Source organism: Microbacterium testaceum, assembly GCF_003075375.1.
In the GTDB taxonomy this organism is placed as follows: Bacteria; Actinomycetota; Actinomycetes; order Actinomycetales; family Microbacteriaceae; genus Microbacterium; species Microbacterium testaceum_E.
The window spans coordinates 1-55211 of the sequence record NZ_QDFT01000016.1; the positions used below are offsets into that span (position 1 = coordinate 1).

Annotated in this window: 58 protein-coding genes and 3 pseudogenes (1 of these 61 running past the window's edge); 26 read left to right on the forward strand and 35 right to left on the reverse strand. The window is 71.6% G+C overall.

The genetic code is table 11. The features are described from left to right. Both DC432_RS08075 and DC432_RS08080 read right to left on the reverse strand, forming a co-directional pair. Positions 1-300: pseudogene (locus tag DC432_RS08075) on the reverse strand (AMP-binding protein); the annotation flags it as partial. A 16-nt stretch (positions 301-316) separates the two neighbouring features. Continuing rightward, on the reverse strand, positions 317-1219 hold the full coding sequence (locus tag DC432_RS08080) for a 1,4-dihydroxy-2-naphthoyl-CoA synthase (protein WP_108317631.1): 903 nt from the start codon (positions 1217-1219) through the stop codon (positions 317-319). Between the two features lie 101 nt (positions 1220-1320). Here DC432_RS08080 and DC432_RS08085 point away from each other — a divergent pair, with 101 nt between their 5' ends. Next, positions 1321-1500 carry a hypothetical protein gene (locus DC432_RS08085; protein WP_116537423.1) on the forward strand — a complete coding sequence of 60 codons (180 nt, stop codon included), beginning with the start codon at positions 1321-1323 and terminating at the stop codon, positions 1498-1500. 37 nt (positions 1501-1537) lie between these two features. Here DC432_RS08085 and DC432_RS08090 read toward each other — a convergent pair whose 3' ends face one another. Further along, positions 1538-2335, reverse strand: a complete 798-nt coding sequence (locus tag DC432_RS08090) for an LLM class F420-dependent oxidoreductase (protein WP_116537424.1) — start codon at positions 2333-2335, stop codon at positions 1538-1540. A 93-nt stretch (positions 2336-2428) separates the two neighbouring features. Between DC432_RS08090 and DC432_RS08095 the strand changes: the two genes are divergently transcribed. Further along, complete coding sequence (locus tag DC432_RS08095) at positions 2429-2608, forward strand: hypothetical protein (RefSeq protein WP_108317628.1); 180 nt, start codon at positions 2429-2431, stop codon at positions 2606-2608. 16 nt (positions 2609-2624) lie between these two features. Next, positions 2625-3626, forward strand: coding sequence for an o-succinylbenzoate synthase (locus DC432_RS08100; protein WP_116537425.1), 1002 nt, complete (start codon positions 2625-2627; stop codon positions 3624-3626). Here the strand turns inward: DC432_RS08100 and DC432_RS08105 are convergent. Next, a complete protein-coding gene (locus tag DC432_RS08105) occupies positions 3613-4239 on the reverse strand; it encodes a TetR/AcrR family transcriptional regulator (RefSeq protein ID WP_116537426.1) in 627 nt (208 codons plus the stop codon). The two genes, DC432_RS08100 and DC432_RS08105, sit on opposite strands and share 14 nt — an antisense overlap. Before the next feature lie 117 nt (positions 4240-4356). On the opposite strand from DC432_RS08105, the gene DC432_RS08110 reads away from it, so the two are divergent. From DC432_RS08110 to DC432_RS08120, 3 genes are all read left to right on the forward strand, one after another. Continuing rightward, entirely contained in the window at positions 4357-7260 is a 2904-nt protein-coding gene (locus DC432_RS08110; RefSeq protein ID WP_116537477.1) for an MMPL family transporter, read from the forward strand. Beyond that, the gene (locus DC432_RS08115) at positions 7257-9341 is read left to right on the forward strand and encodes a YhgE/Pip domain-containing protein (protein WP_116537427.1); all 2085 of its coding nucleotides are present in this window, start codon (positions 7257-7259) and stop codon (positions 9339-9341) included. The genes DC432_RS08110 and DC432_RS08115 overlap by 4 nt, the downstream gene beginning before the upstream one ends. A 799-nt stretch (positions 9342-10140) precedes the next feature. Beyond that, on the forward strand, positions 10141-10701 hold the full coding sequence (locus DC432_RS08120; protein ID WP_133177904.1) for an endonuclease domain-containing protein: 561 nt from the start codon (positions 10141-10143) through the stop codon (positions 10699-10701). A 462-nt stretch (positions 10702-11163) separates the two neighbouring features. On the opposite strand, the gene ccsB is transcribed toward DC432_RS08120, so the two are convergent. From ccsB to DC432_RS08155, 7 genes are all read right to left on the reverse strand, one after another. Then, complete coding sequence (ccsB, locus tag DC432_RS08125) at positions 11164-12171, reverse strand: c-type cytochrome biogenesis protein CcsB (RefSeq protein WP_116537429.1); 1008 nt, start codon at positions 12169-12171, stop codon at positions 11164-11166. Positions 12172-12175: 4 nt separating this feature from the next. Continuing rightward, a complete protein-coding gene (gene resB / locus DC432_RS08130) occupies positions 12176-13879 on the reverse strand; it encodes a cytochrome c biogenesis protein ResB (RefSeq protein ID WP_116537430.1) in 1704 nt (567 codons plus the stop codon). Between the two features lie 28 nt (positions 13880-13907). Further along, entirely contained in the window at positions 13908-14657 is a 750-nt protein-coding gene (locus DC432_RS08135; protein ID WP_116537431.1) for a cytochrome c biogenesis CcdA family protein, read from the reverse strand. After that, positions 14654-15259 carry a TlpA family protein disulfide reductase gene (locus DC432_RS08140; protein ID WP_181373529.1) on the reverse strand — a complete coding sequence of 202 codons (606 nt, stop codon included), beginning with the start codon at positions 15257-15259 and terminating at the stop codon, positions 14654-14656. The genes DC432_RS08135 and DC432_RS08140 overlap by 4 nt, the downstream gene beginning before the upstream one ends. Next, complete coding sequence (locus DC432_RS08145; RefSeq protein WP_116537432.1) at positions 15259-15903, reverse strand: histidine phosphatase family protein; 645 nt, start codon at positions 15901-15903, stop codon at positions 15259-15261. The genes DC432_RS08140 and DC432_RS08145 overlap by 1 nt, the downstream gene beginning before the upstream one ends. Before the next feature lie 79 nt (positions 15904-15982). Beyond that, positions 15983-16669, reverse strand: a complete 687-nt coding sequence (locus DC432_RS08150) for a DedA family protein (protein WP_108318472.1) — start codon at positions 16667-16669, stop codon at positions 15983-15985. A gap of 135 nt (positions 16670-16804) precedes the next feature. Then, positions 16805-17215, reverse strand: a complete 411-nt coding sequence (locus DC432_RS08155) for a DUF6264 family protein (RefSeq protein WP_116537433.1) — start codon at positions 17213-17215, stop codon at positions 16805-16807. Between the two features lie 59 nt (positions 17216-17274). Here DC432_RS08155 and aspS point away from each other — a divergent pair, with 59 nt between their 5' ends. Then, positions 17275-18612 (forward strand): aspartate--tRNA(Asn) ligase, encoded by a 1338-nt coding sequence (gene aspS / locus DC432_RS08160; protein WP_116537434.1) that lies wholly within the window; start codon positions 17275-17277, stop codon positions 18610-18612. Between the two features lie 84 nt (positions 18613-18696). Continuing rightward, entirely contained in the window at positions 18697-19764 is a 1068-nt protein-coding gene (locus DC432_RS08165) for an ABC transporter ATP-binding protein (protein ID WP_116537435.1), read from the forward strand. 36 nt (positions 19765-19800) lie between these two features. Here the strand turns inward: DC432_RS08165 and DC432_RS08170 are convergent, their stop codons facing one another. The 6 genes from DC432_RS08170 to DC432_RS08195 form a co-directional block, all read right to left on the reverse strand. Further along, positions 19801-20103: a Dabb family protein gene (locus tag DC432_RS08170; protein WP_108318454.1), complete on the reverse strand. Its 303-nt coding sequence runs from the start codon at positions 20101-20103 to the stop codon at positions 19801-19803. Further along, complete coding sequence (locus tag DC432_RS08175) at positions 20100-20378, reverse strand: glutaredoxin family protein (RefSeq protein WP_108318474.1); 279 nt, start codon at positions 20376-20378, stop codon at positions 20100-20102. The genes DC432_RS08170 and DC432_RS08175 overlap by 4 nt, the downstream gene beginning before the upstream one ends. 28 nt (positions 20379-20406) lie before the next feature. Further along, positions 20407-20700 (reverse strand): rhodanese-like domain-containing protein, encoded by a 294-nt coding sequence (locus DC432_RS08180; protein ID WP_108318456.1) that lies wholly within the window; start codon positions 20698-20700, stop codon positions 20407-20409. A 99-nt stretch (positions 20701-20799) separates the two neighbouring features. After that, the gene (locus DC432_RS08185; protein WP_003792170.1) at positions 20800-20898 is read right to left on the reverse strand and encodes a 30S ribosomal protein bS22; all 99 of its coding nucleotides are present in this window, start codon (positions 20896-20898) and stop codon (positions 20800-20802) included. Positions 20899-20980: 82 nt separating this feature from the next. Further along, complete coding sequence (locus DC432_RS08190) at positions 20981-21172, reverse strand: helix-turn-helix domain-containing protein (RefSeq protein ID WP_108318458.1); 192 nt, start codon at positions 21170-21172, stop codon at positions 20981-20983. A 140-nt stretch (positions 21173-21312) separates the two neighbouring features. Beyond that, entirely contained in the window at positions 21313-21708 is a 396-nt protein-coding gene (locus DC432_RS08195) for an ArsR/SmtB family transcription factor (protein WP_116537436.1), read from the reverse strand. A 107-nt stretch (positions 21709-21815) separates the two neighbouring features. Between DC432_RS08195 and DC432_RS08200 the strand changes: the two genes are divergently transcribed. Together DC432_RS08200 and DC432_RS08205 are read left to right on the forward strand one after the other, a co-directional pair. Next, positions 21816-23219 carry a TrkH family potassium uptake protein gene (locus DC432_RS08200; protein WP_243393077.1) on the forward strand — a complete coding sequence of 468 codons (1404 nt, stop codon included), beginning with the start codon at positions 21816-21818 and terminating at the stop codon, positions 23217-23219. Beyond that, on the forward strand, positions 23212-23883 hold the full coding sequence (locus tag DC432_RS08205) for a potassium channel family protein (RefSeq protein WP_076677413.1): 672 nt from the start codon (positions 23212-23214) through the stop codon (positions 23881-23883). Before DC432_RS08200 ends, DC432_RS08205 begins: the two co-directional genes overlap by 8 nt. A 27-nt stretch (positions 23884-23910) precedes the next feature. Here DC432_RS08205 and DC432_RS08210 read toward each other — a convergent pair whose 3' ends face one another. Further along, positions 23911-24198: a DUF1905 domain-containing protein gene (locus DC432_RS08210; protein WP_116537438.1), complete on the reverse strand. Its 288-nt coding sequence runs from the start codon at positions 24196-24198 to the stop codon at positions 23911-23913. Between the two features lies 1 nt (position 24199). Next, the gene (gene proC, locus DC432_RS08215) at positions 24200-25045 is read right to left on the reverse strand and encodes a pyrroline-5-carboxylate reductase (protein ID WP_116537439.1); all 846 of its coding nucleotides are present in this window, start codon (positions 25043-25045) and stop codon (positions 24200-24202) included. A gap of 123 nt (positions 25046-25168) precedes the next feature. Between proC and DC432_RS08220 the strand changes: the two genes are divergently transcribed. Both DC432_RS08220 and DC432_RS08225 read left to right on the forward strand, forming a co-directional pair. After that, complete coding sequence (locus DC432_RS08220; protein WP_116537440.1) at positions 25169-26281, forward strand: alpha/beta fold hydrolase; 1113 nt, start codon at positions 25169-25171, stop codon at positions 26279-26281. Between the two features lie 36 nt (positions 26282-26317). Continuing rightward, positions 26318-27247, forward strand: coding sequence for an LLM class F420-dependent oxidoreductase (locus tag DC432_RS08225; RefSeq protein ID WP_116537441.1), 930 nt, complete (start codon positions 26318-26320; stop codon positions 27245-27247). 86 nt (positions 27248-27333) lie between these two features. On the opposite strand, the gene tadA is transcribed toward DC432_RS08225, so the two are convergent. Continuing rightward, positions 27334-27795: a tRNA adenosine(34) deaminase TadA gene (tadA, locus tag DC432_RS08230; RefSeq protein WP_116537442.1), complete on the reverse strand. Its 462-nt coding sequence runs from the start codon at positions 27793-27795 to the stop codon at positions 27334-27336. A gap of 55 nt (positions 27796-27850) precedes the next feature. On the opposite strand from tadA, the gene upp reads away from it, so the two are divergent. Then, positions 27851-28483 carry a uracil phosphoribosyltransferase gene (gene upp / locus DC432_RS08235; protein WP_056224019.1) on the forward strand — a complete coding sequence of 211 codons (633 nt, stop codon included), beginning with the start codon at positions 27851-27853 and terminating at the stop codon, positions 28481-28483. A 64-nt stretch (positions 28484-28547) separates the two neighbouring features. Here upp and DC432_RS08240 read toward each other — a convergent pair whose 3' ends face one another. Then, a complete protein-coding gene (locus DC432_RS08240) occupies positions 28548-32090 on the reverse strand; it encodes a TM0106 family RecB-like putative nuclease (protein ID WP_116537443.1) in 3543 nt (1180 codons plus the stop codon). A gap of 109 nt (positions 32091-32199) precedes the next feature. Here DC432_RS08240 and DC432_RS08245 point away from each other — a divergent pair, with 109 nt between their 5' ends. Then, positions 32200-34260: an NAD(+) synthase gene (locus tag DC432_RS08245; protein ID WP_116537444.1), complete on the forward strand. Its 2061-nt coding sequence runs from the start codon at positions 32200-32202 to the stop codon at positions 34258-34260. Between the two features lie 21 nt (positions 34261-34281). Here DC432_RS08245 and DC432_RS08250 read toward each other — a convergent pair whose 3' ends face one another. Then, positions 34282-34779 (reverse strand): DUF427 domain-containing protein, encoded by a 498-nt coding sequence (locus DC432_RS08250; RefSeq protein WP_116537478.1) that lies wholly within the window; start codon positions 34777-34779, stop codon positions 34282-34284. 102 nt (positions 34780-34881) lie between these two features. Here DC432_RS08250 and DC432_RS08255 point away from each other — a divergent pair, with 102 nt between their 5' ends. The 4 genes from DC432_RS08255 (at position 34882) to DC432_RS08265 (ending at position 36907) form a co-directional block, all read left to right on the forward strand. Next, on the forward strand, positions 34882-35079 hold the full coding sequence (locus DC432_RS08255; RefSeq protein ID WP_108319614.1) for a hypothetical protein: 198 nt from the start codon (positions 34882-34884) through the stop codon (positions 35077-35079). Further along, positions 35076-35207 (forward strand): hypothetical protein, encoded by a 132-nt coding sequence (locus DC432_RS16850; protein ID WP_258222764.1) that lies wholly within the window; start codon positions 35076-35078, stop codon positions 35205-35207. Before DC432_RS08255 ends, DC432_RS16850 begins: the two co-directional genes overlap by 4 nt. 142 nt (positions 35208-35349) lie before the next feature. Beyond that, on the forward strand, positions 35350-36294 hold the full coding sequence (locus tag DC432_RS08260; RefSeq protein ID WP_116537445.1) for an aldo/keto reductase: 945 nt from the start codon (positions 35350-35352) through the stop codon (positions 36292-36294). A gap of 55 nt (positions 36295-36349) precedes the next feature. Then, positions 36350-36907 (forward strand): nucleoside phosphorylase, encoded by a 558-nt coding sequence (locus DC432_RS08265; protein WP_108319618.1) that lies wholly within the window; start codon positions 36350-36352, stop codon positions 36905-36907. A 33-nt stretch (positions 36908-36940) separates the two neighbouring features. On the opposite strand, the pseudogene DC432_RS16925 reads toward DC432_RS08265, so the two are convergent. From DC432_RS16925 to DC432_RS08300, 7 genes and pseudogenes are all read right to left on the reverse strand, one after another. Then, positions 36941-38446, reverse strand: a pseudogene (locus DC432_RS16925) (MFS transporter). Between the two features lie 182 nt (positions 38447-38628). Next, on the reverse strand, positions 38629-38811 hold the full coding sequence (locus DC432_RS08275; protein WP_108319620.1) for a hypothetical protein: 183 nt from the start codon (positions 38809-38811) through the stop codon (positions 38629-38631). Positions 38812-38897: 86 nt separating this feature from the next. Then, positions 38898-42101, reverse strand: coding sequence for an AAA family ATPase (locus DC432_RS08280; RefSeq protein WP_116537446.1), 3204 nt, complete (start codon positions 42099-42101; stop codon positions 38898-38900). Beyond that, a complete protein-coding gene (locus DC432_RS08285; protein WP_116537447.1) occupies positions 42098-43252 on the reverse strand; it encodes an exonuclease SbcCD subunit D in 1155 nt (384 codons plus the stop codon). Before DC432_RS08285 ends, DC432_RS08280 begins: the two co-directional genes overlap by 4 nt. Positions 43253-43366: 114 nt before the next feature. Continuing rightward, a complete protein-coding gene (locus DC432_RS08290) occupies positions 43367-43684 on the reverse strand; it encodes a hypothetical protein (protein ID WP_116537448.1) in 318 nt (105 codons plus the stop codon). Between the two features lies 1 nt (position 43685). Beyond that, positions 43686-43895, reverse strand: a complete 210-nt coding sequence (locus DC432_RS08295; RefSeq protein WP_116537449.1) for a hypothetical protein — start codon at positions 43893-43895, stop codon at positions 43686-43688. A 106-nt stretch (positions 43896-44001) separates the two neighbouring features. Beyond that, on the reverse strand, positions 44002-44301 hold the full coding sequence (locus tag DC432_RS08300) for a GNAT family N-acetyltransferase (RefSeq protein WP_116537450.1): 300 nt from the start codon (positions 44299-44301) through the stop codon (positions 44002-44004). A gap of 434 nt (positions 44302-44735) precedes the next feature. Between DC432_RS08300 and DC432_RS08305 the strand changes: the two genes are divergently transcribed. The 4 genes from DC432_RS08305 to DC432_RS08320 all read left to right on the forward strand — a co-directional run bounded on the left by DC432_RS08305 (position 44736) and on the right by DC432_RS08320 (position 47290). Beyond that, complete coding sequence (locus tag DC432_RS08305; RefSeq protein ID WP_116537451.1) at positions 44736-45494, forward strand: winged helix-turn-helix domain-containing protein; 759 nt, start codon at positions 44736-44738, stop codon at positions 45492-45494. A 77-nt stretch (positions 45495-45571) separates the two neighbouring features. Beyond that, entirely contained in the window at positions 45572-46561 is a 990-nt protein-coding gene (locus DC432_RS08310) for a DNA-3-methyladenine glycosylase family protein (protein ID WP_116537452.1), read from the forward strand. A 59-nt stretch (positions 46562-46620) separates the two neighbouring features. After that, positions 46621-47034 (forward strand): VOC family protein, encoded by a 414-nt coding sequence (locus DC432_RS08315; protein WP_116537453.1) that lies wholly within the window; start codon positions 46621-46623, stop codon positions 47032-47034. Positions 47035-47068: 34 nt separating this feature from the next. Beyond that, the gene (locus DC432_RS08320) at positions 47069-47290 is read left to right on the forward strand and encodes a hypothetical protein (protein ID WP_116537454.1); all 222 of its coding nucleotides are present in this window, start codon (positions 47069-47071) and stop codon (positions 47288-47290) included. Between the two features lie 18 nt (positions 47291-47308). Here the strand turns inward: DC432_RS08320 and DC432_RS08325 are convergent, their stop codons facing one another. Beyond that, a complete protein-coding gene (locus tag DC432_RS08325; protein WP_116537455.1) occupies positions 47309-47764 on the reverse strand; it encodes a GNAT family N-acetyltransferase in 456 nt (151 codons plus the stop codon). A gap of 69 nt (positions 47765-47833) precedes the next feature. Between DC432_RS08325 and DC432_RS08330 the strand changes: the two are divergent. Beyond that, positions 47834-48123, forward strand: a pseudogene (locus DC432_RS08330) (DUF4287 domain-containing protein). On the opposite strand, the gene DC432_RS08335 reads toward DC432_RS08330, so the two are convergent. Beyond that, complete coding sequence (locus DC432_RS08335) at positions 48120-48734, reverse strand: MerR family transcriptional regulator (RefSeq protein WP_116537456.1); 615 nt, start codon at positions 48732-48734, stop codon at positions 48120-48122. The pseudogene DC432_RS08330 and the gene DC432_RS08335 sit on opposite strands and share 4 nt — an antisense overlap. 69 nt (positions 48735-48803) lie before the next feature. Here DC432_RS08335 and DC432_RS08340 point away from each other — a divergent pair, with 69 nt between their 5' ends. Next, on the forward strand, positions 48804-49316 hold the full coding sequence (locus tag DC432_RS08340) for a DUF4188 domain-containing protein (protein WP_116537457.1): 513 nt from the start codon (positions 48804-48806) through the stop codon (positions 49314-49316). 16 nt (positions 49317-49332) lie between these two features. After that, complete coding sequence (locus DC432_RS08345; protein WP_116537458.1) at positions 49333-50193, forward strand: sulfurtransferase; 861 nt, start codon at positions 49333-49335, stop codon at positions 50191-50193. Positions 50194-50196: 3 nt separating this feature from the next. Here DC432_RS08345 and DC432_RS16900 read toward each other — a convergent pair whose 3' ends face one another. The 3 genes from DC432_RS16900 to DC432_RS08360 form a co-directional block, all read right to left on the reverse strand. After that, positions 50197-50328 (reverse strand): FAD-dependent oxidoreductase, encoded by a 132-nt coding sequence (locus tag DC432_RS16900; RefSeq protein ID WP_243393075.1) that lies wholly within the window; start codon positions 50326-50328, stop codon positions 50197-50199. Beyond that, complete coding sequence (locus DC432_RS08355; protein WP_116537460.1) at positions 50291-51601, reverse strand: flavin monoamine oxidase family protein; 1311 nt, start codon at positions 51599-51601, stop codon at positions 50291-50293. The genes DC432_RS16900 and DC432_RS08355 overlap by 38 nt, the downstream gene beginning before the upstream one ends. Before the next feature lie 109 nt (positions 51602-51710). Next, complete coding sequence (locus DC432_RS08360; protein ID WP_116537461.1) at positions 51711-53165, reverse strand: amino acid permease; 1455 nt, start codon at positions 53163-53165, stop codon at positions 51711-51713. 173 nt (positions 53166-53338) lie between these two features. Between DC432_RS08360 and DC432_RS08365 the strand changes: the two genes are divergently transcribed. Beyond that, positions 53339-54607: a trans-sulfuration enzyme family protein gene (locus tag DC432_RS08365; protein ID WP_116537462.1), complete on the forward strand. Its 1269-nt coding sequence runs from the start codon at positions 53339-53341 to the stop codon at positions 54605-54607. Between the two features lie 6 nt (positions 54608-54613). Here the strand turns inward: DC432_RS08365 and DC432_RS08370 are convergent, their stop codons facing one another. Next, positions 54614-55211: the 3' portion of a Cof-type HAD-IIB family hydrolase gene (locus tag DC432_RS08370; protein WP_116537463.1), read on the reverse strand. It continues 212 nt past the right edge of the window; only the last 598 of its 810 coding nucleotides appear in the window; its start codon lies beyond the right edge, outside the window — the gene reads right to left on this strand; it ends in the stop codon at positions 54614-54616.

Sequence of the window (55211 nt, forward strand, 5' to 3'; positions counted from 1 at the left end):
GTCCTGGTTGCTGGCCGTTCCGGCCACGTACGTGGCCGGAACGGCCAGCAACCAGGACCCCTCGCCGATGCGGGCGGCCGTGGCGTAGGCGCTGGCGATGAGGGCGTTGCGCGAGATCGCGACCGACTTGGGCACACCGGTCGAGCCCGAGGTGGTCACGACGACGGCCGTCCCGGCGGGGGCATCGCCGGGCAGGTCCGCCCCGCCCAGGGCGACGGCGGGTCCCGCCCCCAGGACCGCCGCGCGCAACGCCCGCACGACGTCGCGCGGATCGCCGGATGCCGGCGGCTCGAGCCTCACGCGCTCGGTCCGACGCTCAGTAGTGCCACGGCACGCCCGACCAGTCGGGGTCGCGCTTCTCGAGGAAGGAGTCGCGCCCCTCGGCGGCCTCGTCGGTGCCGTACGCCAGACGCGTCGCCTCCCCCGCGAACAGCTGCTGACCGACCAGGCCGTCGTCGACGGCGTTGAAGGCGTACTTGAGCATGCGGATCGCCGTCGGCGACTTGGTCAGGATGGTCCGGGCCATCGCCAGGGCTTCGCGTTCGAGCTCGGCGTGCGGGACGACGCGATTGACCGCACCCATCTCGTAGGCGCGGTCGGCGGAGTACTCCTCGGCGAGGAAGAAGATCTCGCGCGCGAACTTCTGCCCGATCTGCCGTGCGAAGTAGGCGGAACCGTAGCCGGCGTCGAAGGAGCCGACGTCGGCATCCGTCTGCTTGAAGCGACCGTGTTCGCGGCTGGCGATCGACAGGTCGCACACCACGTTCAGCGAGTGGCCGCCGCCCGCCGCCCACCCGGGGACGACCGCGATGACCACCTTCGGCATGAAGCGGATGAGACGCTGGACCTCGAGGATGTGCAGGCGTCCCGCGCGGCCCGGATCGTGGACCGTCGCCTCGTCGGTCGAGTACTTGTACCCGTCGCGACCGCGGATGCGCTGATCGCCGCCCGAGCAGAACGCCCAGCCGCCGTCCTTCGCGCTCGGTCCGTTGCCCGTGAGCAGGACGACGCCGATGCGGTGGTCCTGTCGGGCGATGTCGAGGGCGCGGTACAGCTCGTCGACCGTGTGGGGCCGGAAGGCGTTGCGCACCTCGGGCCGGTCGAAGGCGATACGGGCGATGCGTCCGTCGTGGGTGACGTGCGCGGTGATGTCGGTGTAGTCGGCGGCGCCGGGCGCCGGCGTCCACTCCGCGGGGTCGAACAGCTCGGAGACGGTCACGTCCTCAGCCTACGCGCGGGCACCGACGCAGGATCGATACGACCGCTGGACGCACCCGGCGCCACCCCGTAGCCTGGACGACCCCGACGATCGGAGTCCGCATGACGAAGAAAGTGTCGATCCTGGGTCGCATCCGCGAGTACTTCTTCGGAGCCCCCACCCATGACCAGTCCGAGGACGCGCGCCGCTCGATGAACCACCAGAGCGAGACCGCGCACTACCAGGGCGAGGCCGTCAAGAACTGGACGGGCACCTCGGGCGGAGCGCAGTTCAAGCCGTGACCGGTCGGCGCCCCGGATCCCCCGGGGCGCCGTTCGATCACGCGTTCTTGCCGTCGCGCCAGCGCAGCCACCGCTCGACGATCGAGTAGTCCCAGTCGGGACCCGAGAACCCGAGGGTGAACAGGCGCGTTCCGGCGTCGTAGAGGGCGTCGGCCACGTCTTCGTCGCGGTCCTTCAGCTCGTTCGAGACGACGAGTCCCGACAGGTCGCGCTGCTCGCTCTCGGCCCACTTCTGGATGACGTCGAACTTGTGGGGCAGTTCGTCCGGCGAGACGAAGCTGTGCCAGATGTCGGCGTGACGGGCGACCATGCGCAGCGTCTTCTGCTCGCCCTTGCCGCCGATCATCACGGGGATCTCGCGGGTGGGGGCCGGGTTGAGCTTCGACCAGCGGGCGGCGACCCGGTCGAGGTCGGTCGCCAGGGCGTTCAGCCGCGAGCCCGCGGTGCCGAACTCGTAGCCGTATTCGTCGTAGTCGCGCTGGAACCAGCCCGAGCCGGTACCGAAGATGAAGCGACCCGTGTCGCCGCCCTTCTTGCTGATGTGGTCGACCGTGCGGGCCATATCGGCCTGCAGGTCGGCGTTGCGGTAGCTGTTGCAGTTGACCAGGGCGCCGAACTCGACGCGCTCGGTCTGCTCGGCCCACGCCGACAGCATGGTCCACGACTCGAAGTGCTCGCCGTCGGGGTCGCCGTAGAGGGGGAAGAAGTGGTCCCAGTTGAAGAGGACGTCGACGCCCATCTCTTCGAGACGGAGGACGGCGTCGCGGATGTCGGAGTACTGCACGTGCTGCGGCTGGATCTGGACGCCGAGACGCACCGGGGTGTCGAAGAGCATGCGGTCAGCCTATGCCCGCCCCCGTACACCGGGACGGGTGGACGCCTGACGCGATGACACGTAGCGTGGAGAGGCCAGACGATCGGAGTCATCATGACGAAGAAGATGTCGAAGCTGTCGCGAGTGCGCGACTACCTGTTCGGCCCGCGCCGCACGCACGAGCAGTCCGAGGCCGCGAGGGAATCCCTCGACGCGCAGAAGGATCTCTCCTCCTACACCACCGAACGCCAGACGTTCTGGTTCGGCGGGTTCGGCGGCGGCGGACCGCGCTGAGCGGCAGGATGAGGGCATGAGCAGCGCCGCCCTCCCCCCGCTCGCCGACGTCCTCGCCACCGCGCGCGTGGTCTCGTTGCCGCTCGCGGCGCGGTTCCGCGGCATCCGGGTACGCGAAGCCGTCGTCTTCGAGGGCCCCGAGGGCTGGACCGAGTTCTCACCCTTCGTCGAGTACACGGACGCCGAGGCGTCGACCTGGCTCGCCGGCGCCCTCGACTACGGGTGGCGCCCCTCGCCCTCCCCGGTGCGCGAGACGGTCGGCGTCAACGCCACGATGCCCGCGGTTGCGGCATCCGAGGTCCCCCGAATCCTGGCGCGGTACGACGGATGCCGCACGGTCAAAGTCAAGGTCGCCGAGGCCGGTCAGACCCTCGCCGACGATGTCGCGCGCGTGCGCGCGGTACGCGAGGCGGTGGGCCCCGAGGGGCGCGTGCGCGTCGACGCCAACGCCGCGTGGAACGTCGACGAGGCCGAGCGCGCGGTCCACGCGCTGGCGGAGTTCGATCTCGAGTACGTCGAGCAGCCCTGCGCCGAGGTCGACGAGCTCGCCCAGCTGCGCGAGCGCATCGCGTACCTCGACATCCCGGTGGCCGCCGACGAAAGTGTGCGCAAGGCCGCCGACCCCCTGCGCGTCGCCCGAGCCGGGGCCGCCGACCTGCTGGTGATCAAGGCGCAGCCCCTCGGTGGCGTGCACGCCGCGCGCGAGATCGTCGCGCAGGCGGGGCTGCCCGCCGTCGTGTCGAGTGCCCTGGACACCTCGATCGGGCTGTCGATGGGGGTGGCCCTCGCCGCCTCGCTGCCCGAGCTCGAGTACGACTGCGGTCTCGGCACCGCGTCGCTGCTCACGGCCGACGTCGTGGCATCCCCCCTCCGCGCACACGAGGGGCTGCTGCGCGTGGAGCGTCCGCGTCCGACGACGGCCGACCTCGACCGGGTCGCCGCCGACGAGGACAGGACGACGTGGTGGCTCGATCGTCTTCGGCGCTGTCACGCGCTGCTGCAGATCACTCCACGATGAGCCGGACGAGCTGTTCCAGCCGCTCGCCCAGGTGCGCGCGCGACTCGGCGGCCGTCTGACGCGTCATGATCGCGGTCTCGGCGGTCGCGACCCAGGCCGACAGCAGCACCTCGGTGGCGACGCTCGCGGGGACCCGCAGCGACAGGCCGCGCGCGCGGGCGATGTCCGAGACGAGCTGCGTGACGCTCTCGGCGAGGGCGGCGTTGGACGACAGGTACGCGGCGGCGAACTCGGGGTTGCGCAGCGCCTGCACCCGGATCTCGGCCCCGAGCAGGATGTCGAGGCGGTCGTCCCCGGCGATCTCGAGCACCTCCTGCACGAGGTGCAGCACCTCGCCCGTGACGTCGAGGCCCCTGTCCTCGATCGAGGTCACCCGATCGCGCACGGCGGCGATGGTCGTCTCGGCGGACCGGGCGCACAGCGCGAGGAACAGCTCCTCCTTCGAGGCGAAGTTGGAGTAGAACGCTCCCCGGGTGAATCCGGCGCGTTCGCACACGGCCTCGACGGAGGCGGCGTCGATGCCGACCTCGGCGAACATCTCGGCGGCGGCATCCATCAGACGCGTGCGCGTGTTCTCGCGTCGGCGCGACGGCGCGGGTGCGGTGTCGGTCATCCGCGTCCTCCTGTTCCCGGGGGAGATTCAGCTTCGAACTCCCCGTCGGCCACTACGATACATTGATGTATTCGATACGGTGATGTATCGACCCGTCCGCCGAACGTGGGAGTCACCGTGTCGACATTCCTGTACACCCTGGGTCGCTGGTCGTTCCGCCACCCGTGGCGCGTCCTGACCGCGTGGCTGCTGGTGCTCGTCCTGGCCGGCGGCGGGGTCGCGCTCCTGGCCAAGGGCACCGACAACACCTTCACGATCCCCGGCACCGAGTCGCAGGCCGGGCTTGAGATGCTCGAGCGCACCTTCCCCCAGGTCAGCGGGGCGAGCGCCGAGATCGTCGTCGTCGCCGCCGACGGCCGGAGCGTCCGCGATCAGGATTACCAGCAGGCCATCCAGAAGACGAACACCGACATCACGGCTCTCGACTTCGTCGCCGCGGTCACCGACCCCTACGACGACCGGATCTCGGGCGGGATCTCGGACGACGACCGCGCGGCCATCGTGCGCATCCAGTTCGACGGCGAGGCCACCGCCGTCCCCCAGGCGACCGAGGACGGCCTCCGCGAGGCGGCGAGCGCCCTGGGCGCAGCGCTGCCCGCCGGGTCGCAGGCGGTGCTGGGCGGCCAGCTGTTCGCGACCGAGATCCCGGGCGCCTCGCTCACCGAGGCTCTCGGCGTCCTGATCGCCGCCCTCGTGCTGATGGTGACGTTCCGATCGTTCCTGGTGGCCGGGATGCCGCTGGCCACCGCGATCCTGGGCGTCGCCCTGTCGATCGCCCTGATCTTCATCGCCACCGGTTTCGCCACGGTTTCCTCGACCACGCCGCTGCTGGCGGTGATGCTGGGCCTGGCGGTCGGCATCGACTACGCCCTCTTCATCGTCTCGCGACATCAGGACCAGACCCGGGCGGGCATGGACCCCGAGGAGTCGACCGCGCGCGCCGTCGGCACGGCCGGTTCGGCCGTGGTCTTCGCCGGGATCACCGTGCTCATCGCCCTCATCGGCCTCGGCTTCGCCGGCATCCCGTTCCTCACGACCATGGGCATCGCCGCCTCGGTCGCGGTGGCGATCGCCGTGTGCGTCGGGCTGACGCTCACCCCGGCCTTCCTCGGCTTCGCCGGTCACCGCGTGGTCGGCTGGGGCTACAAGAAGAAGGGCGCGACGCGCCGTCGTCGCCGCGGCATGTCCGCCCAAGAGGACGCGGACGCCCTGGCCGAGGCTGCCGCGGAGCGCGAGGAGCGTGCCGCCGCGGCCACCGCCCGCGCGCAGCGCAACGGCCCGGCCAAGCGCTGGGTGGGTCTGGTGACGCGGCATCCCGTCGTCACCACGGTCGCCGTGATCGCGGTGCTCGGCACGACCGCGATCCCCGCCGCCTCGCTCGCCCTGACGCTTCCGAACGCCGGCCAGCTGCCCGAGGGCGACGAGGCGCGCGTCGCGTACGAACTGACCGACGAGTACTTCGGCCCCGGCGCCAACGGCCCGCTCATCATGACCGGCACCATCGTCACCAGCAACGATCCGCTGACGCTCATGCAGGACATCGGCGACGAGATCGCCAAGGTGCCCGGTGTCGCCGAGGTGGCCCTGGCCACCCCCAACGAGACCGCCGACACCGGCATCGTGCAGATCGTGCCCGAGACCGCTCCCGACGACCCGCGCACCGCCGACCTGGTGCGCGAGCTCCGCTCGCAAGAGGACCGCCTGTTCGACCAGTTCGGCGTCCGCCTGCTCGTCACCGGCTACACCGCGGTCACGATCGACATCTCCGACCAGTTGGGCGCCGCCCTGCTGCCCTTCGGCCTGTTCGTGGTGGGCCTGTCGCTCGTGCTGCTGATGATCGTGTTCCGCTCGATCTGGGTGCCGTTGACGGCCGCGGGCGGCTACCTGCTGTCGGTCGCGGCCTCGTTCGGCGTCGTCGCCGCGGTGTTCGAGTGGGGATGGTTCGCCGATGCCCTGCACGTCGCCAAGGTCGGACCGATCATCAGCTTCATGCCGATCGTGGTGATGGGCGTGCTGTTCGGCCTGGCGATGGACTACCAGGTGTTCCTCGTCTCGCGGATGCGCGAGGACTTCGTGCACGCCGACCGCGAGGGACGCTCCCCCCGCGAGGTGGCGCTCGGCGCGGTGCGCAGCGGGTTCGCCGCATCCGCCCGCGTGGTCGTCGCGGCGGCCGTCATCATGTTCGCCGTCTTCGTCGCGTTCGTCCCCGAGGGCGACTCGAGCCTCAAGCCGATCGCCCTCGGGCTGGCCGTCGGTGTCGCCGTCGACGCGTTCCTCGTGCGCATGACCCTGGTGCCCGCGATCCTCGCGCTGCTGGGGGCGAAGGCGTGGTGGATGCCGCGCTGGCTCGATCGGATCCTGCCGAAGCTCGACGTCGAGGGCGAGGCCGTCGAGCGCGAGGTGCACCTGGCCGACTGGCCCGCCGAACCCGCGATGGCGATTGCCGCCGACGACCTGGGCACCCTGACGGCGACGGATGCCGAGGAGCCGGTGTTCCGCGACGTCTCGCTGCGCCTCGGCTACGGCGGCACGCTGCTGGTCACCGGTGAGACGTCCACCACCCGGACGATGCTGCTGGCCCTGTCCGGGCGCCTGTCGAAGATCGAGGGCAAGCTGCGCGTGGACGAACTGCTCGTGCCCGAACGCGCCGGCGCCGTGCGCGCCCGGGTGGGCGTGGCGCTGCTGGACGACCCGCGCACCGCCGCGGCCGATGTGACGCACGCTGTCGCGGGCGGCTCGCGGATCGTCGTGGTGTGCGACGTCGACCGCCTCGACGCCGACGCCGCCGCCGATGTCGCCCAGGTCCTCCGCCGTGCGGCGAGCGATCTGCGCGAGCGCCACGACGACGCGGCATCTCCCTTCACCCTCGTCGTCTCGGCGCGGGACGAACGCCGCGCCCTCGCCCTGCTCGCCGAGGCGCAGCGTCCCGACGTGGCATCCCTCCCCCTCGTCACCCCGCGACGCGCCACGCCGTCCGCGCAGCCCGAAACCTACGCCGATCTCTCCGAGGTGTTCGCATGACTCTCCCCGTCGAGCGCTCCCGCTCCCGTCGCCCCGTCACCTGGCTGACCCTGATCGGCGTGCTGCTGCTGCCCGCCGTCATCGGCGGGATCCTGGTCGGCGCGCTGTACAACCCCACCGACCGGCTCGACAACATCACCGCCGCGATCGTCAACGACGACAAGGCCGTCGAGCTGAACGGTCAGCTCGTCCCCCTGGGTCGTCAGCTCACCGGCGGTCTGGTCAAGGGCGCCGACGATCAGCCCAGCAACATCGACTGGGTGATCTCGAACGACGACGACGCCGCCGCGGGGCTGAAGGACGGCACTTACACCGCCGTCGTCACGATTCCCGAGAACTTCACGGCCGCCTCGCTGTCGACCCGCCCGGGCGAGACGCCCGAGAAGGCGACCATCGATGTCCAGACGGCTCCCGACGCCCGCGTGGTCGACGGCGCGATCACCGCGCAGTTGGCATCCACCGCCTCCAGCGTCTTCGGAACCGAGCTGTCCTCGCAGTACCTCACGAACGTGTTCCTCGGTTTCACCACCCTGAGCGACCAGCTCGGCACCGCGGCGAGCGGCGCGCATCAGCTCGCCGACGGCGCCTCGCAGGCCGCCGACGGGGCGACCGCCCTGAAGGACGGCCTGGGCCAGCTCTCGACCGGCGCGTCCGGTCTCGCCGACGGGGCTTCGCAGCTCGCGGCCGGCGCCGCCCCCCTGGCCGACGGGGCGACGAAGCTCGCCTCGGGCGCGAGCGCTCTGGCGACGGGAACACGGGATGCCGCGGCAGGAGTCGACAAGCTGGCGACCGGCGCCGACGGCATCGCCGCGGGCAACCAGCAGCTCGCGACGCAGATCAACGGGCTCGCCGACCAGATCCCCCCGGGCTTCTCAACCGACGCGCAGAAGCTCGCCGACGCCGCCCCGCAGGTCAACACCGCCCTCGTCGATGCCGCCGCCGCCCTGCAGAAGGCCGCCGCCGAGTGCACCGGCACCGCCGAACAGTGCCAGGCGCTGCGCGACGCCGCGGACGCGGCGAACCGCGCCCTGCCCCAGGCGACGCAGACGGTCACGCAGATCGGCTCGCTCGCCGGCCAGGCCGCGCAGCTGCCCGCCGGCATCCGCGCCATCGCCGCCGCCAACCAGCAGCTCGCCGACGGCGCCACCGGCCTCGCCGGGGGTGCGCGCGAGGCCGCGACCGGACTCGGCACGATCGCCGGCGGCATCGACGGCGTCGCCGGTGGAGGAACGCAGCTCGCCGACGGGGCGCGGCAGTTCGGCACCGGCGCGCAGGCGCTCAGCTCGGGCGCCGGGCAGCTGGCATCCGGAGTCTCCCTGTCCGAGGACGGCGCGGCGCAACTCGCCGACGGCGTGGGCCAGGTGGCCTCGGGCACCTCGTCGCTCGCCGACGGTCTCGACACCGCGGTGGAGCAGCTGCCGACCTACACCGACGCGCAGGCGACGAGCCTCGCCGACGTCGTCGCCGATCCCGTGTCGGCGACCGGCGTGAGCGACTCGCTCTTCGGTGTCGCGGCCGTGCCGCTGCTGGCCATGGCCGTGCTGTGGTTCGGCGGGTTGGCCTCGTTCGTGGCATTCCAGGCCGTCTCGGCCCGCGCGCTGACGAGCCGCCGCCCGTCGGCCCTGGTCGCCCTGCGCGGCTTCGCCCCCGCGGCCCTCGTCGGCGCCGTGCAGGGCCTGCTGGTCGCCGCGGTCGTGCAGGTGGCATCCGACTATGACTGGGGCGACTGGGCGGTGTTCGCCCTCGTCTGCGTCGCCGCGGGCATCGCGTTCGCGGCCGTGCACCAGGCGCTGGTGGCCGTGTTCGGCGGAGCGGGACGCTGGGTCGCCGCCGTCGTGGGAGCCCTCGCGCTCGGGGCGAGCATCGTGTCGACCGTCCCGCCCGCACTGGCCGCCGTCGCGTCGCTGCTTCCCACCGCGCCGGTGTACGACGCGATGCTCGGCGCCCTCTCGTCGGCCGGCGGGGTCGGGGCCGGCGTCGCCGGGTTCGTGGTCTGGGCGGTGCTGTCGCTCATCGCGACCACGCTGATCGTGGTGCGCCGCCGCACGACCACCGCCCGCGCCGCCGCCCAGCCCGCCTGACCCGCGCGGGTCCGCCCCGGTCCGCCCCGCGCGCCGGTCCGCGTCGGCCCGGGCCGCGCGCCGGTCCGCGCCCGCCTGACCCGCGCGGCGCCTGACACATCCGTTGAGTGTCCACAACACGCCGCCCTGCGGGCTCGACCAGCGGAGCGTCGTGGACACTCGACGGGACGCGGGGCGCCGGACGCGGGGCCGGGACGCGGGGCACGGGACGCGAGGCGCCGGACGCGGGGCCGGGACGAGGGGCCCGGGACGCGGGACGCGGGGCGCTCCCGCACCGGGCCGGGCCCGTCTCGGGCCGCCCCACCCGTTCAGTGTCCAAGACACGCCGCGCCGCGGGCGCAACCAGCGGAGCGTCGTGGACACTCGACGACCCTCGGGGGTTTCGGGCGTCCTCCACAACGGGAGGTTATCCACGAGAACGGCGGAAGCGCGATCGTCGGGCACGACGACGGTGTGGGCTGTCGTCATGCGACCGCGACCGCTCCCGTCCGACCTCGGGCCGATGTTCCACGTCCGCGATGCGGACAGCCACGGCATCCCGCGTCGGCGGCTTCTCGCCGCAGACCTGCAGTCCCCTTTCCACGGCGTCCGCGCGCTGAGGGATCACCCCCTGGATGGGCTGGAGGCGCGATGCCGTGCCTTCCTGCCGCGAATGGCGGGCGGCCAGTTCTTCAGCCACACGACCGCGGCCGCACTCTGGGGTATGCCCCTACCCGTTCCCGCAGAGGGTTCCCTGCACGTGGGCTCGGTCCCCCCGCTGCGCGAACCGCGGACCAGGGGTGTCAAAGGACACCGCATCATGATGCCGCAGGACGGTGTGACCCTCCTGAGGGACCTCCCAATCGCGACCCGCGTCGAAACGTGGGCGCAGCTCGGCGGCATCCTTCGGACCGAGGACCTGGTTGCGGCGGGCGACTGGGCTCTCAGCGAGGGCGAGACCATCCGGGAGCTTCAGGAGGCCGCCCGCCGCGCCCGACGTCGGGGCGCCGTCTCGTTGCGGGAGGCGGCCGACCTGATCCGCCCTGGGGTCGAGTCCCCCCGGGAGACCGCCGTCCGCCTTGTGCTGGTGGGCGCCGGTCTGCCGGAGCCGCAGATCAACTGGATCCTCCGCACATCCGACGGGGTCTTCGTCGCCCGCCTCGACCTCGCGTACCCGGACGAGCGCGTCGCCATTGAGTACGACGGTCGGCAGCACGCGGATGCCGCGCAGTTCCGCCGGGATGCCGATCGCTGGCGCGCCATCGCTCAAGAGGGATGGACGCTCATCCGCGTCGTCGCGCATCACCTCGACGCGCCGATGCGGGACGTCGTCGCGCCCGTTCGTCAGGCGCTGCGCGCGTCCGCGCTCCCGCACCGTTGAGTGTCCAGGACGCACCGGACCGGGACGCCGCGGCCCGGCATGTTCTGGACACTCGACGGGTCGCAGAGCCGAGGCCGCGCCCACGAGCGGCCTCGAGTTTCCGGGCTGAGGCCGCGCCCGCAAGCTGCTGAGTGTCCACGACGCGCCGGGCCGGCAGGCAGCGGCCCGGCATGTTCTGGACACTCGACGGGTCGTCGGGCCGAGGCCGCGGCCACGAGCGGCTGAGTGTCCACGACACGCCAGGCCGGGATGCCGTGACCCGGCGCGTCGTGGACACTCGCGCATCGCGCGCTCGACGCGAGCGCACCGACGCCCGACCCCGCGGCCACGCGCCCCCGCGCCCACCCGACCCCGCGCCCACGCGCCCCGCGCTCACCCGACCCCGCGCCCACCCGCCCACCCGCCCACGCGAAAGCCCCGCCCGGCGTCAGCCGGACGGGCCCGAACGCGACGGGCGACGCCTTACGTGGTCAGCCCGCTGTACGCGTGCAACCCCTTGAAGAAGACGTTCACGATCGTGAAGTTGAACAGCACCGCGGTGAAGCCGATGATCGACAGCCACGCCGAGCGGGTTCCTCGCCAGCCGCGGGTCGCACGGGCGTGGATGTAACCGGCGTAGAGCACCCAGATCACGAAGGTCCAGACCTCTTTGGTGTCGAAGCCCCAGAAGCGACCCCAGGCGTCGTTCGCCCAGATCGATCCGGCGATCAGCGTGAAGGTCCAGAAGATGAAGCCGACGATCGCGAAGCGGTACGCCAGCGACTCGAGGGCGTCGGCGTTCGGGACGGTGCGGAGGAAGCTGCGCGAGGGTGCGGCATCCACCGGGGCCTCGGCGAGCTTGCGCTCGCGGCGCGTCTGGATCAGCTGCACGACCGACAGACCGAAGGCCAGGGCGAACAACGCGGTCGCCAGACTCGCGACGAACACGTGCACCACGAGCCACACCGACTTCAGGGGGTCGGCGAGGGGGACGACCTCGACGTGGAACGCCAGCGTCGCACCGCCGAGCAGCAGCACCGCGAGGCCCGTCATCAGCGCGCCGAGGAAGCGCAGGTCGAACTTGGTCAGCACGGCGAGGTACACCGCGATGATGAGCAGCAGGCCGGTCAGGGCGAACTCGTACATGTTCGACCACGGCACGCGCTCGGCGGCGACGCCGCGCAGCACGGTCGCCACGAGGTGGAACACGAAGCCGAGCGCCGTGAGCACCGTCCCCAGGCGCGCCCAGAGGTAGCGGGGCTTGGCGGAGGGGGTGGATGCCGACGACCCCCCGCCCGTGGTGATCACTCCCCCGCCACCGGCGGTCACGAGCTCGCGCGCGACGACCTCGTCCTTGGCCTTGAGCGCGAGGTCGGAGCGGCGGGCGAGGTCGATGGCGTAGGCGATGAACGCCAGCACGTAGATGGCGACCGCCGTCCACACCAGGAGGAGGGAGATCTCATCGAGGAGAAGCGGGTCGGTTCCGGGCATGGTCTCAGTCTACTTTTCCGGTGTCGGGGTGGCTCTGGGAAGGAGGGGCGGGAAGGGTCGCGCCGTGCTTGTCGGCCAGCTGGTCGACGGCGGCGGCGAGGGTCGGGTCCTCGCCGCGGGCGAGGCCGGCGTACTCGATGAGCACGGTGCCGTTCTGCGGGCTCGCCTTGACCCACATGCGACGGCGCGGCACGAACAGCGCCGCGAGCAGTCCGAAGAGGGCGAGCAGCGCGAAGCCGAGCACCCACGGACCCGCCAGGTCGCGGTGGATCGAGAGCGAGGCGAAACGCTTGACCGACCCCTCGTAGCCGACGGCTCCGGCCGGGGCCTCGTTCTCGAAGGTGATGGTCCCCAGACCGTTGGGCAGGTCCTCGGTCTGGCCGGGCATGAGCTGGATCGCCGGGTTCCCGCTGTCGCCGCCCGCGATCTGCGTCATGCCCGAGGGGTCGAGCGTGTAGACCGAGCGCGGGGTGCCGTCGTCGATGCCCAGGTCGCCCTCGTACACGCGCAACGTCAACGTGGGGTACTCGAGGGCGCCGTACGTCGAGGTGAGGGCGCCCGTGTCGAGCACGTCCATCGTCGGGTAGAAGAACCCGAGCAGACCGAGCTGCTGCGGCAGCCCGTCGGCGACCTTGATGACCCCGAGCGAGGTCATGTTGGCATCCTGGGGCAGGAAGGCGACCGAGTCGTGGAACACCTCGTTGCCCTGGGCGTCGCGGATCGTGACGGTGGGGGCGTAGCCGTTGCCGAGCAGGTAGACGCGGTCGCCCTGCACGTCGAGCGGGTGGTTGACGCGCACCTCGCCGTCCTGCGGGTCGGAACCGGGCGCCTGGGTGGTGACGTGGGCGACGAAGTTGCCGGCCTGGCCCGAACCGGGCTGCCCCGGCGGCACGTAGGTGACGTCGAACCGGTCGAGCGTCATCGAGTACGGCGTGAGGGTGTCGCCGTTGACGAAGCGTCCGGGGTTGAACGACGAGTAGTCGAGCAGGCTGTTGGCGAAGGCCTGACCCTCGACGAGGACGCGCTGGCCCGTGTAGGTGAAGCCGCCGCCGACGCCGACGGCGATCAGCACGCCGACCAGTGCACCGTGGAAGAGCAGGTTGCCGGTCTCGCGCAGGTAGCCGCGCTCGGCCGACACCGAGAACGTTCCCCGTCCGTCGTAGCGGGCGACCCGGTAGCCGCTCTTGCGCAGCTGCGCGGCCGCGGTCTCGACGGCGGCGGCTCCGGCGGCATCCGCGTCGCCCTCGACCGCGATCTCGCGCGTGCGATGGTCGTCCAGTCGCGAGAGGCGCGCGGGCGTCCGCGGAGGCTGCGAGCGCAGCGCCTTCCAGTGGTGTTTCGTGCGCGGCAGCACGCAGCCGATCAGCGAGATGAAAAGCAGCAGGTAGATGGCCGAGAACCACGGCGAGGTGTAGACGTCGAACAGGCTGAGCTTGTCGAGCACCGGCGCCAGGTCGGGGTTGTCGGTGAAGTACTGCGTGACGCCGTTGGGGTCGGCGCTGCGCTGCGGGACGAGCGAACCGGGGACGGCGGCGATCGCGAGCAGCAGCAGCAGCACCAGGGCGGTGCGCATGCTCGTGAGCTGCCGCCAGCCCCACCGCAGCCAGCCGACGACGCCCAGCTGCGGCTGGGTGATGTCGTCGCTCGCCGCCGCACCGGCGGACGGTGCGGAGTCGGCGTGGTCGGACGGGCGCAGGGGGTCGGTCACAGTGGTGCCTCGGTCGGTTCGGGAACGGTCAGAGCGGGAGCTGGACAGTGCCGATCACCCCCTGCAGGACGGACATCCACTGCCCCCACAGGCCGGTGACCATGAGCAGGCCGAGCACGATCAGAAGAGCCCCGCCGATGAGGTTGACGACGCGGATGTGCCGGCGCACGAACGCCACGGAGCGGGTCGCCCATCCCAGCCCGAGGGCGAGGAGCAGGAACGGGATGCCGAGCCCCAGCGAGTAGGCGAGGCCCAGCAGGGCCGCACGCCCGGGGTCTCCCAGGTTGTACGACACCGAGATGATCGCCGCGAGGGTGGGGCCGATGCACGGCGTCCAGCCGATGCCGAGCGCCACGCCCAGCAGGGGTGCCCCGATCAGCCCGAGGTTGCCGCGGGCCTGCAGGCGCACCGAGCGCTGCGCGACGCCGAACAGCCCGATGAAGACGAGCCCGAGCAGGATGATGACCACGCCCATGACCCGCGTGATCAGATCGGCGTAGCGCAGGAAGAACATGCCGACCGTGCCGCCGAGCACGTTCACCGCCATGAACACCGCGGTGAACCCCGCGATGAACAGCAGCGTTCCCCACAGCAGGCGTCCGCGACCCGGAGCGGATGCCGATCCTCCGCGCGGCGCGACGGCACCGCCGATGTAGCCGAGATATCCGGGCACGAGCGGCAGCACGCACGGCGAGAGGAACGAGATCAGCCCCGCCGCGAGGGCGATGGGAAGGGCGACCCACAGCGCCCCGTCGAAGACGAGAGCGCCGGGGTTCACGCGTTCTCCGCGACCAGCGTGCGCACGATGGCCTCGAGGATCGACGCCTCGGGCAGTTCGCCCACAATGCGGGCGGCGACGCGACCCTGCTTGTCGAGCACGAGGGTCGTGGGGGTGGCGTTCAGCGAGGTCGCCTGGCTGAAGGCGAGCTTGAGCGGCGCGTCGTCGACCGCCATGGCGCTCGAGTACGACACCTCGTGATCGCGCGCGAACGACAGCGCGGTGGCGGGCTGGTCGTAGGTGTTGATGCCCAGGAACGCCACGTCCTGGCCCTGGAAGGTCTGATAGGCCTGCTCGAGGCGGGGTGCCTCGATGATGCAGGGGCCGCAGGTGGCGTACCAGAAGTTGACCACGAGCACCTTGCCCGCGAAGTCGGTGCTCGACACGGGCGAACCGTTGTCGAGCGTGCCGGTGAACTGCACCGGCTCCGTGCGGTTCTCGGGAGCGATCTCGGCGGTCTGGAACCCGTTCGCGGCGATGTAGCCCTTGTTGTCGCCGGCGCGGTACTGGTCGGCCAGCGGGTCGGCGCTGCAGGCGGCCAGGCCCGCGATCAGGGCGGCGGAGGCGGTGATCGCCCCCACTGCGGTCAGGATTCGGCGCATCAGACGGCTCCTACATCGACGGCTCCGGCGGTGCTCGCCGGCTCGGCGTACGCCACCTCGACCCAGCGGGCCGAGCCGTCGGCGCCGTCTCGCCGTTCGAAGCTCGTCACGCTCGACAGCGCGCACCGGCGCTTGCGGGGGTCGTGGCGGGTGGGCTGGTGGGACAGGGCGAGGTGGGTCACCCAGATGGGCAGCTGGTGCGAGACGACCACCACGTCGCCCGCGGGAACGCGGTCCCAGGCGTCCTGCATCGCCGCGGTCATGCGGGCGACGATGTGCGCGTAGGGCTCTCCCCAACTGGGCACGTCCGGCTGGACGAGGTGGCGCCAGTTGAGCGGATTCGCGAGCGCCTGCTTCATGCGACGCCCCTCGAAGACGTTGCTCGGCTCGATGACCCGGTCGTCGATGAACGGCTCGATGCCGAACAGCTCGACGAAGGGCTCGGCGGACTCGCGGGTGCGCTGCAGCGGCGACACGACGAGCGCCGACACGGGTCGCTCGAGCGCCTGCACGTGCTCCGCCGCCTGGCGGGCCATGCGGCGTCCGTCGACGCTCAGACCGAATCCGGGGAGCCGACCGTAGAGCACGCGACGGGGGTTGTGGACCTCTCCGTGGCGCACGAGATGAAGGCGGTCGGCGGGCACGTTCCCAGTCTACGGGCGGGTTCTGTGGTCTGACTGAGTCCGGATGCCGGTTGCCTCGACGTGGAGATATCCCGCCGGGTCAGGCGTCTTTCTTCGCCGCGATGAGCGACCGCACGCGCGAGTACAGGAACCAGGCGACGCCGACTCCGACCGCGGCGATGACGACGTACTGCAGGATCGACGCGTACTCCTCGACGATGTGCCAGTTCTCGCCCAGCAGGTAACCCGACAGCACGAAGATCGTGTTCCAGATGAGACTCCCGGCCCCGGTGAGCAGACCGAATCGCCAGAGCGGCATCTTCGAGACGCCCGCGGGGATCGAGATGAGGCTGCGGAAGATCGGGATCATCCGCCCGAAGAACACGGCCTTGCCCCCGTGCCGCTCGAACCACGCCACGGTGCGGTCGACGTCCTCGGGGTGCAGCAGCGGCATCTTCGCCGCGAAGGCGCGCAGGCGCTCGGCCCCGAGCCACCGGCCGAGGCCGTAGAGCATGAACGCACCGACGATCGACCCGATGGTCGTCCACAGCAGCGCCTCGAAGAGGGTGAACGATCCGCGGCTGGCCGTGAGGCCGGCCATCGGCAGCACGACCTCGCTGGGCAGCGGCGGGAACAGGTTCTCGAGGGCGATGGCGACACCGGCGCCCACGGGGCCGATGACCTCCATCAGCGACACCGTCCAGTCGGCGAGCGAGGTCAGCCACGAGGAGTCGCCCCCGCTGTCCGGTGCCGAGCCGGCGCCGGAGCGGGGAAGGGTGAGGGTCATGTCGGTCATCGGGTGCCTTCGCGCTCGGTGATCGGCCGCCCGTCCGGACGCCCAGTCCCAGGCTACGGGCCGGTCACGCGGCATTCCTGGGGGTTGCCCCCGAGCGCCCTCTCGCGACGCCGGCGGCGGAACGACTCAGGATGCCGCCACCCCCGCGCCCACGATGGCCGCCGAGACGAACCAGGCGGCGGCCATCACGACGATCGTCAGCAGCGGCACCCAGAACGCGAGTCGATGGCGGACGAGGCTGACGATCGTGACGACAAGACCCAGGACGAACACGACCCACGGCGACACCACCGCTGCCCAGAAGCCCGTGTTCATCAGCGCGGCGTCGCAGCGGTCGGCTCCGCACGCGTCCGAGGCGAAGGCCAGCAGAACCCCCGCGTACGACGCGGCCAGCGCCAACAGCGGCAGCAGGACGAGCAGCACGATGGTCACCACGACGTCCCACGGACGCGACGTCTTCGCCCGCGCTTCGGGGCGCAGCGTCCGGAACGACTGCGGCGGCAGCGGGAACGACTGCGGGGGCGGGGGCGTGGTCACGTCCCCATCGTAGGTTCGCGCCCGGTTCCGGGCGGGTCGCGCACGTAGACTGGTCGATCGTGAGCGAACGCGTCCTGGTCAACCAGCTGAAATCCCTCCCCGCCGGCCCCGTCGAGGTGTCGGGTTGGGTCGAAACCGTCCGCGATCAGAAGAAGGTGCAGTTCGTCGTCCTTCGCGACGAGACCGGCGCGGTCCAGCTCGTGAACCCCGCGACGCGTCCGTCCGAGGACGTGGAACAGGATGCCGAGGCCCTCGAGCTGACCGAGACGATCGGCGCCCTGGCCACCGGCACGTTCCTGACCGTGCGCGGCGAGCTCAAGCACGACGAGCGCGTGAAGCTCGGCGGCGTCGAGATCAAGGTCGGCGAGCTCCGGGTCGCCGCCTCGGCGAACCCCGAGACGCCCATCGCGGCCGACAGCAGCCCCGACAAGCGCATGGACTGGCGTTTCCTCGACCTGCGCCAGCGTCGCAACAACCTCATCTTCCGCGTGCAGACGACGCTCGAGCACGCCATGCGCTCGTACTGGGTGGAGCGCGACTACATCGAGATCCACTCCCCCAAGCTGATGGCATCCCCCTCTGAGTCCAACGCCGAGCTGTTCGAGGTGCCGTACTTCGAGGACAAGACGGCCTACCTCGCGCAGAGCCCGCAGTTCTTCAAGCAGATGGCCCAGGTCGCCGGCTTCGGGAAGATCTTCGAGATCGCCCCCGCCTTCCGCGCCGACCCCTCGTTCACCAGCCGCCACGCGACCGAGTTCACCTCGATCGACGCCGAGATCAGCTGGATCGACTCGCACGAAGATGTCGCGCGCATGCAGGAGGAACTGCTGCACACGGCCTTCCAGGCCGTCGCCGACAAGCACGGCGCCGAGATCCAGGAGCTCTTCGGCGTCGAGGTCGAGGTGCCGGCTGTGCCTTTCCCGCGCATTCCGCTGGCCGAGGCCCGCGAGATCGTCGCCGCGCGCGGGTACGACATCCCCCGCACCGACGGCGACCTCGACCCCGAGGGCGAGCGGCAGATCGCCGCGCACGTGCGAGAGACGTTCGGCCACCCCTTCGTCTTCATCACGGACTACCACCCCGAGATCCGCGCGTTCTACCACATGCGCGACGAAGAGACCGGGCTCACCAAGTCGTACGACCTGCTCTTCAACGGCGTCGAGATCACGACGGGTGCGCAGCGCGAGCACCGCGTCGACGTGCTGATCGAGCAGGCGAAAGAGAAGGGTCTCGACCCCGAGCACCTCGACTTCTACCTCGACTTCTTCCGCTTCGGCGCACCCCCGCATGGCGGTTTCGGCATGGGCCTGGCGCGTGTTCTCATGCTCATGCTCGGCGAGTCGTCGATCCGCGAGGTCACCTACCTCTTCCGCGGCCCGACGCGCCTCGCGCCGTAAGCCGGCGTAAACATTCGGTACAGCGACGCCCGGGGTTCACTCCCCGGGCGTTCGCATGTCATCGGCGGCATCTAGCGTGGGCGCATGGTCGCCATCGTCCCCGTGGATCCGTCGTCGTCCGCTGACGCGCGACGCCCGTCGGGGTGGACGATCTCTCTGCGCGCGGTCAGCCGCGACCGAGCGGGCACCGCGATCCTGCGCGACGTCGATCTCGAGATCGACGCGGGACGCATCGTCGCCTTCGTCGGTCCGTCCGGCTGCGGGGCGTCCACGCTCCTGCGACTCGTGACGGGTGCCGAGCGTCCCGACAGCGGAAGGGTCGAGATCGAGGGTCGGACCGGCCCCGCAGCGCCACGCGTCGCCGAGGTGAGCGATCGGGCTCCCGTCGCGCGGTTCGGTCGGGCGCGCGCGGCCATCGTGGCCGCCTCTCGTCATGCCGGGGTCGCCGATCCCGCGGGCGAGACCGAGCGCCTGTGCGCGCTGATGGGGCTGGGCGCCGCCGACCGCAACGTCCACCGCCTGTCGCACGGAGACCGACAGCGGTGGGCGATCGCCCGGGTGCTCGCAACCCGGCCGCGGGCCCTCGTCCTCGACGACGCCCTCGCCGCGCTCCACACGACCGCCCGTGCGCAGACGCGGGACGCCCTGATCCGCGAGCTGCGCGAGCGCGGGGTGACCACGCTCTGGGCGACGCGCGACACGGCCGAAGCCGCGGCGGTCGCCGACGAGCTGGTCGTGATGGATGCCGGCCGCATCGTCGCCGCGGGCGGCCCGGACGAGGTCTACGCCCGCGTTGCGGATGCGGCGGTGGCCGAGGTGCTCGGGCCGGTGAGCGCGGTGCCCGGCATCGTCGAGGGCGCGGTCGTCGAGGTCTGGGGGCAGGAACTCCCGCTCGCCGAGGCCGCGCACGACGGCCACTGCGAGGTCGTGGTCCGCCCCGAGCAGGTGGTGCTGGTGGCCCCGGACTCCCCCGGTACGGACGCCGTGGTCGAGGAGTCGACCTTCCTCGGCAGCGTGCGCCGCTCGACCGTGCGGACCACGGACGGGTCGCGCGTCGTCATCGAGCACGCCCCCGAGCTCAAGCTCGAGGATCGCGCCGCCGTACGGATCGCACTCGCGCCCGTTCCCGCGACGGTCCGACCGATCGGCTGAACGGCGTCTCGACCGCCCCGACGGCGTCGGTGAGGCTCAGAACGGGTAGTCGACCGAGGACCGCTCCGCCACGACGGAGCGCACGAACCCCGCCACCTCCTGGTGCGCCGGGTGCACCTGATAGCGCTCGAGGGCGTCGACGTCGGCGAACTCGCTGACCAGGGCGACGTCCCAGTTGGACTGCGGATTGGCGACGTTGCGACCGACCTCGATGTGCTGGATCTCGTCGATCACATCTTTCAGCGCCGTCAACCGCTCGGCGATCTGCTCGGCGTGAAGGGCACGCGTGTCGGCGTCGTCCGCCGCGAGCTTCCAGAGGACGATGTGGCGGATGCTCACGAAGAGGCTCCTTCTTTGTCTGCCGCGAGGAGCGCGGCACGCAGGCGGTCGGCGGACACGCGCCAGTGCGCGTGCAGCTCGCCGTCGATGAGCACGACCGGGATCTTCTCCCACCACTGCGCGTACAGCTCGGCATCCTCGGCGATCGAGGCCTGCTCGATGTCGACGCGGTCGGCGACGCGCACGGGAAGGTCGGCGACGACCGTCTCGACGATCTGCTCGGCCACGTCGCACAGATGGCATCCGGGTTTGCCGATCAGCGTGAGGGTGGTCACGCTCTCCATCCTAGGAGCAGCGACGGGATCAGGATTCGACGTCGTACCCCGCGGCGATCCAGTCGCCCGTGCCGCCCTCGACGTTGGTGGCGTCGTGTCCGCGGGCGGTGAGCGCCTCGACGACGCGCGCCGACCGGCCGCCGAGCTGGCAGATGACGTCGAAGGGCTCACCCGGAAGCTCATCCAGGTGCTCGCCCAGCGTCGACATGGGCAGGTTGACGGCGCCGGGCACGTGACCGGCGGCGAACTCGTGCTCCTCGCGCACGTCGATGAGGGGACGCTCGCGCCCCGCGTGCAGGTCGTGGACCGAGATGGACTGCATGCTTACCTCCGGGAGAACGGACGGACGGCGCGCTCGCGGGTCGCGGGCGCATACACGAAGCGCCCGTCGCTTCGGACAGGCGCTCGGTGTGGTGGCCGCTTACTTCTTGTTGCGGCGCTGGTGACGAGTCTTGCGAAGCAGCTTGCGGTGCTTCTTCTTCGCCATGCGCTTACGGCGCTTCTTGATGACAGAACCCACGGAAAACCTCACTAAGTCGGGGTCTGGGTGCCGATGTCGGCCCCCGGGAACAGCAGGCGTTGGAAAAAAGCCTCGGATCAGTCTAGCCGACGTCGGACACCGGTCGCTGCACAGCCTCGACCACCGCCGATTCCGGCACACGGTAGCTGCGTCCGAAGCGCACCGCGGGGAGCTCTCCGGAATGCACGAGACGATAGACCGTCATCTTCGAGACGCGCATGAGCTCGGCGACCTCGGCGACCGTCAGGAACCGCACGTCCGGCAGCTCGGCCATCGCTTTCACCCCTCGTTCCGGGTGAACTCACCCTCTGATGCTGAGCACACTCTAGGGTCTGCGCGAGACGGCTGTAAACCTGTGGGCCCTCTGTGACGGATGTGCATCATGGATGCCGCGGGCGGCGGCATCCCTCGCCTTCATCGACCGGGGAACTTGCGCAGCGCGGTCGAGAACGAGTGCTTGACCGAGGCCGCGGCGCGGCCGACCACCTCGGCGGCGTGGACGGCCGACTCGGGCAGCGCGGGCTCGGTGTCCTCGTCGATAGAGAAGAACGGCACGAGCCAGTCGTCGACCTCGTCGAGAGGGGCGACGGCGAGGCTGTAGTAGCGGTGCTGACCTTCTTCGCGGACCGAGACCAGTTCGGCCTCGCGCAGCACCTTGAGGTGCTTCGACACGGTCGGCTGGCTGACGCCGAGTGCCGCCACGATCTGCGAGACGCTCGTCCCCCGCTCACCCCCGGTGGCCCGGTCGAGCAGCAGCTGAAGGATGTCGCGACGCGTTCCGTCAGCGATCACGTCGAAGATGTCCGCCATGGCATCAGATTAGCGGCGCGTCGGCCCGAGTACCATGATTCGGGTCCGCGCATCGAGAGGAGCGGCGCATGGCGGCGACGCCGAACGAGGCTCGACGGCGCGTCCGGATGCGACGCATCGCTTACGAGGCATGGGATCGGCTGCGCAATCTCACCACGGCATCCCCCGCCCGCTTCGCGGTCCTCGTCTTCGCGACCCTCATCGCCCTGTTCACCGCGCTGTTCTCGCTGCCGGCCGCGTCGGCCACCGGCGAGCGGATCCCCTTCGCCGACGCCCTCTTCACCGCGGTGTCCACGATCTGCGTCACCGGCCTGTCGACGGTCAACATGTATTCCGACTGGTCGCCGCTCGGACACGTCATCACCTACATCGGCGTGAACGTCGGCGCCCTCGGCGTGCTGACCCTCGCGTCGATCCTCGGCCTGGTCATCTCGAAGCGCCTGGGTCTGCGCGCCAAGCTCATCGCCGCCGGCGACAGCAACCCGCTGCGCGCGCACGGCGGTCCGGTCAACGAGGGCCAGACCGTGCGCCTCGGCGAGGTCGGCCAGCTCTTGCGCACGGTCGCCCTGTCGACCCTCGTGATCGAGGCGGCCTTGACGGTGCTGATCTATCCGTCGTTGATCGTGGGCGGCATCGATCCGCTGGTCGCCCTGTGGGAGGCGCCGTACTACGCGGCGATGGCCTTCACCAACACCGGCTTCGTGCCGAACGCCGACGGCCTCACCCCGTTCTCGCAGGACTACTTCCTGCTGACGGTGCTGATGGCGGGCGTGTTCCTGGGCTCGATCGGCTTCCCCGTCATCTTCACGCTGTGGCGCCACTACTGGCGGTTCCGCCTGTGGTCGCTGCACGCCAAGTTGACGATCATCACCACCGTCGTTCTCTTCGTCGTCGGCGCGGGCGTCATTCTGCTTCTGGAATACGACAACCCCCTGACCTTCGGCAGCATGGACGCGTGGGACACCACGTTCCAGGCGTTCTTCCTCTCGGCCATGACGCGCTCGGGCGGCTTCAGCGTCATCAACATCGGCGACCTGAACGGCGCGACGCTCATCGTCGGGTCGATGCTCATGTTCGTGGGCGGGGGGTCGGCATCCACCGCGGGCGGCATCAAGGTCACGACCCTCGCCGTCCTCGCCCTCGCGGTGTTCTCGGAGGCGAAGGGCCGCCCCTCGGTCCAGGCGTTCGGCCGCCGCATCCCCAGCGACGTCCAGCGCGTCGCACTCTCGGTCGTGGCGTGGGGAGCGACGATCGTCGCCGTGTCGACCGTGACGATCAGCCGCATCACCGACGCGCCCATCGAATACGTCCTCTTCGACGTCGTCTCGGGCTTCGCCACCGTGGGCCTGTCGACCGGTCTGACGGCGGAGCTCCCCGACCCGGCGGTCTACGTCATGGCGGCCACGATGTTCATGGGTCGCATTGGTACAGTGACACTCGCCGCCGCAGTGGCTGCCTCGTCCCGATCGCAGCTGTACGCGCTCCCCGTGGAAAGGCCCATCGTTGGTTGAACGCATCCGCAGTGACGCGCCCGTCCTGGTGATCGGACTCGGTCGCTTCGGCGCCGCATGCGCCGGTGAGCTCGACCGCCTCGACCGCGAGGTGCTCGCCGTCGACGGCAATCTCGAACTCGTGCAGAAGTGGTCGGAGCGCGTCACGCACGCCGTCCAGGCCGACGCCCGCAACATCGACGCGCTCCGCCAGATCGGCGCGCAGGACTTCCAGGTCGCGGTCGTCGCGGTCGGCTCGCTCATCGAAGCCTCGGTGCTCATCACCGCCAACCTCGTCGACCTCAAGGTCCCCCAGATCTGGGCGAAGGCCGTCTCGCAGTCGCACGGCAAGATCCTGGCCCGCGTCGGCGCCAACCACGTCATCTACCCCGAGGCCGAGGCCGGCGAACGCGTCGCGCACCTGGTGAGCGGACGGATGCTGGACTTCATCCGCTTCGACGACGACTTCGTGCTGGCCAAGATGTATCCGCCCAAGCTCGTCCGCGGCGTGGGCCTGAACGAGTCGGGCGTGCGCTCGAAGTACAACGTGACCGTCGTCGGGGTCAAGAGCCCGGGGCGGCCGTTCCGCTACGCCGAGGCGAACACCGTCGTCACCAATCACGACCTCATCATCGTGTCGGGTACCAACAGCGACATCGAACGGTTCGCCGCACTCGACCGCTGACGCGCCGAGCGCGGCCCCGGCGGGACGTCAGGCGTCGATGTCGAGCGCGACGTCGACCACGTCGTCCACGGCGAGGCCCTCGGCATCCTGCAGGGCCTTCTTGACGGGCACGACGTAACCGCCGTCCTTCGGCCACAGCGAGGTGGTCGCCGTCGTCGACCCGATCGTGACGGATGCCGGGATCATGCCCCAGCCGTAGGTCACCACGGGCGCGATCTCGGCGATCATCGCCGCCTCCGCGGGCGGCACCGTGACGAAGTGGTACGGCGCGGGCCCGCGCCAGTACCAGATCGATCCCGAGAAGCGCAGCCGCATCTCAGCTCCCGGCGGCCAGCTCTTTCGCGCGGGCCAGGGCCGCCTCGGCGCCGGCGGTGAACACGTCGTCGAGGTGCGCGGACTGCAGCACGGCCACGGCGCGCTCGGTCGTGCCCTTGGGGCTGGTGACACGGCGGCGCAGCTCGGCGGGATCGACGTCGGCGGAGTCGAGCAGGGTCGTCGCGCCGATGAAGGTCTGCTGCGCCAGCAGGCGCGCCTGCTCGTCGTCGAATCCCATCCGCACGGCGGCGCGCGTGAACTCCTCGATGAGCAGGAAGACGTAGGCCGGGCCGGAGCCCGAGATCGTCGACAGCGCGTCGATCTGCGACTCGGGGACCTCGAGCACGGCTCCGACCGTTTCGAACAGCGCTCGGACCACCGCGACGTCGTCGGCCGAGGCCGCGGGGCCAGCGGCCAGGCCGGTGACGCCCTTGCCCACGAGCGAGGGCGTGTTGGGCATCGATCGCAGCGTCGCCACGTCGTCGCCCAGGTGCCGCCCGAAGGTGTCGAGGGTCACGCCCGCGGCGAGGCTGACCACGATCGCCCCCGGGCGCAGGTGCGGCGCGATCTCGGCGAGCAGGTCGGGGACCATGGCGGGCTTGACCCCGACGAGCACGATGTCGGACGCGGCGACGGCGTCGGTGTTGCCCGCCGGGTGCGCCTCGAGCGCGACGCTCGTGACCCCCTCGAGCTCGGCCAGCTCGGCGGCCTTCGCGATCGAGCGATTGGTCGCGATGACCCCGCCGTCGGTGAGACCCGCGGCGACGAGACCGCGCAGGATGGCCCCTCCCATCGAGCCCGCTCCGAGGATCGCGATAGGGGGCAGGGAGGTCGTGGCATCCGTCATGCCCTCCAGTGTACGAAGCAGGATCCGGCCCCGCCGGGCAAGCCCGCATGCGGTGCACAGGGGTGCGCGTTAGAGTCGGAAACCGGTGTACCGGGGCACCGGCGAGCGACACGGAGGACCCCCATGACTCTCTTCGACGGCATCAGCGCGCGCCTGGTCGAGACCGACCGGCTGGGTGTGAACGTGCTCGAGCGAGCGGGGGACGACCCCGCCACGAGCCCCGACCACACGGTCGTCTTCGTGCACGGCAACGTGTCGTCCTCGCTGTTCTGGCAGGAGATCATGCAGGACCTGCCGAGCGACCTGCGCGTGCTCGCCGTCGACCTGCGCGGCTTCGGTCGCACCGAGCACACCCCCATCGACGCCACCCGCGGCGTACGCGACTTCAGCGACGACCTGCACGCGACGCTGCAGGCGCTCGAGATCCCCGAGGCCCACCTCGTCGGCTGGTCGATGGGCGGCGGGGTCGTCCTGCAGTACGCGCTCGACCACCCCGTGCGCTCGCTCACGCTGCAGGCGCCCGTCTCGCCCTACGGCTTCGGCGGCACCCGCCGCGACGGATCGCGCCTCAACCACGACGACGCCGGCACCGGCGCGGGCGCCGCGAACGCCGACTTCGTGCAGCGCCTCATCGACCACGACACCACCGCCGTCGCCCCGACCTCGCCCCGGTCGGTTTTCCGTTCGGGCTACGTGGCCGCGGGGTACGAGAGCGCGCACGAGGACGTCTGGGTCGAGTCGATGCTCACCACCTCGACCGCCGGGGGGAACTACCCCGGGGACTCGGTCGCGACCGAGACGTGGCCCGGCTTCGCCCCGGGCACGATCGGGGTGCTGAACTCGCTGGCCCCGAAGTACTTCGACGTGTCCGGCATCGTCGACCTCGACCCCAAGCCCCCGATCCTGTGGATCCACGGCACCGCCGACGCGATCGTCTCGGACACGTCGTTCTACGACCTCAACCACCTCGGCTCGCTCGGCGTCGTCCCGGGCTGGCCCGGCGCCGAGGTGGCCCCCGCGCAGCCGATGGTGTCGCAGACCCGCGACGTGCTGGCCACCTACGCCGACAAAGGCGGCGAGGTGACCGAGGTCGCCGTCGAGGGCGCCGGGCATTCCGTCCACCTCGAGCGCCCGGCGCAGTTTCGCCGCGCGCTGCTCACCCACATCGGCTACGTCGGCCGCCCCGCCGATCCCGCGCCGCCCACCGAGGCGATCATCCTGCGCTCCGCCGACTGACGCCCGGCATCCCTTCTCCCACCCCCGGAGGCCCCCGTGGAGTACTGCCTGTTCACCGAGCCCCAGCAGGGCTTCACCTACGACGATCAGCTGGCGTTCGCCCGGTCGGCGGAGCGGCACGGCCTGGACGGCTTCTTCCGCTCCGACCACTACCTGCGGATGGGCGAGGGCGACCCGCGCCCCGGCCCCACCGATGCCTGGACCACGCTCGCCGGTCTCGCGCGCGAGACCTCGCGCATCCGACTGGGCACCCTGGTGTCGTCGGTCACCTACCGCGTCCCCTCGATCCTGGCGATCCAGGTCGCCCAGGTCGACGCGATGTCGGGCGGGCGCGCCGAACTCGGACTCGGTACGGGGTGGTTCGAACGCGAGCACGCCGCCTACGGCATCCCGTTCCCCGCGAAGAGATTCGACCTGCTCGAAGAGCAGCTCCAGGTCGTGACGGGCCTGTGGCAGACCCCGGATGCCGAGACCTTCAGCTTCGACGGCGCGCACTACCGTCTCGACGAGGCGCCGGCGCTGCCGAAGCCGACGCAGTCACGGGTGCCCGTGATCGTGGGCGGCGGCGGCCCGAAGCGCACCCCGGCCCTCGCCGCGCGGTACGCCACCGAGTTCAACATCGGCTTCGTCGCCGAGGACGTGGTGGCCGAGAAGTTCGCCGTCGTCCGCGCCGCGTGCGAGGCCGAGGGGCGCGACCCCGCGACGCTGAAGCTGTCGGTCGCGCTGCCGACGATCGTGGGGCGCGACGATGCCGAGATCGACCGCCGCGCCGCGGCGATCGGACGCACGCGCGCCCAGTTCGACGACGGGGCCAACATCATCGGCACACCCGCCCAGGTGGCCGAGAAGGTCGAGCGCCTGCGCGCCCTGGGCGCCGAACGCGTGTACTTCCAGCTGATGGACCTCCGCGACGTCGAGCACGCCGACCTCGTCGGCGCCGAGGTCCTGCCGCTGCTGCCGCGCTGAGGGGCGGCATCCCCGGGGACGGCGCGGGTCGCGCAGCACTGATCGGCGTCGGCTCGGCGCGCGGCTCCGCGGCAGACCGACGCGCGTCAGCGCCGCGGATCGAAGAACGCCCGCAGCTGCGCCGCGGCGCGTTGCTCGTCGACGCCGCCGACCACCTCGACACGGTGGGGCAGGCGGCGGTCGCGCAGGACGTCGTACATCGACCCGGCGGCTCCGGCCTTGGCATCCCAGGATCCGAACACGACCCGCGGCACGCGCGCCTGCAGGATCGCCCCCGCGCACATGACGCACGGTTCGAGCGTGACGACGAGCGTGCAGTCCGCGAGATGCCACGAGCCGACCCGGGCCGCCGCCGCACGCAACGCGACGACCTCGGCGTGCGCGGTGGGATCGTGCGTGACCTCGCGCAGGTTGCGCCCCTCGCCGATCACCCGTCCCGCCGCGTCGATCACGACCGCCCCCACCGGGACGTCGCCGTCGGCCGACGCGGCGTCGGCGAGAGCGAACGCGTGCCGCATCGCCGCGAGGTCGCGGTCGGTCGGGGTCATCGGGCTCCAGAGAACGAGGCGGTGGCGGACAGGGGAAGCGGTTAGCCTTGAGCCTATGCGTGTCCACGTCGCCGACCACCCGCTCATCACCCACAAGCTCACCGTGCTGCGCGACGTGCAGACGTCATCGCCGGTGTTCCGACAGCTCACCGAAGAACTCGTGACGCTGCTGGCCTACGAGGCGACGCGCAACGTCCGGGTCGACCCCATCGAGATCCAGACCCCCGTCACCACGACCATGGGCGTCAAGATCAGCGAGCCGCGCCCGATCGTCGTCCCGATCCTCCGCGCCGGCCTGGGCATGCTCGAGGGCATGGTGAAGCTGCTCCCCACCGCCGAGGTCGGCTTCCTCGGCATGGTGCGCGATGAAGAGACGTTCGAGCCCACCACGTACGCCGAGCGCCTGCCCGACGACCTCAGCGACCGCCAGTGCTTCGTCCTCGACCCGATGCTCGCCACGGGCGGGTCGCTGGGTGCGGCGATCAACTTCCTCTTCGCGCGCGGCGCGCAGGACGTCACCGCCATCTGCCTGCTGGGCGCCCCCGAGGGCGTCGCGGCGATCGAGAAGCAGGTCGAGGGACATGACGTGACCCTCGTGCTCGGCGCCGTCGACGAGCGTCTGAACGAGAAGGGCTACATCGTGCCCGGCCTGGGTGACGCGGGCGACCGCCTCTACGGCACGGCCTGAGGCGGAGCGCCGGGGCCGGCGCGCCGGGGGCGGAGCGCCAGCGGGCGGCGCGCCGGGGGGCGGCTCAGCCCCTCTGCTGCACCAGGCGTGCGAACCCGCTCAAGCGGGCGACCCCCTCGGGCGTGCGCGGCAGGTCGTCGAGCAACGCCGGCGAGTAGACGACGTAGGCGGCCTGCATCGCGCGCGAGATCGCGACGTTGATGCGGTTGCGTAAGAGCAGGAACTCCAGCCCGCGCGGGGCCTCGCGCCCGGATGACGCCGCGAGCGTGAGGATGGCGACCACCGCCTCTTTGCCCTGGAAGCGGTCGACCGTCCCGACCGGCACGTCCGCGAAGCCGGCGGCCGCGAGGGCCTCTTCGACCGCGACCTGCTGGGCGTTGTAGGGCGTGATGACGATGATGTCGTCGGGACGCAGCGTCCGCGGCACGTGCGGGATCGCCGTGTCTCCTGTTCCGCCCTCGGCACCGGTCCACTCGCGGCCGACGAGGTCGGCGACCAGCCGAGCGACCTCGTCGGCTTCTTCGACCGAGAAGGTCGCGTTGCCGGCGTGACGCACCGGCACCACGTGGACGCCCGGATCGACGCCGTCGAGGTGGCGCAGCGCGGTCGAGGGGTGCGCGGCCAGACGACCCTCGTACGACAGGCGCGACACGGGGCCCGCCACGGCCGGGTGCATGCGGCGCGTGCGGGCGAGGAAGTACCCGAGCTCGACGGGCACGACCTCGGCTCCGTCGATGATCCACCCGAGAGCTGAGGTGTCGACGGGTTCGGGGTGGGTGCCCTGGCTGACCTGGGGCAACTGCTGGGGGTCGCCCAGCAGCAGGAGTCGCTGGGCGGCGAGCGAGACCGCGATGGTGGAGGCCAGCGAGAACTGTCCGGCCTCGTCGATCACCAGAAGGTCGAGGCTGCCGCGCGGGATCCGCGCCTCGTGGCTGAAGTCCCACGCCGTGCCCCCGACGACGAACCCGTGCGCCGCGTTCTCTGCGGTGAAGGCCGCGACGCCGTTCTTGGGCAGCACCGTGAACGCGTGCGGCGCGGCGGTGTCTTTCGGTGCTTTTCCGACCCGGGATGCCGGCACCCCCGCCGCGATGACCTGCTCGAGCATGTGCTCGATGGTGGCGTGCGACTGCGCGACGACGCCGATGCGGTACCCGCGCTCCGCGACCAATCGCGCGATGACGTGCGAGCCGACGTAGGTCTTGCCCGTACCCGGGGGGCCCTGCACCGCGAGGTAGCTGTGGTCGAGATCGGCCACGCTGCGCGCGATCGCGGTGACCTCGTCATCGCCGTCCGACCCGTCGACGGCGGTCACCGGAGCGAGCGTGCCCGAGCGGGTGCGCGGGGGCACCCGACGCAGGATGTCGGCGGCGGGACCGGCGGGCAGCGTCGGTGCCGCGGCCAGCACGGCGTCGGCCCAGGCATCGATGGCCTTCTGCTGATTGCCCGCGCGCGGCGGCGCGGGCGGAGTGAGGGCGAGGGGCAGCTCGTCCCACGTGACGCCGTCGGCGGCGACCTCTTCGATGATCGCGCCGTCATCGAGCACCTCGCGCACGGTCACCCGTCGCGCGCCGTGGATCCACCGCGGGCGGGTGTCGAGCGGGAAGGGGGCGGGCAGGTCGTAGACGGCGAAGGGTTCGGCATCCGCACTCAGCCGGGTTCCGGGGGCGACCTCGCCGCGCAGCTCGACGAGTCGTCGCTCGGAACCGCGTCCCGACTCGGCGATGTGCCAGTCGGTCACCACGCGCGAGCGCGCCGCGTCGACCACGACCACGTCACGGGTCTCTTCCCACACCGACAGCGGCTCGCGCAGGCGCAGGAAGTGGGTCGCCCAGTAGGTCTTCTCTTCGCGCGGGTAGTAGTCGATCGCCGCGGAGGCGAGGCGCAGCGCCGTCGCGTCGGGCTCGACGGCATCCGCCGCCCAGCGGTGGAGGGCGGTGGCGCGGGGGGACGGTTCGTAGGCCTGCTCGTCGGGTTCGGCGCTGCGCGCGGGGACGGCTCCGCACTCGCGCGCGCGGTCGACCAGCCAGTCGCGCAGACGGCGGGTCGAGACGCAGTCGTAGCGGTTGTAGTCGGCGAGGTCGTCGAGGACGCGTTCAGCGCCCGCGTCGTCGCCGTCGGCGGCGAGCGCCCGCGCCTCGACGTACTTCACGATCGAATCGTCGCCGCGCTGCACGTCGCTCGTGCGCACCTCGTCGCCCATGTACAGCGGCTCGAGCTTCTTGATCGAGTAGGACCGCGACCCCACCCGCAGCGCCCGCCGGACGACGGGGTACAGGTCGACGAAGACGCCGTCGCGCAGGAGACGGTCGACGTCGGCCTCGCGCACCCCATAGCGCGCCGCCATGGTGAGCAGGTGCGTGGGCTCGTACGGGGCGTAGTGGTAGATGTGCATGCCGGGGTACTGCCGGCGCCGCAGCGCGACCATGTCGAGGAAACGCTCGAGGGCCGCCCGCTCTTCGTCGAAGGTGTGCGCCCACAGGCGGCCGTACACCTCGCGGGTGTCGACCCACCCGAAGAGGTAGTCGATGCCCCAGTGCTCGCCCGCCCCCTCGGTGTAAAGGGGATCGCCCTCGAAATCGAAGAACAGGTCGCCGTGGTCGGGGCGCGGGAGCACGCCCAGGGACTTCGGCGCGACGACCTCGAACGTCGGGACGGCGTGCAGCGGCGCCTCGTCGGACGGCACGCCCGCCGGGCTCTCGAGCTGCAGGCGCGCCTGCGTGCGCAGCGACGCGAAGGTGTCGGCGCTCATGGCCGCCGGAGCCTGCACGGCCGCCGCGAGCGCGTCGATCGTCGAGACACCCGCGGCGCGCAGACGTTCGCGCTGGACCGGCCGCATCCCGGCGACCAGCAGCAGGTCGCGGTGAGCCACCACCTCGATCTCGCAGGTGGCGCAGCGGCCGCAGGCGATCACGTCGAGCTCGTCCCGCGCGTCGCCCCAGGCGATGACGGGTCCGGCGGCGCCGAGGCCCACCCGCCGGTCGGCGATGAGGGCGCGCAGGCGCGCTCGGCGCAGCTCGAACACCGGCAGCAGGTCGTCGACGCGGTGCGTGCTCGTCGTGCCGTCGCCGAGCAGCAGCTGCACCTCGTCGGCGCGCGGGACGCCGAGCCGATCGAGCTGGTCGACGTAGGCCGCGAGCTGCATGAGCGCCGTGACGCGCGCGCGGCGCGCGAGCTTGGTGTCCTGCACGATCCAGGGCCGCACCCCGCCGGGGTCGGCGGACGGCGAACGGACGAGGAAGTCGGCGAAGCCCACGAACTCGTCGGTCGCGAAGGCGGCCTGATAGACGACCTCGGCGTCGGGGTCGGACAGCGCCTCGTCGGTGAGACGCACCGCCTCGGCGAGCGCCGCGGCGTCGGACGAGCGGGCCGCGGGGATCTCGCGCACCGCGTCGCCCAGGCGTTCGCGGTACCGCTCGAGCACCCGCACCTCGTGGGCCGTGCCCAGACGCGCGGCCCGCTCGAGCGTGGCGTCCTCGGGGTCGTCGACGGCGGCGATGCGCCCGACCTTGGCGTCGATCGCCCGCAGCCAGGCGAACTCGCACTCGGCCGCCGCCTTGAGGTCGCTGGCGCTCCAGACGATCCGCCCGTCTTGCTCGATGTACCGCATGGTGTCCCACGCTAATCGGGGCCACCGACATCGGCGTGCGGCATCCGCTCCGAACCCCGTCGGGACGAGGGGATGCCGCGGTGTCGGGCGCTGCTGACAGACTGGACGGGTGAGCACCGACCTGCCGTTCGAAAGCGTCTACCGGCACGGGTTCGCGCGGGTGGCCGCGTGCACCATCCCCGTGGCGGTGGCCGACCCCGCCTCCAACGCCGACGCCGTCCTCGAGTCGGCTCGGGCCTGCGACGCGGAGGGCGTCGCCGTCGCCGTCTTCCCCGAGCTCTGCCTGACCGGATACGCCATCGACGACCTCGTGATGCAGGACCCCGTGCTCGACGCGGTCGAGAGCGCCCTGCGACGTCTGATCGCGGCATCCGTCGATCTGCTCCCGGTCCTGCTCGTCGGTGCGCCGCTGCGCAACGACAACCGCCTGTTCAACTGCGCCGTGGTGATCCACCGCGGGCGCGTGCTGGGCGTCGCCCCCAAGTCCTACCTGCCCACCTACCGGGAGTTCTACGAGAGCCGCTGGTACGCGCGCGGTGACGACCAGGTCGGTCGGCACATCACCGTCGCGGGCGAGACGGTGCCCTTCGGGCCGGACCTGCTGTTCGACGCGGTCGACGTCCCCGGCCTCACCCTGCACGCCGAGGTGTGCGAAGACGTGTGGGTGCCGATCCCGCCGTCGTCGAGCGCCGCGCTGGCGGGCGCGACGGTGCTGGCCAACCTGTCGGGAAGCCCCATCACCATCGGTCGCGCCGACGACCGCGCCCTGCTGTCGCAGTCGCAGTCCCTGCGGTGCCTCGCCGCCTACGTCTACGCCGCCGCCGGTCAGGGCGAGTCGACCAACGACGTGTCGTGGGACGGCCAGACCATGATCCACGAGGGCGGACAGCTGCTCGCCACCACCGAGCGGTTCCCGGACGGTCCGCGCCGCAGCGTCGCCGACGTCGACCTCGACCGCCTGCGCCAGGACCGCCTGCGCCAGGGAACCTTCGACGACAACCGTCGGACGATCAACCCGGCCTTCCGCACGATCTCGTTCGAGCTCGCACCCCCCGCGGGCGACATCGGCCTTCGTCGCGCCCTCGACCGCTTCCCGTTCGTCCCCGACGATCCCGCCCGTCTCGCGCAGGACTGCTACGAGGCCTTCAACATCCAGGTGTCCGGTCTGGTGCAGCGCCTGCGCGCGATCGGCGGGCCGCGACCCGTGCTCGGGGTCAGCGGCGGACTGGATTCCACCCACGCGCTGCTCGTCATCGCCCGCGCGATGGACTGCATGGGGCGTCCGCGCAGCGACATCCTGGCCTACACGCTGCCCGGCTTCGCCACGAGCGCGAAGACCAAGAACAACGCCATCGCCCTGGCCACGGCCATCGGCGCGACGATCGAAGAGATCGACATCCGGCCCGCGGCGACCGAGATGCTCTCGCGCATGGGGCACCCGTTCGCCGCCGGCGAGCCCGTGCACGACGTGACCTTCGAGAACGTGCAGGCGGGCCTGCGCACGGACTACCTGTTCCGCCTGGCGAACATGCACGGCGGCATCGTCATCGGCACGGGCGACCTGTCCGAGATCGCCCTCGGGTGGTCGACGTACGGCGTCGGCGACCAGATGAGCCACTACTCGGTGAATCCCGGCATCCCCAAGACCCTCATCCAACACGTGATCCGGTGGGTCATCTCGGCCGGAGAACTGAGCGCGGACACCATCGCCGTCCTGCGCGACGTGCTCGACACCGAGATCAGCCCCGAACTGGTGCCGGCGGGCCAGGACGGCCGCATGCAGTCCACCGAAGACCGCATCGGCCCCTACAACCTGCACGACTTCACGCTGCACCACGTGATGCGCTTCGGTTTCCGGCCGTCCAAGATCGCCTTCCTCGCGGCGCACGCCTGGAGTGATCCGGATGCCGGAACCTGGCCCCCGGGCTACCCCGAGGGTGAACGCCCCTCCTACGACCTCGTCACGGTCGCCCGATGGCTCGAGGTGTTCCTGCAGCGATTCTTCGGGTTCGCGCAGTTCAAGCGCACAGCGATCCCCAACGGTCCGAAGGTCTCGCCCGCGGGCTCGCTCTCACCGCGCGGAGACTGGCGCGCCCCGTCGGACGGCAACGCCCGCGTGTGGCTCGACGAGCTGCACGCGGCGGTTCCGCACGCCTTCGACCGCGACTGACCCGCCGCGGCCGGACGGCGGTCACCAGCCCATCGAGCCCGGGACGCCCTTGAAGGGGCCGGCGAGATCGGCCGTGACCCATCCGCCGTAGAAGCCGCCCGGCTGTGGTACGACGGTCTCTCCCGCCAGGACCACCCTGTCCATCGGGCCCGCGTACACGGCGACCCGGTCGAACAACGTCTCGTAGCCGGGCATCGGGTGCGGGTAGTTCCACGCCGCGCGAGGGGCCACTGCTCCCCCGCCCCCGTGCACGTCGAAGTAGCGCGCGCCGCCCTTGAACTCGCAGAACGACGCTCCCTCCCCCCGCGTCAGCGCCTCACCGAATGCGGCGATCGGCAGGTAGTAGACGGGCGGGTGGCTCGTCTCGAGCACCCGGACGACGTCGTCGGTGTCGACGATGCGTCGCCCGCCGAAGTCGATCTGCACCCTCTTGTCGACGCGCTCCACGCGCGGAGGGCGCGGGTAGTCCCAGACGGACTCCTGGCCGGGGCGGACGGGATCGGGAACGGGGCGCGCCATGCGCATACGCTACGCCCGCTCGGAGGGGTCGGGGGTCGCCGTCGTCCACAGCGGATCGGGGCGCCGCGCTCTTTTGGGTAGCCTGGTGCGGAAGGGGGCAGTGTGAACGAGCAGAAGACATCGACCACGAGTCAGCGATACCGCGTGTACCAGGTCGGCGGCATCGTGCTCGCCGCGCTGTTCCTCGCCCTGGGTGTCACGGCCTTCGCGGCCGGCGGAGGCCCCATCATCGCCGCCATCGCCATCACCGGAGGTCTCGCCGTGCTCATCGTCTCGATCGTGATGATGGTGCGCTCGTGAGCGCGCCCGGGGACGGCGGCAAGAAGAAGTACCCGCCCGGGACGATCGCCATCTGGGTCGCCGGGGCCGGCGTCGGGCTGTGGCTGCTGATCAGCGGGCTGATCGGCATCCTGTCCGGCGGGAGCTGAGTCCGCCACCGCGACATCCCCGACGAGGAGACCCGTCGGCGCCCGGTCGGGCCCGGACGTGTGCACCGCGGCGTGGCGCGGGAATGCGCTCGCGCGCGGCCCGTTGTTCTGAAGGTCACCGAACCTCTTCAGGAAGGCCATCATGACGCGCATCGGACGCAGCGACCTCGACATCCTCCCCCTCTCGCTCGGCGGGAACGTCTTCGGCTGGACGGCCGACCGCGACACCTCCTTCGCGGTCCTCGACGCCTTCCACGCCGGTGGGGGCGATTTCATCGACACGGCCGACGGGTACAGCGCCTGGGCACCGGGTAACTCGGGCGGCGAGAGCGAAACGCTCATCGGCGAGTGGCTGGCGTCGCGCAAGCCCGAGAACGTCGTCGTCGCCACCAAGGTGAGCACGCATCCCGACTTCCGCGGTCTGTCGGGGCGGAACGTGCGGGCCGCGGCCGAGGCCTCGTTGCGACGCCTCGGCGTCGACAGCATCGACCTGTACTACGCCCACTTCGACGACGCCGAAACGCCGCTCGAAGAAACCGTGGCGGCCTTCGCCGACCTCGTGACCGACGGCCTCGTGCGCTACGTCGCGGTATCGAACTACACCGCGGCGCGCATCCGCGAGTGGATCTCGCTCGCCGAGGCCGCGGGAGCCGACCTGCCCGTCGCCGTGCAGCCGCACTACAACCTCGTGCACCGCACCGAGGTCGAGGCCGACATCGTCCCGGTCGCCGAGCAGTACGGCATGTCGCTCGTGCCGTATTACGCGCTGGCCAGCGGCTTCCTCACCGGAAAATATCGGACGACGGATGCCACCGGCGACTCCCCCCGCGCCGAAGGGGCCGCGAAGCTGGCCACCCCCGCCGGCCTCGCGCTCATCGACGCCCTCGAAGAGGTGGGCGATGCCCACGGAGCCTCGATCGCCGCGACCTCGCTCGCGTGGCTGCGCGCGCAGCCGACGGTGGCGGCGCCGATCGCCAGCGCATCGAAGGTGGAGCAGGTCGGCGATCTGCTCGCCGGGGCGCGTCTGGAGCTCGGCGCCGACGAGATCGCCCATCTCTCGCGCGTCTCGGAAGCCGCGCAGGCGTGACGTCGGTCGGGCCCGCGGCGCACGCGGGCCCGACCGAACCGGCGACAATGGAGGAGTGAAGCTCCTCGTCGCCGCCCATGCGTCCGAACTCATCGCCTTCGAAGCCGAGATCCCCGGCTTCGAGCGTCTGTTGACGGGCGTCGGCAAGATCCCCGCCGCCTCGGCCCTCACCCGTGCGCTGGCGACCGGCGACTACGAGGAGATCGTGGTCGTGGGCACGGCCGGAGCCATCGACGACGAGGTCGAGGGCGGTATCTATGACATCGCCGGCGCCATCCAGCACGACGTGAAGGACCTCGAGGGGACCTTCGGCGCGCACGTGTCGCTCCCGACGCGAGTCGAGACCGGGCACGACGGCCTGATCATCGCCACCGGCGACCACTTCGTCGATGACGCCGAGACGGTCCGCCTCATCCGTGGACTCGGGGCGCGCCTGGTGGACATGGAGTCCTACGCCCTGATCTGGGTGGCCCAGCAGTTCGACGTGCCGATCCGCATCCTGCGCGCCGTGTCCGACCGCGCCCAGGACGGCGCGACCGAGCTCTGGGACGACGTCGTCGAGCGGTGCAGCCATGAGCTGCGGGCGGAGTTCCGGACGCGCTACGGCGTCTGAGACGCGGCATCCGCTCGATATCGGGCTCTCCGTTCAGGGGGTTTGCGATCCGGAGCGCGCACGACCGGCGAGGTCGGCGACCCCCACGATGAGGGCCAACCCGAGGAAGACGCCGACCGTGATCATGCCCGAGGCGTACGCGTCGTGGAACAGGACGACCTGGTCGTCGACCGCCCCCTGCTCGCGGTACACGGTCGCGTAGAACAGCGCGAGCGCGATCGCCGTGCCCACGGCCGTGCCGATGCGCTGCCCGAGCTGTCCGACCGAGCCGGCGACCCCACCGCTGCGGACGGGGATGTCGGCCAGCGTAAGCGTCTGATTGGGCGAGATGACGAGCCCGCCGGCGAACCCGCCGACGACCATGACCGCCGCCATGGCCCACGGCGTCCACTCGGGCGCGGTGAACAGGGCCACGAGCACGAGCCCGCCCGCGGTGAAGACCATGCCGACGATGCCCCACACCACCAGGGGCCGTCCCAGCCGCGTGACGAGGTTTCCGCCGATCCAGGAACTCCAGGCCGAAGCCACCGCGAAACCGATCGTCACCATCCCGGCGAACACCGGCTCGAGGCCGAGTCCACCCTGCAGGTACAGCGTGCCGAGCAAGAACATCGCGGGCACCGCCGAGAAGTAGGCGGTCGAGATGAGCACGCCGTTGCGATACGACGAGAGCGAGAAGATCGAGAACGGCATCAGCGGCATGCGACCGCGTTCGGCGTAGCGACGCTCCCAGAACACGAACACGGCCGCGAAGACGACGCTGGCGACGAGCAACCACCATCGGTTCGGGTTGTCGTCCGGGCTGCCGGTGGTGAACAGGAACGGCCACATCAGCGCCAGGATCGTCAGGGCGAAAAGGATGACCCCCACAGGGTCGAGGTCGAGCCGTCGATGGGACTTCGTGCGGGTGTCGGGCAGCAGCCAGGCCGCCAGGGCGATCACGACGGCGACGAGCGGGATGTTGATTCAGAAGATCAACCGCCAGCCGTCGGTGTCACCGCCCAGGGCGATGAGCAGTCCGCCGAGAGTGGGGCCGAAGGCGGTGGCGATACCGATCGTCGCGCCGAACAGCCCGAAAGCCCGCCCCCGTTCCTTGCCCTGGAAGAGCTGCTGCACGAGACCGAGCACCTGCGGCATCTGGATGCCGGCTGCCACCCCCTGCAGCAACCGGGCCACCAGCAGCACGGTGGTGTTCGGGGCGAGCGCGCAGGCGAGGCTCGTGACGAGGAAGAGCGACAGCCCCACGAGGAAGAGCACCCGGCGCGAGCGCAGGTCGCCGAGGCGCCCCGCCGGGACGAGGACCAGACCGAAGGTGAGGATGTACCCCGTGACAACGAGCTGCAGTTCGGTGGGGCCGGCGTTCAGGGCCGCCTCGATCGAGGGCAGGGCGACGTTGACCTTGGTCAGGTCGAGGATGGTCAGGGCGGCGACGGCGACGGCCACCCAGTACGCGCGCCACCGGTGCCGGGGAGACAGGTCGATGTCGCGTGTGACCGGGTGTGCGGACTCCGCGGTGGCGTCGGAAGACTGATCAGGCATCGCGTGGCACGCTACTCCGGGCCGCGGACACCGGACGCGGGCTTGCGCCGCCGCGCTCGGACGCTACCCGCGGCAGCGGGGTGCGGTGCGACGGCCTGACACGTGGCCCGCTCCGAGATCGTGCGGTCCCCGGCGGGGTACCGTGTGCGAGGCACGGGTGGCGGGTGCGTGTTCGTGTGCGGTCAGTCGACGTCGCGCCGGGCGAAGACGGCGCGGAGCACGAAGAACACGATCACGGCGATGACCGCGACCGCCAGCAGGCGGAACGCGAACGCGATGAGCGAGAACAGGATGTTCACCAGGAACCACGCGATGATCACCGCGACGACGACGCCGAGGATGGTCCAGAGGGTGCTCTTGCGCATGCGTCCAGCCTAGGTGCGCCGGTGGGGGTGCGCACCGACGTGGTATCGGCGGGCGGCCCTCGTCCGTCGGGTCACGGGCACGGAGCTCACCGGGCGACCGACACGACCCCCTGACGGATGATGCTGGGACCGCGCGGGGTCGCGGTGACGTGCAACTGCGCCGGAAGCTGGTCCTTCATCGCGGCGACGTGGCTGATCACGCCCACGGTCCGCCCGCCCTGTCGCAGCTCGTCGAGCGTGCGCATGGCCAGGTCGAGGGTGTCGTCGTCGAGCGAGCCGAAGCCCTCGTCGATGAACAGGGTGTCGAGACGGATGCCGCCCGCCCGCGCGGTGACGACCTCGGCCAGACCGAGAGCCAGCGCCAGCGAGGTGAGGAAGGTCTCGCCCCCGGACAGCGATTGGGGCGGTCGACACTGACCCGTGTAAGCGTCCATGATCTCGAGACCCAGCCCGCTGGATGCGCCGCGCGCCGCGAGCGCGTCGGTGTGCTGCAGGCGGTAGCGCCCGGACGACATCTGCTCGAGGCGGAGGTTCGCCGCGGCGACGATCTCTTCGAGCTCGGCGGCCAGGACGAACGTCTCGAGCGTCATGCGACGGGTGTTCGGGGCTCTCCCCGACACGGTGTCGGCCAGCCGTGCGACCACCGCGTGCGCGTCGGCGAGGGCGGCCGTAGCCGCGTGCGCGGTGTCGGCGCGCTCGGCCAGCTGCCGCAGTCGTCGCGCCGCCCCGAGCGCGTCGGCGTGCTGCGCCGCGGCGTCGCGGACGTCGTCGCGCGCGGCCGCCACCGCCGCGACGAAGGGCGCGAGGTCGACGGGTTCGTCGGCGGCATCGACGAGCTGCAGCTCGAGCTCGAGCAGCTGCTGTCGGGTTGCGGTCACCCGTGCGTCGTACTCGGCGATGGTCGTGTCGAGCTCGCGACGGCGGCCCGCGGGACGCAGCGCCGCGGCGACGGCCTCGACGTCGGCGAAGGCACTGGCTTCGACCGCGTCGGTCAACGCATCGACCGCGGTCGAGAGCGCACCGTCGGCGGCCTCGACTGCGGCGAGGGCGACCCGGAGCTCACGCACGGCGTCGCGCCGGTCGCGCAGGTCGCGCTGGCTCTCGCCCACCGTGGCGAAGGCCCCGCGCGCGGCGTCGAGCGTGGCATCCAGACCCTGCAGGCGTTGGCGCGCGAGGGCGAGCTCCTGGCGCACGGACGCCCGTTCGTCGGCGACGGCCGCGAGTCGTCGAGCGATCCGGTCGCCGAGTTCGGCGGCGGCCGCGCGTTCGCCGCGCAGCCGTTCGTGCTCGTCGATCTGCGCCAGCGCGTCGGCGACCCCGTCTTCGGCGACGCGGAGCCGCGCCGCCAGCGTCTCGACACCCTCGCCGCCGGCACGGGCGGCCGCGAGGGCGTGGGCGTCGCGCGCGACGCGCGCCGCGTCGGACGCGAGGCGGTCCGCTTCGGCCGCGGCGTTCTTGCGGTCTTCGGCGGCGGAGATCTCGTCGTCGGACACCGGCTCGTCGTCGCCCGATGCGGGATGCGGATGCGATCGGGCTCCGCAGACCGCGCAGGGCTGTCCGTCGACGAGCCCGTGGGCCAGTTCGACGGCCGCACCGGCCAGCCGCCGACGCAACAGCGTCGTCCACGCCTCGATCGAACGCTGCAGGTCGTCGGAGCGGACGAGCGCGGCCAGATCGGCCTGCTCGCGCCGTTCGAGGAGCCGCGCGGCCTCTGTCGCCGCCTCGAGCCGATGGCGGACGTCGTCTCGGGAGGCCACCGCCGCCTCGTGCCGGCTCGCCGCGCCCGCGAGCTGCTCGAGACGTTCGTCCAGCTCCGCCAGCAATGCGGGGAGGTCGTCGCGTCCGGACGTCAGCGAGAGGTGTTCTCGACCGAGCTCGTCGTCGCGCGCGGACAGGCGGCAGACCTCTTCGCGAAGGGTCGCGGCTTCGGCCTCGGCGGCGAGCGCCGCCTCGCCGCGGTCGAGTCGAGCCGTCAGTTCGTCGTCGCGGCGAGCCAGCGCCGGATCGTCGTCGAGGCGAGCCAGCGCCGGCTCGTCGATGCGGCGATCGCGCGCGGATTCGTCGGCGGTTCGCGCGACGTCGGCGGGATTGTCGGTGAAGGGCTCCTGTTCCGAGACATGGGCATCGACGCCGTCGACGCGCAGCCAGCGCTCCCGCGCCGTCGCTCGGCGGTCTTCGGCCCCCTCGCGGGCCCGGCGCGCCGCCTCGACGGCGTCGATCTCGGCGCGGAGGGCCTCGGCGCGTCCGGCCCGTTCCGCCTCGGAGCGGAGTCCGTCGATGCGCGGGGCGTCGGCGTCGAGGACGCCGAGGGCGTCGCGCACCCGAAGGCGCTCGATCTGCCGGTCGCGCAGGGCGGCCGCCTCGCGCTCGGCCGCGAGCGCGTCGTCGAGCCGGCGGTCGCTCGCGATCCGTTCGCGGGACAGGGTGTCGACGCGGTAGTCCGCGCGCTCCACCACGCGCACGATGCGCGAAAGCCTCTCTCGGACGCCGGTCTGACGCGCCGGCTCGCCCGCACCGGCACCAGCACCGGCACCGGCACCAGCAGCACCCGTACCCGCACCAGCACCCGCACCCGCACCGCGGTCGTCCTCGTCCGGGGTCGCCGACGGCGCCGCCTCGATCTCGACCGCCAGGCGTTCGGCCTCGTCGAGCAGGGTGGCCACCTCGACCCCCTCGGCGGCCAGGCGCTCCCGCGCGCGCTTACGCCGATCGTCCAGCTCGCTCGCGTACTGCTCGAACGACTTCGTGCCGAAGAGCGTGCGCAGCAGCGCCAACCGCTCGTCGTTCTTGGCGAGCAGGAATCGCGCGAAGCGGTTCTGCGCGAGGAGGATGACCTGGAGGAATTGCTGCTGCGTCAGACCCAGCACCTCGTCGAGACGAGCGGCGACGTCGACGGGTCGCGCCGCCACTCCCGTCCAGCCCTCGGGGGCGCGCACCTCGAGCAGGGCGCGGTGGGGCTCTTTGGTCGTGCCGCCGCCACGACGCTTGGGACGCTCGAACTCCGGCGAGCGCGTGACGCGCCAGCGCTCTCCCTCGGCACTGAACTCGAGCGTCACCCGGGTGGGGTCGTCGGGGCCGCAGTGGTCGCTGCGCAGCCGCCGCTCCGCTCCGTCGTACCGCGGCACACCCCCGAACAACGCGTAGCAGACACCGTCGAGGACACTCGATTTGCCCGCGCCGGTGCGGCCGGTGATCAGGAAGATGCCGTCGTCGGCGAAGGCGTCGAAGTCGACGGTCTGCGGGTCGAGGAAGGGCCCGAACCCCTCGAGTTCGAGACGGTGGAGCTTCATGCGTGCGCCTCGCTGACCCGGTGGGCGTCGAGCACCTCGCGGATGAGGGACCGTTCCGCGTCCGACGCGCCCTCGCCCTCGCGCACGTGGGAGAGGAAGGCGTCGATCACCTCGGCGTCATCGCGGGCCGCGCGCACGCGCCGCGCGTACCCCTCTGCGTCGTCCGCACGGGTGCCGGCGGGCAGGTGGACCACCGTCGCGCACCACGGGAAGCGTTCCTGCAGCCGCCGCATCGGGTCGGGCTGCGGCGTGGGGTCGGTGTACTCCGCGCGCACCCAGTGCTCGCCGTGGCCGTCGAACCGTTCGTCCGCGAGCAGATCGTCGAGCGGACCGCGCAGGGTGACGAGGGGTCGCGGGACGGGCAACGGCATCCACTCCACCGATCGCAGACCCGAGGCGTCGAGATCGATCAGCCACGAGCCGCGGGGCTTGTCGCCCTCGCCGAAGCTGTAGTGCAACGGCGCACCGGCGTAGCGGACCCGCTCGGACAGCTGCTGCCGCCCGTGGATGTGGCCGAGGGCGACGTAATCGGGCCCGTCGAAAGCCGACAGCGGGACGACGTCGAGCCCGCCCTGGCGGATCTCGCGCTCGACGCCGGGCGTCGCCTCGACCCCCGCGGCGAAGCAGTGGGCGGCGACGACGGAACGTCCGCCGCGGGCGGCGAGGTCGGCCCGCACCAGGTCGAGGGCGTGCGTCATGGTCTGCGCCTGGGAGCGCAGCTCGACGCCCTGCCAGAGGTGACGGACGATCGCCGGCTCGAGATACGGGATGCCGTAGACGTGGACGGGTCCGTGCTCGTCGGACACCGTGACGGGGGTACCGACCGCGGCCGGGTCGGTGAGCACGGTGATCTCGGGCCGCAGCAGCCCGGATTGGAAGCCGAGTCGTGCGGCGGAATCGTGGTTGCCGCTCGTGACGATGACGCGCGCGCCCGCGTCGACCAGAGCGCCCAGAGTGCGCGACAGCACGGGATAGCACGCGGCCGACGGCGCCGCGGAGTCGAAGACGTCACCCGCGACGATCACGAGATCGACACGGGCCGTGCGCACCTGCTCGACGAGCGCGTCGAGGACCGAGGTCAGGGCGTCGAGCGTCGGATGCCCGTGGAAGGTGCGCCCGATGTGCCAGTCGGAGGTGTGCAGGATGCGCATGCAGACACGGTACGTCGAGCCTCCGACATCGGCTCGCAGCAAACGCCCGGGCTGGCTCGCCGCGCACCCGAACGCCCCGCCCGGATGACCGGAGCGGGGCGTTCGAGGGTGGGATCAGGCGCCGGCGACCTCGGCCGCGAGCGCGCGAATGCGGTCGTCGCCGAGTTCGAGACCGATCTCGTTGAAGCGCTGACGCAGGACGTCGGCGATGCGCTCCGGGCTCTTGTCGCCGACATCGGCACGGGTCTGGACGACGACGCCCTGGATGCGCGCCTCGTCGTCGGTCGGGTGGGTGTCCATGCGCGGCTCCGACTGCTCGCCGGGGCCCCCGGCCTTGCGGTCGTGGTGCACGGCGCCGCCGACGGAGTCAGCGGCGCCGGCGCCGCCGTCGGGTCCGGTGCCGGGTTCGGGTGCGCGGGTGTCGTGCGCCATGTCAGTCCTCCGTACTCAGGTCGGGGTCGATGCCCTGGCTGGCGGCATCGCCTTCGATGGGGTCCGAGGGCGAGGCGTCGTTCAACCGGGACGACCCCTTCGCGCTCTCGTTGCGTTCGGCCGTCTCACTATCGGAGACGGAACCGCTCTCCCACCCGCCGGGCGGGTCGGCGTCGATGACGCCTTCGGGCAGATCGCGTTCGTCGTTCATGAGTCCCCTTTCGAGGTCTCCAGCTTGGTCGCGCGTCGGTCGGGAGGGGCAGGGGTTGACGCCCCGCGCGCGGCACGCCTACGACGAGGCGAGCGACCCCCGCGGGTCAGGCCGAGGGGCGCTGGTGCAGCAGGCCGGCCCGCTCCGGGTGCGCCTCGAACCACTCGCCCACGTACCAGCAGACCGGCAGGATCTCGCGCTGACCGTCGGCCTCGATGGCATCCACGGCTCGTTCCGTGACGACCGCGGCGTAGCCGTGACCGCGGAAGGTCGGGATCGTGAACGCCCGGGTGAGGGCGATGGTGCGCCCGTCATCGCGATAGTCGAGGACCGAGACCAGGTCGTCCCCTCGATGGAGGGTGAAACGGGATGCCGCCTTGTCGTCGGCGAACAGCAGATCGGACATGCCGAGAGCGTACGCCGCTGGCGCGCGCCCCGGGCCGATCGCGCAGAGTGCACGGCCTCTCCCCCAGACGAGCTCCGCCGCTCCGCAGAATGCGCGGTCCGAACGGCGACGTCGCGGATTTGACGGATGGCGCAGGCCTCGGTCATAATCACCCCCATGACTGTCACTGCGCGTTCTCTGTCCGCCCGGGAGGCGAACGGGACTGCCGGCATGATGATGCCCGGCCGCGCGGTGATGTGTTGTCGAATGTGCCGCTAACCGCGACTCCTCGCCGGACGACCTCGTGCTTCTGAACGCCGACGCCGTCCCCCGGTCGCCAGCGGTCCGCGTCGATCACGCGTACTCCGGCGCCGCTCACCGGCCTTTCGGCCCTCACCTCCCGTCGAACCCGCTCTCGGATGACGCCAGGGTTCACCACTGAAGGACTTCTCCTCATGTCGCTCTCCGCCGTTCTCGACCGCCCCCAGACCGCTTCCGCCGCCGCGTCGTCGCCCGCTCCCCGCCTCGCCGTCCCCGCCCGACGCCCCGCGAGCGCCGCCCCCGCCGCCGCCGCGGCAACCCCCGCTCCCGAGCCCGCCCGAGCGGCCTCCCCCACCGCTCCCCGCGGCTTCGCGCTCTACGTCGGGATCGACGAGGCGAAGGCCGCCGCCGCGGGCGTGAGCCTGGGCACCCTTGTCGAGGCCCTGCGCCGCACGCTCGGCGAGCTGGCCCCCGCCGCCGAGACCTACGCCACCGTCGCCCTCGCTCCCGTCGGCTCCGGGGGGCGCGACGTCGACGTCGTCCGCCTCGCCCTGCACGAGCCCTCCGCGGTGGCCCGCACCAAGGACGAGCCCGTCGAAGAGGACCGCGCCCCCGGCGGCGTCGTCGTCGACATCTCGCGCAAGCGCGTCCTGATCGACGGAGAGTCCGCCGCGTTCACCTTCAAGGAGTTCGAGCTGCTGCAGTACCTCGTGCTGCGCGAGGGCCGCACGATCGAGCGCACCGAGCTCGTCGCCTCCCTGTGGGAGGGTGCGACCGACGACGAGGCTCCCGGCGAGCGGACGATCGACGTGCACGTGCGTCGCCTGCGCGCCAAGCTCGGGGTGTACGAGGACATCGTCCGCACCGTACGCGGCGTGGGCTACCGCTTCGACCGTCACGCGGACGTCTCGATCCGCTACGGCCACGGCACGCCCTCGCCCGACCGGTTCTGAACGGCTTCCGCCGCGGCGGATCGCGCGGCCTCGGCCCCGGATGCCGCGATGTCGGCGGGTCGACGTAAGGTGTCGGCATGAGATCGACCGGGGTTCGCGCGCGGCAGTCGTCGCGCGACCTCGTCGCCCGCGTCGACCGACCGCTCGAGAGCGAGTACCGCCCTCGCGTTCCCACCGACGTCGGTCGGGCGATCGCCGCCCAGCGGCACGGGGCGAACGACCCGACCTATCACGCGACGACGCCCCTCTCGACCGGCGGGATTGTGTGGCGGGTGAGCCGCACCCCGCTCGGCATCGCGACGCTCGCGCTGCGCCGTAGCGCGGGCGGATCCGTGCGCGCCGCCGCCTGGGGGCCCGGTGCCGAATGGGCGCTCGCGCAGGTCCCGGCGCTGTGCGGCGCGCACGACGACCCCGACGGATTCGACGCGACGCGGCATCCCTCGGTCGCCGAATGGCACCGCCGTCACCCCGACCTGCGGATCGGCCGCACCGATCTCGTGTTCGACGCCCTCGTCAGCGCGATCATGGAGCAGAAGGTCACGAGCATGCAGGCCTTCTCGGTCTGGCGCAGCATCGTCACCTGGTACGGCGAGCGGGCCCCCGGTCCCACGCCGCGACCGATGTTCGCCCCGCCGAGCATCGACGGATGGCGCCACGTGCCGTCCTGGGCGTGGCACCGCGCAGGACTCGAGCCTCCCCAGTCGCGCACGATCGTCGAGACCGCGCGCCGCGGCGAGAGCGTCGTGCGCGCCGCCGAGGCCGCCGTCGACGGCGAGGCCCGCGACCGGGTCTTCATCGGCCTGCGCGGCGTCGGCATCTGGACGAGCGCCGAGACGCGCATCCGCGCCTTCGGAGATCTGGATGCCGTGAGCGTCGGCGACTACCACCTCGCCCATCAGGTCGGTTTCGCGCTGACCGGCCACCGCACCGACGACGACGGCATGCTCGAACTGCTCGAGCCCTTCGCCGGCCACCGGCAGCGCGTCATCCGCCTGATCTACGCGGGCTCGGCGCTCGAACCCCGTCGCGGCCCTCGCCTTCACCCCGAGGATCATCGCGATCGCTGACGCGACGACCGTTGGCTGGGGGTGGTGACAGCGGAGCGCGGCGGGTGCACACTTTCGTCATGACCACGGCGCTCGTGACGTACCTGCAGTTCCGTTCCTCCACACGCGAGGCGATGGAGTTCTACCATTCCGTGTTCGGCGGCGACCTGGACATCGCCACCTTCGACGACTTCGGGATGCCGGTGGGCGAGGGCGAGGGAGGTCTGGTCATGCACGCGCGCCTGCGGACCGCGCGCGGGTTCCTCTTGATGGCGTCGGACACCCCCTCGGCCATGGAGCTGGCGCCCGCGGGCGGGTTCTCGCTCGCCCTCACCGGGGACGAAGAGGCCGAGCTGCGCGGCTGGTTCGAGGCGCTCGGTGAGGGTGGCCGGATCGAGATGCCGGTCGGGGTTCCGCCGTGGGGTGGGTTGTACGGCACGCTCGTCGACCGCTTCGGGGTGGCCTGGATGGTGGCCGTCGGCGAAGCCGAGTGACGGTCCCGCGGGGTCGGCCGCCTAGGCTGGGCGCATGACGCAGACGGGGACCGGCTGGCCGCGCGGCCGCACGTACTGGGTGCTGGGCAGTCTGCTGCTGCTGGGGCTCGGCATCCTGTTCGGACTCGTCTGGCAGAACGTCTGGCTGGGACTGGTCATCGCCGCGGCGGTGTCGGTGGGATGGCTCATCGCCTACGAGTCGAGCCGAGGCCGGAACGTCGGCGTGAACGATCCCGACAACGGCATCCAGCTCTAGGTCGCCGCAGCGGCTCGGTCAGCGCCCGGGTGCCTCGCGGCGCATGGGCACGTGCGGGATGCCGTCCTCGGCGAACGCGTCGCCGGACACGACGAAACCGAACCGTCCGTACCATTCGGCGAGATGCTGCTGCGCGTCGAGCAGGATCGGCAGGCCGGGGGCCTCGGCATCCAGGTACGCGACGGCGGAACGCATGAGGTCGGCGGCGATGCCGCGGCCCCGGGCCGCAGCCGCGGTGGCGACACGGCCGATGCGCGTGTTCGCGGGCTCGCGCAGCAGGCGCAGAGTGGCCAGGACGTCGTCTCCGTCACCGGCCCACATCAGCTCGGCGTCGGGTTCGATGTCGCGTCCGTCGATCTCGGGGTAGGCGGCCTGCTGCTCGACGACGAACACCGTGACGCGCAGCCACAGGATGCGGTAGAGCGTCAGGGGTGGGATGCCGGACACGGGCGCTCGATGGACGGTGACGGTCACCCCTCCGACGCTACCCCGCCCGCCGGTTCGCCCTGGTGCCTCCCCGTGGCGCGGCGCTAGCCTCGGGACATGTCGTTTCAGGCTTATCTCGACGCCATCGAGACCAAGACGGGCTTACGCCGCGCCAGCTCGTCGAACTCGCCGGACAGCGCGGCTTCGGCCCGGGCACCAAGGCGACACCGATCCTGCAGTGGCTGAAGGACGACTACGACCTGGGTCGCGGCCATGGAATGGCACTCGTCCACGTCATCACGAAGGGGCCGAAGATCAGCGACGCCCATGTGGGCCGCGGAGGCGCACACGGCGATCGCAGTGACGAGCTGTGGCTCGACGGCGCCGCGTCGAACCCCCACGCTTAGTCCGGAAGGGTGCCGAACCGGCGCGAGGCGGCGACCTGCTCGCCGACCCGACGGAGCGCCAGGATGAGGGGTTCGACCAGGGCGGTTCCGAGGACGACGTATCGGACGGCATCCTCGATCGAGGTCTGCGGGGTGGCGGCGAGCTCGGCCTCGGCGAGGGCGCCGAGGTGTTCCACGTAGGCGTCCATGACGTCGTCGGGGACGACGAACCCGGCGCGGTCGAGGGCGGCGAGTGCGTGCGCGACAGCGGCGATCTGATCGGGGGCGCAGGCGTCGGGGGCCCCGCCCATCCGCTCGAGGATCGCCTGGGCGGCGGTGAGGTCGATGTCCGCCGAGACCTCGGGGGTGACGGCTGCGTTGGCGGCGCCCAGCAGGTCGTAGGGGTTCTCGGGGGGCTCCTCGAGGACGCCGACGACCTTGCGCACCCCGGCGATGCCGACTCCCGCGTCGACGAGCGCCCGGATGACACCGAGGCGTTGCACGTGCGCCTCGGTGTACGCGGCCTGCGTGGGTGAGGACCGCTGGCCTTCGGGGAGCAGTTTCTCGCGCAGGTAGTACTTGATGGTGGCGACGGGGACGCCGCTGCGCATGGACAGTTCCGAGATCCGCACGTCTCCCCCTTGACTCGATAGCGATACTATCCAACACTGGATAGTGTCACTATCGAGAAAGGACGTGCCATGGCATCCCTCATTCCGGGCCGCATGACCCACCGCTGGAACGGCGAACTCGTCGTGTTCCACATCGGCATGACCGTCAACCAGTGGTGGCGTCCCGACCTGTGGATGCCGGTCTTCGGCGACATGCCCAAGATGCTGCGCGAGCTGAGCATGGACGGCGACTCCGGCCTACTCGGCTACACGATGCTCGTGGGAGCCCGCGGACCGTACCTCGTGCAGTACTGGTCCTCGCTCGACAAGCTGTACGCCTACGCCGCCGCTCCCGACCAGGAGCACCGCCCCGCCTGGACGCGCTTCAACCGTCGCGCCCGCACGGCGCCGAAGGCGGTCGGCATCTGGCACGAGACGTACCTCGTCGACCGTGCCGAATCGATCTACGTCGGCACCCCGGCGATGGGCCTGCCCCGCGCCACTGAGATCGTCCCGATCGCCTCGCGCCACGATCGCGCCCGCGCGCGGGTCGCCGACGGCTCCACGCGGGGATCCGAGCCCGCTCCCCCGACGGCCGCATGACCGCCAGACTGGGACCATGACCGAGATCCTCGTCTCCGCAGCCGCCCTGCGCACCGCCCTCGACGACGGGGCCTTCGCCGACGGCGGACCCGTCCGCGTGCTCGACGTGCGGTGGCGGCTCGACCGTCCCGACGGCCTGCCCGCGTATCGCGCGGGACACATCCCCGGCGCGCAGTACGTCGACCTCGACCACGACCTCGCCGCCCACGGCGCACCGGCCGAGGGACGGCATCCCCTCCCCCCGATCGAGACGCTGCGATCCGCCGCCCGCCGCTGGGGCATCGACCCCGGGGACACGGTCGTCGTCTACGACGACCTGAAGAACCTCTCGAGCGCCCGGGCCTGGTGGCTGCTGCGTCATGCCGGGGTGGCCGACGTCCGGCTGCTCGACGGGTCGCTGCGGGCCTGGACCGACGCGGGATTCACCCTCGAGCACGGGGATGCCGAGACCCCCGCACCCGGCTCGGTCGAGCTGACCTACGGGTCGCTGCCCGCGCTCGAACTCGACGCCGTCGCGGGGTTCGCCGAGTCGGGACTGCTGCTCGACGCCCGCGCCGGTGAGCGCTACCGAGGCGAGGTCGAACCCGTCGACCCGCGCGCGGGTCACATCCCCGGCGCGGTGAGCGCACCGACCACCGAGAACGTGGACGAGGACGGTCGCTTCCGCTCGCCCGACGAGCTGCGCGCGCGCTTCCGCCTGCTCGGCGCCGAGGACGGGATGGACGTGGGCGTCTACTGCGGCTCGGGCGTGACCGCGGCGCACCAGGCGGTCGCGCTCACCCTCGCCGGTTTCGAGCCCCGTGTCTTCGCGGGTTCGTGGAGTCAGTGGTCGAACCACCCCGACCTTCCCGCGGCGACCGGCCCCGACCCGCGCTGAGGCTCAGGCCCAGAGATCGCCGACCGGGATCTCTCGGCCCAGCACGTTCTGCGCGGCCCGATGGCCCGACAGCATCGCCCCCGGGACGGTCGCGGGGTCATCGCCCCAGGTCGCCTCGCCCGCGAGGTGCAGCACGCCGTCGATGGGCTCGGCGAGGTCGTCGTGGTCTGCGCCGACCGACCCCCGGCAGCATGTATGCGTAGGAGCCGCGCGAGAACGGGTCGTCCTGCCAGCGCGTCACGACGGCGCTCGTGGGGGCGGGCACCGCGTCGCCGTACAGCCGGCGCAGTTGCGCGAGGGTGGATGCCACGATCTCGTCGTCGCTCCAGGTGCGCGTGGCCACGGCGGCGGGTCCAGCGGCGAAGGTCAGCAGGGCCGGCTCGTCGTGCAGGCGGCCGAGGTCGTACCAGGAGTGCCACCACTCGCCCTCGTCGCCGAGCTGACGGATGCCGTAGACCCCGGCATCCCAGAACCGTTCCGCGAAGCGCAGCACGACCTTCTCGAACGCGTTCATGCGCAACAGGCTCAGCGCCCGGCTGTGCGTCTCGGGCAGAGCCGGCTCGAAGACCACGTCGCCGGCGTGCAGGACGCCGACGGGGACCGTGACCACGACGTCGGCGGCGGCGAAGACGCCCCGGTCCGTGTCGACCTCGACGCCGCCCGAGGTCCGACGGACGCGGGTGACCCGGTGCTCGCGCCGCACGTCGAGGCCCTCGGCGAAGCGGGTGGCGAGCTCGTCGTACCCGTTCGGGAAGACGACCTCGTCGCCGTTGACCGTGTCGTCGTCGAGGCCGTGGGCTCCCAGGCCGTCCATGCCGATGCCGTACTGCTCCTGGGCGCGGCGGTCGTTGTACTCGCGCACCCGTTCGGCGCGTTCGGCATCCCACCCCTGCTCGGCGAGGACCTGTTCGACGACTTCGCCGTACGTGGCGTCGGGCCCCGATCGCGCGATCACGTCGACGAGCGCGGCGTTGACCGTGCGGATGTCGTCGGCGTAGCCGCGGACCGCGGCCTCGTCGAGCCGCTCGCCCGTGGCGTCGAAGTACGTCAGGGGACGGGAGTCCGGCTGATACCCGCCGACGGTGAACTCCACCATCGGCATACCGAAGGCGCGCGCCGCCGCGGCGACCGGGCTGTCGTCGATGCCGTGGATCCACGACGCGCCGCGGTCCGTGATGTGACCGCCCGTGCGGTCGGTGAAGACACGTCCGCCGACGCGGTCGCGGGCCTCGAGCACGATCACGCGTCGACCCGCGCGGGCGATCAGTCGCGCGGCGGCGAGTCCCGCGACCCCGGCTCCGACGACGATCGTGTCGGCGCGGGCGGCGGCGGCGCGATCGGCGGTGCCGGCGGTGCTGTCGTCGGCGGTGCCGGGGGTGTCGGTGCCGGGGGTGTCGGGCGTGCTCATGTCTGCTCCCGCGTGCTCGTGGTTGTGCGACGCTAACGCGAGCGCGGGGTGCGCGGCATCCACCGATCTGGAGCGCGCGACGAGCGGGACTGGCCGCGGTGTACAGCCGTCAGGCGAGGGGCGCCTCTTCGTCGCGTCGCACCGGGGTGATGCCCTTGCGCCCGTACCGCAGCCAGAAGAACAGGTAGCACAGGCCCACGAACGGGATGCCGAAGTACAGCGCCGGCGCCTGATTGGGATCGAACGCGATCGCCACGATCGACGCCGTCAGCAGCACGAACGCCAGGATCGGCACGAGGGGGTAGAACGGGGTGCGGAAGGCGAGGGCCGCGGGGTCGCCCCCGTCGCGGACGTACGCGCGCCGGTGGAAGAACTGCGCCGCGACGATCGACATCCACACCGCGACGGCGGCAAAACCGGCGATCGACACCAGCACGAGGTACACCGTCTCGGCGGCGACGACGCTCGAGATCAGCGAGACCAGACCGATCGCCAGGCTCACCAGCAGAGCGATCATCGGGATGCCGCGGCGCGTGAGGCGCGTGAACGCCTTCGGCGCGTATCCCTCCTCGGCGAGCGAGAACAGCATCCGGGCGCACGAATAGAGGCCGCTGTTGCCGACGGAGAGGAGCGCGGTGATCACGACGAAGTTCATGATGTCGGCGGCGTAGGGCACGCCGACGTACTCGAAGACATCGACGAACGGGCTCGACGACAGCCCCGCCTGCTCGTAGGGCAGCAGGGCCGCGATGACGATGATCGAGCCCACGAAGAGCACCAGCAGACGCAGCACCGTGGAGCGCAGCGCGCGCGGAATGTTGCGGGCCGGGTCCTTCGTCTCACCCGCGGCCACCCCGACCAGCTCGGCGCCGCTGAAGGCGTAGAACACCGCGAGCGAGGTGATGAGCACACCGCCCAGGCCGGCCGGGAGCAGGCCGTCCGAGGTGACGAAGTTGCTCAGGCCGACCGCCGCGTGAGGCTCGGACGACAGCGGCGTGAAACCGAAGATCGCCATCGTCCCGAGCACGATGAGCGCCACGATCGCGACGACCTTGATGAGGGCGAACCAGAACTCGGTCTCGCCGAAGACGCGCGCCGAGATCGCATTGAGGGTGAACAGCACACCCGCGAACACGATGCACCACACCCAGACGTCGACGGTCGGGAACCATCGCTGCATGAGGATGCCGGATGCCGTGAACTCCGAACCGAGGGCGACCACCCAGCACAACCAGTACAACCAGGCGGTGGCGAAACCGGTCGCCGGCCCCATCGTGCGCGCGGCGTAGATGTGGATGGATCCCGAGACGGGATAGACCACCGCGAGTTCTCCGAGGCACACCATGACGAGCCACACGACGAACGCGCCCAGCAGGTACGCCAGCACGGCGCCCAGCGGTCCCGCCTGGTTGATCGTGTACCCCGAGCTGAGGAACAATCCCGACCCGATGACGCCGCCCAGGGCGATCATCACCAGGTGTCGCGCCTCCATGGCACGGCGCAGGCGGCGGGGGCCGCCCTCGCTCGCGGGGACGTCGACGGACGAATCGGTGGGACGACTCATGGGGAGACTCGCAATCGTGATCGAGCCCGGAGCCGAAGAGGCGTCCGGGCGACGCAGGTCACAGTAGTTCATGACGGCCGGGTCGATGCGCTCACTACGCTGATCGAGCCGGGTGACGCGCACGCTCACCTCGGGTGAGGTGCCGGGCCGAACCGGCGCGAGAGGGGACCGGGATGCCAGCAGCAGACGACGCGAAGACGGCCGAGCAGGCGGGCGGAACCGTCGGCGGCGGGGCCGGTCGTCCGGAGCGCGGCGTCGAGCGGAGTCTGGGGCCGTCGAGCCTGGCGGTGCACGGCGGTATCCGGCTCGACAGCACCCGCGCGTTGAAGACGCCACTGGTGATGTCGAACTCTTTCGCGCTGCCCGACGATCCGAGCGAGATCAGCTGGTCGGCCACCGCGCCGAACCTCTACACCCGCAACTCCGGCGTCAACCAAGTCGCTCTCGAACGCAAACTCGCCGCGCTCGAGCACGGCGAGGACGCCGTCGTCCTCGCGTCCGGTGTCGCCGCCCTGCACGCCGTGTTCTTCACGCACGTGCGCGCCGGGGATCACGTCGTCGTCAGCGACGTCGTGTACGAGGCCACGTGGCGGCTGTGGACCGAACTGCTCCCCCGGCGCTACGGCATCCAGGCCACCTTCGTCGATGTCACGGATGCGGATGCCGTGCGCGCGGCGCTGCGTCCCGAGACGGTGCTCGTGTGCGTCGAGGCGATCGCCAACCCCACGACGAAGGTCGCCGACATCGCCCTGCTCGCCGAGATCGCCCACGCCGCCGGTGCGGTGCTGATGGTGGACTCGACGTTCACGCCGCCGCCGTTCTACCGTCCGCTCGAGGACGGCGCCGACCTCGTCGTGCACTCGCTGACGAAGTACATCAACGGCCACGGCGACGCCATGGGCGGAGCGGTCGTGGGGCGCAGCGAGCTCATCGAGCCGATCAAGGCCGACGCGATGGTCGACGTCGGCGGGATCGTCTCGCCCTTCAACGCCTGGATGATCCAGCGCGGATCGGTCACGCTGCCGCTGCGGCTGCGTCAGCATTTCGCCTCGGCGCAGCGGGTCGCGGAGTTCCTCGAGGCGGACCGGAGGGTCGCCTTCGTCGCGTATCCGGGTCTGGAGTCCCATCCCGGGCACGAGGTCGCACGACGGCAATTCGGCGGACACGCGTACGGCGGCATGATGGCGTTCGCCGTCGAGGGCGATCCCGACGCGCAGAACCGTTTCGTGGCGCAGCTGCGGCTCATCACGTCCGGCTTCTCGCTCGGCCACGACGACAGTCTGATCGTGCACACCGCGGCGGACGGTCCGCGCACGGCGACGTATCCCGAGCCGTTCCGCCGCTACGGGCACCTGCGCCTGTCGGTGGGGCTGGAGGATGCCGAGGACCTGCTCGCCGATCTGGAGGCGGCGTTGGACGCGACGTTCCCCACCGCAGGCTGAGCGGGTTCACCGCTCCGGGAAGAGCTCGGCGAGCGTGCGGGGGACGCCCTGGTCGATGTTCGACGGAGCGCGGTGGCGCGCGCGGGCGAGGACATCGGGATGCGCGTTCTGCATCGCGTACGACCAGTGGGCGGCATCCATCATCTCGAGATCGTTCAGGTAGTCGCCGAAGGCGGCGGTCTGCTCCGGGGCGACTCGCAGTGCCTCTTGCAGAGCGCGAAGGGCGGTCCCCTTGTCGACGCCGGGGTTCATGATGTCGACCCAGTGCCGCGCCGACACGACGACGCGGTGCGTCGCGGCGATGTCGTCGAGGGCGCGTCCCACGCTCTCTTCGGCGAGGGCGTAGTCGTAGACGGCGATCTTGAGCACGTCGTCGTCGACGGCGAGCAGGTCGTCGACCGCTTCGAGGGCGGCGTAGTAGGTGGCCGCGTGGGCCGTGAAGTCCTCGTCGGTGCGTTCGATGTACGCCGAGCGTTTGCCGCACAGGACGACGCCGAGGTCGTAGCCGGCGGCGGAGAGGTCGCGCAGGTGGCGGATCGCGCGTTCGACGACGTCTCGCTCCAGGGCGAACGCGGCGACCTCGGCACCCTCGTGGACGACGTAC

What these genes read in the sequence shown, in the direction of transcription:
- DC432_RS08085 (WP_116537423.1), top strand. Translation starts at nt 1,321, where the DNA reads ATGACGAAGAAAGTGTCGATCCTGGGTCGCATCCGCGAGTACTTCTTC.
- DC432_RS08090 (WP_116537424.1), bottom strand. Translation starts at nt 2,335, where the DNA reads ATGCTCTTCGACACCCCGGTGCGTCTCGGCGTCCAGATCCAGCCGCAG.
- DC432_RS08095 (WP_108317628.1), top strand. Translation starts at nt 2,429, where the DNA reads ATGACGAAGAAGATGTCGAAGCTGTCGCGAGTGCGCGACTACCTGTTC.
- DC432_RS08100 (WP_116537425.1), top strand. Translation starts at nt 2,625, where the DNA reads ATGAGCAGCGCCGCCCTCCCCCCGCTCGCCGACGTCCTCGCCACCGCG.
- DC432_RS08105 (WP_116537426.1), bottom strand. Translation starts at nt 4,239, where the DNA reads ATGACCGACACCGCACCCGCGCCGTCGCGCCGACGCGAGAACACGCGC.
- DC432_RS08115 (WP_116537427.1), top strand. Translation starts at nt 7,257, where the DNA reads ATGACTCTCCCCGTCGAGCGCTCCCGCTCCCGTCGCCCCGTCACCTGG.
- DC432_RS08120 (WP_133177904.1), top strand. Translation starts at nt 10,141, where the DNA reads ATGATGCCGCAGGACGGTGTGACCCTCCTGAGGGACCTCCCAATCGCG.
- ccsB (WP_116537429.1), bottom strand. Translation starts at nt 12,171, where the DNA reads ATGCCCGGAACCGACCCGCTTCTCCTCGATGAGATCTCCCTCCTCCTG.
- DC432_RS08140 (WP_181373529.1), bottom strand. Translation starts at nt 15,259, where the DNA reads ATGCGCCGAATCCTGACCGCAGTGGGGGCGATCACCGCCTCCGCCGCC.
- DC432_RS08150 (WP_108318472.1), bottom strand. Translation starts at nt 16,669, where the DNA reads ATGACCCTCACCCTTCCCCGCTCCGGCGCCGGCTCGGCACCGGACAGC.
- DC432_RS08165 (WP_116537435.1), top strand. Translation starts at nt 18,697, where the DNA reads ATGGTCGCCATCGTCCCCGTGGATCCGTCGTCGTCCGCTGACGCGCGA.
- DC432_RS08180 (WP_108318456.1), bottom strand. Translation starts at nt 20,700, where the DNA reads ATGCAGTCCATCTCGGTCCACGACCTGCACGCGGGGCGCGAGCGTCCC.
- DC432_RS08190 (WP_108318458.1), bottom strand. Translation starts at nt 21,172, where the DNA reads ATGGCCGAGCTGCCGGACGTGCGGTTCCTGACGGTCGCCGAGGTCGCC.
- DC432_RS08195 (WP_116537436.1), bottom strand. Translation starts at nt 21,708, where the DNA reads ATGGCGGACATCTTCGACGTGATCGCTGACGGAACGCGTCGCGACATC.
- DC432_RS08200 (WP_243393077.1), top strand. Translation starts at nt 21,816, where the DNA reads ATGCGACGCATCGCTTACGAGGCATGGGATCGGCTGCGCAATCTCACC.
- DC432_RS08210 (WP_116537438.1), bottom strand. Translation starts at nt 24,198, where the DNA reads ATGCGGCTGCGCTTCTCGGGATCGATCTGGTACTGGCGCGGGCCCGCG.
- proC (WP_116537439.1), bottom strand. Translation starts at nt 25,045, where the DNA reads ATGACGGATGCCACGACCTCCCTGCCCCCTATCGCGATCCTCGGAGCG.
- DC432_RS08220 (WP_116537440.1), top strand. Translation starts at nt 25,169, where the DNA reads ATGACTCTCTTCGACGGCATCAGCGCGCGCCTGGTCGAGACCGACCGG.
- tadA (WP_116537442.1), bottom strand. Translation starts at nt 27,795, where the DNA reads ATGACCCCGACCGACCGCGACCTCGCGGCGATGCGGCACGCGTTCGCT.
- upp (WP_056224019.1), top strand. Translation starts at nt 27,851, where the DNA reads ATGCGTGTCCACGTCGCCGACCACCCGCTCATCACCCACAAGCTCACC.
- DC432_RS08240 (WP_116537443.1), bottom strand. Translation starts at nt 32,090, where the DNA reads ATGCGGTACATCGAGCAAGACGGGCGGATCGTCTGGAGCGCCAGCGAC.
- DC432_RS08250 (WP_116537478.1), bottom strand. Translation starts at nt 34,779, where the DNA reads ATGGCGCGCCCCGTTCCCGATCCCGTCCGCCCCGGCCAGGAGTCCGTC.
- DC432_RS08260 (WP_116537445.1), top strand. Translation starts at nt 35,350, where the DNA reads ATGACGCGCATCGGACGCAGCGACCTCGACATCCTCCCCCTCTCGCTC.
- DC432_RS08275 (WP_108319620.1), bottom strand. Translation starts at nt 38,811, where the DNA reads ATGCGCAAGAGCACCCTCTGGACCATCCTCGGCGTCGTCGTCGCGGTG.
- DC432_RS08280 (WP_116537446.1), bottom strand. Translation starts at nt 42,101, where the DNA reads ATGAAGCTCCACCGTCTCGAACTCGAGGGGTTCGGGCCCTTCCTCGAC.
- DC432_RS08285 (WP_116537447.1), bottom strand. Translation starts at nt 43,252, where the DNA reads ATGCGCATCCTGCACACCTCCGACTGGCACATCGGGCGCACCTTCCAC.
- DC432_RS08290 (WP_116537448.1), bottom strand. Translation starts at nt 43,684, where the DNA reads ATGGCGCACGACACCCGCGCACCCGAACCCGGCACCGGACCCGACGGC.
- DC432_RS08295 (WP_116537449.1), bottom strand. Translation starts at nt 43,895, where the DNA reads ATGAACGACGAACGCGATCTGCCCGAAGGCGTCATCGACGCCGACCCG.
- DC432_RS08300 (WP_116537450.1), bottom strand. Translation starts at nt 44,301, where the DNA reads ATGTCCGATCTGCTGTTCGCCGACGACAAGGCGGCATCCCGTTTCACC.
- DC432_RS08305 (WP_116537451.1), top strand. Translation starts at nt 44,736, where the DNA reads ATGTCGCTCTCCGCCGTTCTCGACCGCCCCCAGACCGCTTCCGCCGCC.
- DC432_RS08310 (WP_116537452.1), top strand. Translation starts at nt 45,572, where the DNA reads ATGAGATCGACCGGGGTTCGCGCGCGGCAGTCGTCGCGCGACCTCGTC.
- DC432_RS08315 (WP_116537453.1), top strand. Translation starts at nt 46,621, where the DNA reads ATGACCACGGCGCTCGTGACGTACCTGCAGTTCCGTTCCTCCACACGC.
- DC432_RS08320 (WP_116537454.1), top strand. Translation starts at nt 47,069, where the DNA reads ATGACGCAGACGGGGACCGGCTGGCCGCGCGGCCGCACGTACTGGGTG.
- DC432_RS08340 (WP_116537457.1), top strand. Translation starts at nt 48,804, where the DNA reads ATGGCATCCCTCATTCCGGGCCGCATGACCCACCGCTGGAACGGCGAA.
- DC432_RS08345 (WP_116537458.1), top strand. Translation starts at nt 49,333, where the DNA reads ATGACCGAGATCCTCGTCTCCGCAGCCGCCCTGCGCACCGCCCTCGAC.
- DC432_RS08355 (WP_116537460.1), bottom strand. Translation starts at nt 51,601, where the DNA reads ATGAGCACGCCCGACACCCCCGGCACCGACACCCCCGGCACCGCCGAC.
- DC432_RS08360 (WP_116537461.1), bottom strand. Translation starts at nt 53,165, where the DNA reads ATGAGTCGTCCCACCGATTCGTCCGTCGACGTCCCCGCGAGCGAGGGC.
- DC432_RS08365 (WP_116537462.1), top strand. Translation starts at nt 53,339, where the DNA reads ATGCCAGCAGCAGACGACGCGAAGACGGCCGAGCAGGCGGGCGGAACC.